Raw genomic sequence first — 57,671 nt, forward strand, 5'->3', positions numbered from 1 at the left:
GGCGGTTTCTAGGGGTCGTCGCAACACGTGGTCGTGTTGGTCAGGCCGCGAGTAGTTTATGCAGGCGCTCGGCCGGGGTTTCCCAGCCGAGCGTTTTGCGTGGGCGGCGGTTGAGCTGGTCGGCGACGGCGGCCAGGTGCTCGGGGTCGTGGACGGACAGGTCGGTGCCTTTGGGGAAGTACTGCCGCAGCAGGCCGTTGGTGTTCTCGTTCGAGCCGCGCTGCCAGGGGCTGGCGGGGTCGCAGAAGTAGACCGGGATGTCGGTGGCGAGGGTGAACTGCGCGTGGCGGGCCATCTCGCTGCCCTGGTCCCAGGTCAGGGACCGCATCAGCTGGGCGGGCAGGGTCTGGACGGTGGCGGTCAGGGCAGTCAGGACGGCCTCGGCTCCGTGGTCGCCGGGCAGGTGCAGGAGCATGACGTAGCGGGTGGCGCGTTCGACCAGGGTGCCGATCGCGGACCTGCCGTCCTTGCCGATGATCAGGTCGCCCTCCCAGTGGCCGGGAACGGCCCGGTCCTCCACCTCGGCGGGCCGTTCGCTGATCATCACCATCGGGGTGGTGAAACGCGGCTGGCGGCAGTTCGCCTGCCGCTGGGGTCTGCGGCGGGCCCGCCCGGAGCGCAGGGCGCCGGCCAGCTCGCGCCGCAGCTGACCCCTGCCCTGGACATAAAGTGCCTGATAGACGGTCTCGTGGACCACGTGCATCTCCGGCCGCTGGGGGAACTGTGTCCGCAGAGCGTGGCATATCTGCTCCGGGCTCCACTTCTCGTCCAGCATCGTCTGGACGGCGTCCCGCAGCTCGGGGTTCCGGAGGATCTTGCGGGGCTTGGGGCGGGGACGGCGGGCGTCGGCGCGGGCCTGGGCGGCGTGCGGGCGGTAGTGCCACTGGCCGCGTGTGCCGTCGGTGCGGTTGCGGCGGATCTCCCGGCTGACCGTGGACGGACTTCGGCCCAGCTCCGCGGCGATCGCCCGTACCGTGGCCTTCTCCCGCAGCCGGTCCGCGATGTGGATCCGCTCGTCCTCGCTCAGGTATCGGGACGGACCGGAAGCCGGCACCACCAGATTGATCGGTGGTACCGGCTTCCGGTTGCGTTCCCCGGAGCGGCCGTTGCGCCACTTCCGACCGGTCCGCTCATCGATGCCGACAATCCGGCACGCTTCGGTGTTGCTGTATCCCTGCCGCACGAGCCGGGAGTATGCCTCCCGCTCCCGGGACAACTTCTTACGCCCCTGCGGTGTCCGGTCCGCTCGGATCTGGAAGTCCATCGCACCCCTTGAACTGGGGTGTTGCGACAACCACTAGAACCAACGGTGGGACGGTCCGGCCCCTCACGCGTGCGCAGGGGCCGGCCGAGCGCCGTCGCAGACCGGGACCCGGCGGACGATGTGGGTGAAGACTAAAATGCTTGTGGATTCCTGGCTGTTCATTCCGAGGCCTTCTGGTCGAGAATGGCCGCAATTCGCAGGCAATTACTCACTAAGACCCAGCATTTCGATGATCGCCTCGACTTCGCGGCGATACACCTGGGACGGATCGACGATCTGCTGACCGAGGTGGCCGAACACCTCCAGCATCACCGGCCCGTACATCCGCCCCCAGATCCGCAGGGTCAGGCCGAGCGCCTGGGGCGGCAGGTGCGGGAACTGCTCGCGGGCCGGGGTGACCAGGGACTCCTGGAAGTCGGACCACTCGGCCTCGTCGTCGCGGATCGCCGCCGGAGCGTGGTCCCAGGCGCCGGCGACCACGTCCAGCAGCGCCATGCAGCATCGCCGCGCCGCCTTCGTGACGTCCTCGGGCGGGCTGAAGCCGGGCAGGCCGTCGCCGTAGATCAACCGGAACGCCGCCGGGTTGGCGACCGACCAGGTGCGGAAGGTGTCGCAGACCGCGCGCACCCGGCTCGCCGCCTCCTCGGGCGGCAGCGCGGCCAGGGCGGCCTCGTGGGAGTCGGCCAGCTCGTTGTAGGCGTCCGCGGCGAGGGTGGAGATCAGCTGGTCGCGGGTGTCGAAGTAGCCGTACAGCGCCGCCGCCGTCATGCCCAGCTCGCGGGCGATCCCGCGCAGCGTGATGCCCGCAGGGCCCGACTCCGCCAGCGCCTTCAGGGCGGCTTCCTTGATCTCCGCGATCGTCTGCTGGCGGAGCCGCGCGCGACGGGTGGGCTTCGTTTCCATGCTGTTGTCCTCCTGGTCGGGGGCAGAACTATACGGCGTTTGGTTCGCAGCGTACTCCTGGTACACTAAACGCCGTTAATAAAGTGATTGCCGATCACTCCCGGCATTCCCGCTCCCGCGCATTCCCCCCTGTCATCCGCCCGCGCTTTTGCCCGCCTCGGCCTGCCCTGGCCATGCCGTCGCCCTGCCCGTGCCTCCCGGTGGAAATGACCGCCCCCCGACGCGGCGCGCGTCTTCCCGTGGATGCCGGCAGCCTGGTCGCGCCACCGCGGGCCAAAGGCGCGAAGGACGCTAAAGCGAATGCGGAGATGAGGGTTCCGGGCCGGGAGTGAGGCGCGGGGGGCCGGGTGCCCGGGCGTCGGGGTGGGTCCGGGGGTGCGGGGCGCGAGGGGGCGGGGGGATTCCGTTCATCGTTGAAACATGCGGACGGTGGTGGTGAGTGGGGGTGTTCGTCCCGCTCCGCTCCGGTCTCCGCGGGTGCCGTGCGGCGAGTTTCGGCCAACTGTTCCCGGCCTGTCGTGTACGGGGCGATACCAGACCGGGGCCGTCTACGGGTAAGTTTGCCAACTGCGCACCGCACGTGAACGGTTGGCGACTATCGTGGGTGCTTGGTGATCATCGGTAGGCTCGACTCACTCACGTAACACCATCCCCCGTAGTGCACCCCCGTAGTACGCCGATTCCTGGGCACGTACCAAGGACACTCATGTCTCAACTTCGCGCACCCGCCGCGCGGTCCGAACGCCGCGAAGGCGGGCGGCACGGCCGGTCAGGCGCCCGCACCGCCACCACCGGTGCGGCCGGCGCCGGCTCCGCTCAGTCCTCCGCGCCGCTCCCGGCCGAGGCCCGTATACGCTCCCAACTCCTGCGTACCTCCGTTCTTCCGGCGGTCGCCGTGGCCCTCGGCGGCGCCGCGGCCGTCCTCTTCACGATCCGCTCCACCGGAGCCGAGACCACGCCCGGCCTGTGGGCCGCACTCACCGGCGCCGCGGCGATCACGGTCGCCTCGGTGACCGCCGCCGCCCTCGGCGCCGACCGCGCCGCGAAGGCGGTGTTCGACCGCGCGGGCGCCCTGCGGCGCTCCACCGCCCGCGGTCAGGACGAACTCGGCTCGATCGTGGAACAGTTGCGCCGAGGCGAGAGTCTGGAGCCCCGCCCCCCGGCTCCCGCCGCATCGCCCTCCGGCGACGAATTCGACCTGCTGGCCGCCGAACTGACCCGCTCTCACGAGGCCGCCGTCGCCGCGGTGGTGCAGGCGGCCCAGCTCTCCAGCAGCGTCGGCAACGAGCAGAAGGTCGAGGTGTTCGTGAACCTCGCCCGGCGCCTCCAGTCGCTCGTCCACCGCGAGATCCAGCTCCTCGACGAACTGGAGAACGAGGTCGAGGACCCGGAGCTGCTCAAGGGCCTCTTCCACGTGGACCACCTCGCCACCCGCATCCGCCGGCACGCGGAGAACCTCGCCGTCCTCGGCGGCGCCATCGCCCGCCGTCAGTGGTCGAACCCGGTCACCATGACCGAGGTCCTGCGCTCCTCCATCGCCGAGGTCGAGCAGTACCCGCGGGTGAAGCTGGTCCCGCCGATCGACGGAACCCTCCGCGGCCACGCCGTCGCCGACGTCATCCACCTCCTCGCCGAGCTCGTCGAGAACGCGACGCTCTTCTCCGCGCCCAACACCACCGTGCTGCTGCGCGCCCAGTACGTCACGGCCGGCCTCGCCATCGAGGTCGAGGACCGTGGTCTCGGCATGCCCGTCGCCGAGCAGAACAAGATGAACGCGCTGCTCGCCGACCCCGACCAGGTCAACGTCGCGCACCTGCTGCAGGACGGCCGCATCGGCCTCTTCGTGGTTTCCGCCCTCGCGCGGCGCCACGGCATCGCCGTACGCCTCCAGTCGAACATCTACGGCGGCGTCCAGGCCGTCCTCGTCCTGCCGCAGGGTCTGCTCGGCTCCGACCCCGCGGGCCTCGCCCGCGGCGAGGGCCCCGCCCCGCAGGCGGCTCAGGCAGCTCAGGCTCCGCACACCCAGCAGCAGGGCCAGATCCAGAGCCAGATCCAGGGGCAGATCCAGGGGCAGCCCCACGGCCAGGCCTCCCACGGCCGGCCTCAGCACCACGCGCAGCCCCACCACCAGCCCCAGCACCAGGGCGTCGGCACCAACGATCCCCGTACCGCGCCCCTGACGCCGGTCTCCGCGGCCGACCGGCCGGCACCGGCCCACGCCACACCGGCCCACGGCACCCAGGTCCCCGGCACTCCCGCCCACGGCACCCAGGTCCTCGGCACTCCCGCCCACGGCATCCCCCTCCCGATGCCGCAGAACACCGCGGTCCCCGCGCCCGCCCCCGTGGCGGCGCACGCGACGCCGTCGCACCTCGGGGGTGCGCACGTCCCCGCCCCGGCGCCCGTTCCCCCGACGGCGCAGCGGACCGCGGCGTCCCAGCCCCTGGCGGCCGGTGCCGCCGGCGCGTCCGGTGTACCGTCCCAGCCCCACCACGCCGCGCCCGCCGGTCCCGGCACCGTCCGTCCGGCCCCACCCGCCGAGGTCCCCCCGGCCTCGCACGGCGGAGCTCCGGGCAAGCCCGTCCTCCCCAAGCGGCGCGCCCAGGAGCACCTCGTCCCCCAGCTGCGCGAGGAGCCCACGGCGCGCACGTCGGACGAGCCCGCCCTGCACGACCCGGGTCTGATGGCCGCCTTCCAGCGCGGCATCGGACTCGCCGAATCCCAGCCCGCCCCCCGTGAATCGCTGCGTCCCGGCGACGCGCACAAGGAGTAGATGCACATGGCGAGCAATGTGCCGCACGGCCATTCCTCGGATCTCGACTGGCTGCTGAGCGGCCTGGTCCAGCGGGTCCCCTACACCCGCAACGCCGTACTGCTCTCCTCCGACGGCCTCGTGAAGTCCGTGCACGGCCTCGACCCCGACGCGGCCGACCACATGGCCGCGCTGGCTTCCGGCCTGTACTCGCTCGGCCGCAGCGCCGGCGCGCGCTTCGGCGACGGCGGCGAGGTCCGCCAGGTCGTGGTCGAACTGGACTCCACCCTGCTGTTCGTCTCCACCGCCGGCTCCGGCACCTGCCTCGCCGTCCTCGCCGGCCGCGAGGCGGACGCCGCCGTGCTCGGCTACGAGATGGCGATGCTCGTCAAGAGCGTGCGACCGTACCTGGTCACCCCGGCCAGGCAGGCCGCCGGCGCGGCGGGCAGTGCGGGACAGTGACCATGGCCTCCCATCAGGAAGGGCCGTGGCTCGACGACGCGGCGGGACGACTGATCCGTCCGTACACCGTGAGCGGCGGACGGACCCAGCCCACCGCCGCGCTCGACCTGCTCTCGATGGTGATGGCGACCGGCACGTCTCCGCAGCCCCACATGGGTCCCGAGCACAGCCTGGCCCTCGGGCTGTGTGAGGGGCCCACATCGGTGGCGGAGATCGCGGCGCACTTACGGCTACCCGCCGTCGTCACCAAGGTCCTGCTCTCCGACCTCGTGGAATGCGGGGCGCTCACCGCCCGAGCGCCCCGCTTCCACGCCAACCCAACCGACCGTTCCTTGCTGGAGGCAGTGCTCGATGGCCTACGACAACGGCTCTGAGCGCCACGACCGGGGCCCCGAGGGCCCCGCGGCCGACCCGTTCCCCACCGCGCTGAAGATCCTGGTGGCGGGCGGCTTCGGGGTCGGCAAGACCACCTTCGTCGGCGCGGTCAGCGAGATCGAACCGCTGAGCACCGAGGAGTTGCTGACCTCGGTCAGCGCCGCCACCGACAGCCTGGAGGGCGTCGAGTCCAAGACGACCACCACGGTCGCGATGGACTTCGGCCGCATCACGCTCGACGGCCGCAACGTGCTGTACCTGTTCGGAACCCCCGGTCAGGAGCGGTTCTGGTTCATGTGGGACGAGCTGTCCGAGGGCGCCCTCGGCGCGGTCGTCCTCGCCGACACCCGCCGCCTCCAGGACTGCTTCTCGGCCGTCGACTTCTTCGAGCGGCGGGGCATCGGGTTCGTGGTGGCGGTGAACGAGTTCGACGGCGCCTACCGCTACGAACCCGAGGAGGTGCGGGCTGCTTTGGACCTCAAGCCCGACGTGCCGGTCGTGCTCTGCGACGCCCGGATCTCCAGCTCCGCCATCCGCACCCTGCTGACCCTCGTCCAGCATCTGCTCACCACCATCCCGGCCGCCGTGCCGACCTACGGAGCCACGACATGACCTACGACCCCACCGGTCATCTGCTGCTCACCCCGATCGACCAGGAGGCCCCCGCCCGGGTCCGCCGCCTGCGCGAGCTGGGGCTCGGCGAGCAGGCCGAACCGGTTTTCGACGACTTCGCCCACCGGCTCGCGGAGGTGACCGGAGCGCCGTACTCGATGGTCAACTTCATCGACGAGAACCGGCAGTTCTTCGCCGGCCTGCACACCCCGGCCGGCACCCACTCGGGCACCGACCTCGGCGCCACCGCCGCCGGCAGCGGCGGCGTCGGCCGCTTCATGGCGCGCGACCACGGCTACTGCCCGCACGTGGTGGTGCGCCGCAAGGCCCTCGTCCTGGAGGACGTCTGCGACTACCCGCGCTTCGCGGGCAACCCGGTCGTGGACGAGATCGGCATCCGCTCGTACATGGGCGCTCCGCTGATCGACCGGACCGGCACGGCGCTCGGCACGATCTGCGTGGTCGACACCGACGTCCGCCCCTGGGGGCGGGCCGGTCTGGAGACCATCAAGGCGATGGCGGCCGAGCTGGTGGAGCAGATCCACCGGCGTGAGGACGGCATGATCTGACCGGGGCGCCATCGATCCGGCCTGGTCCGGGCTTGGCCGGGTTTTTCCTGCCCGGCCCGGGACGGGTTGGGTCGGATCGGCTCCACGGGACGCACGGTGCCCCGGGGTTCGGCTTCGTCGCCGGACTCCGGGGCATCTCCGTGTGGTCGACGTGCCGTCAGACGTGCGCCGGTTCCATGCGGACCACGTCGGCGAGCCGCTCGGACCAGCTGCCCTTGTCCTGGCCGAGGGCGACCTCGGCGAGCCGGAGGAGCTGGATGTCCGAGGTGCCCGCGGGGGCGAAGATGTGGTGGGCGTCCCGCAGGTACCGCTCGATGGGCCGGTCGGTGAACAGGCCGGCCGCCGCGTGGATCTCCATCGCGTTGCGGCCTGAGTCGATCGCGGACTCGACGTTCACCAGCTTGGCGTTCATCAGCTCGGTGTCGCACGACATGCCCTGGTCGAGCAGATGGGCCGCGTGGTACGCGGCGAGGCGGGCGGTCATCAGACGCGACTGCATCTGGCCGAGCTTCAGCTTGACGGTGGGGAGTTCGGCGATCGGCTTTCCGTAGCGGATGCGCTCGGTGGCGAAGCGGGTGGTCTCCTCCAGGATCGCCTGGTGGATGCCGAGGGACACGGCGGTGAGGTTGGCCCGGCCGTAGAGGACGCTGGAGGAGTACGCGACGGCGAGGCCGTCGCCCTCGTCGCCGAGCCGGTTGGCGGCCGGCACCCGGCAGTTCTCGAAGATGAGCTCGCCGAAGCTGAAGCCGTGCAGGCCCATGGCCGGCTGCTGCGGACCGGTCCGGAAGCCCGGACGGTCGGACTCGACGAGGAAGGCCGTGAGCCCCTTGGAGCCGGGACCGGTCCGGACCACGACGCCGTGCAGGTCGCCGACGTGGCTGTTGCCGACGTAGACCTTGCTGCCGTTGAGGACGTAGTCGTCGCCGTCTCGCACCGCGTCGGCGGTCATGCCGAGGACGTGACCGCCGGACTCCGGCTCGGTGACCGCGATGGTCGGCAGGCAGTCGCCGGCGGCGATGGCCGGAAGCCAGGTCTTGCGCTGGTCGTCGCTGCCGAAGTGGACGATCTTGGCGGTGCCGAGCTGCGAGGCCTGGACCATGGCACCCATCGCGCCGCTGACCCGGGACAGCTCCTCGATGATGATCGTCTTGGCCAGGTGGCCGGCCCCCATGCCGCCGTACTCGTGGCCGATAGTCGCTCCCAGCCAGCCCTGTCGGGCGATCAGTCGTGACAGCTCGTGATGGACGGTGCGGCCGGCTTCCATCTCCGGTATGCGTGGCCGAACCTCACGCTCAGCGAAGTCGCGCACCGTCTGCCGGAGCTGGTGATGCAGTCGGCTGCTGAAGTAGCCGTCCATTGGGTCCTCCTCTGCGAAACGCCTGCTCGTCGAGTGTTCCGAGCAGGTGGTGCATCGGCAGCGATCCCGTCCCGAACAGGCCGACCACTTCATGGTGTTGATCTTTCGTGGATGGATCAATATCGACACCAAGTTTGTCTGAAACCGGAACGGTTGACGTTCGTTTCTGACTGTGTTTCGTGTGGTCGCGGCCTGCTCGGTCGAGTCCGGAGGGAGCTCCTCATGGTCGTCTTCTTGCCACATGCCAAAGGCAAGGATTTCGGGGGCATATGACGTGCAGTCGGGACCGGTCTCCCATGCCGACCTTCCTCACCGAAGTGGCGGCATTCCGGATCCGTCCCCCTCTCGCCCGCCCTCCGCGCCGAGCGGACGGCGCACGGCCTCCGGGCGCCGCACGGCCGCACGAACCGGCCTTGCGACGACCGCGACGGGCATTGCGGGGCGCCGAGAACTCGTGACGGAGAGTGACCGGAGCAGTCGGGGGTGATCAACCGAGGAAGGAGCCGATCCGCGTCCGCAGTGCCGCCGGATCGAGGCCCTGGCCGGCCAGGTGCTCCCCGACCGAGCCGTACCGCCGCAGCTCGCCCCGGCCGATGCCCAGCCCGAGCACGCGGTGCGGCCGGTCGACGAGCGCGTCGTTCACGGCCGCCGTGGAGGTCCCCGCCAGGTACGGCTCCACCAGGACCACGTCCGCACGCGACCCGGCGACCGCCCGGCGCAGCGTCGCGCCGTCGAAGGGGCGCACGGTCGTGGCGTACAGGACCGTCACGTCCAGACCCTCGGCCGCGGCCAGTACGGAGTCGAGCATGGGGCCCACGGCGACGACGACCCCCCGAGAGCCTTCGCGCAACGTGGTGATCCCGCTCCGGGAGACCGGGTGCGCCGCGGCGTTCGCGTGCACCGACAGCCTCACGTACACCGACTCGTCGCTCGCGGCGGCCCGGCGCAGCAGCGTCTCCGCCTCGTCCGGGTGGCCGGGCACCTGCACGGTCCAGCCGTCCAGGGTGTCCATCAGGGCCACGTCACCCGGTGACATGTGGGTGAAGCCGCCGGCGGGCCAGTCGTACGAGCCGCCCGCGCTGACCAGGACGCCGTGCACGCCCTGGTGCCCGAAGTCCAGCTTCAGCTGCTCGAAGGGCCGCTCCACCAGGAAGCCGGCGAAGGTGTGCATGATCGGCCGCATCCCGGTCAGGGCCATGCCGCCGCCGACGCCGATGAGCAGCTGCTCCCGGATGCCGACGTTGACGGCCCGCTCGGGATGCCGGTCGAGGGCCTCGCGGAAGCCGTCCTTGCTGATCTCGGCCAGAACCAGCGCGAGCCGCGGGTCGTCGTCGAGCAGCCGGGAGGTGGTGGCGATGAAACGGTCGCGCATGGTGTCCATGACGGGTTCTCCTCGGAGGTGGCGTGGTGCGGAAGGGCGAAGAGGGGGAGCGAGGGGAGTTCGGGTGCCCTCACTGCTTGGGCTCGACCCGGGCGACGACCACCCGGGGCCGCCCGGGATGCGGGGCGGTGAAGGCGGCGTACAGCGCCTCGTGATCACGCCCGTCGACGGTCGAGGTGGACCAGCCCGCCGCCTCGAAGCGCGAGGCGATGCCGCCGGGCCGGCCGTAGCTGGCGGAGCTGTTGTCGATCACCAGGGTGTGCAGCTGCTCGAGCCCGGCGGGGCCGGCGTAGGCGAGTGCCTCGTGGTTGCTGCCCTCGTCCAGCTCGGCGTCCCCGATCAGCACCCACACCTTCGGATCGGTGAGCCCCTGCGCCCGCAGCCCGAGCACGGTCCCGACGGCCAGCGGCAGCCCGTGCCCCAGCGACCCGCTGCCGATCTCCACCCCGGGGACCAGCGTCCGGTCCGGGTGGTGCCCGAGCGGCGACTCGTACCCGCCGAACCCGCTCAGCACGTCCTCCTCGATGAATCCCTTGTCGGCGAGGACGGCGTAGTACGCCATGGGCCCGTGCCCCTTCGACAGCAGGAATCGGTCCCGCCCCGGATCCCCGGCGGTCGCGGGCGACACCCGCAGCACCCGGTCGTAGAGCACCCACAGTGCGTCGAGCGTCGAGGTCGCCGCGGGGGAGTGCTTCTCGTCCCCGGTCATGAGCCCCATGAGCCGACCGAGCCGCGCGAGGTCGGCGGTGGCGCCACGGTCCGCGCCGGCGGGCGCGTGGGCAGCGGGCGTCGTGGAGACCGCGTCGGGGGCGTGCGTCGTCGACGCCGTGTACGTCGTGTACGTCGTGTTGTCCATGACGCACACGGTGCTACCTCAAGCGGACTTGAGGTCAAGCCGCAAACCGGTTCGTGACCACGCGCGGAAGTGCGGTATTGTTCTCGTGCACGCCGGGCCGGGGAAACCCCAGGTCAGACGGGCATCGGGACGTGGCGCAGCTTGGTAGCGCACTTGACTGGGGGTCAAGGGGTCGCAGGTTCAAATCCTGTCGTCCCGACTCGAAGGAGTCGTAGGTCAGGGGCCGTTTCAGAGCGATCTGAGACGGCCTCTTGATCGTTTTCGGGGACCTGCTGGGGCCCGCCGGGGAGCACCCGTCCTGACCGTTTCTCCTCGGCCTCAGGCGGGGGCGCTCCAGTCGAAGGGGAAGTACTTGCTCGACTTCCCGGTGCGTTCCCAGGAGAAGCCGAACGCGTCGGCGCGGTCGAGGGTGGCCCGGCCCCATGTGGCGACCTGGCCCGGTCCCACCTCGGCGCCGGGGGCGTTGTGGACCTGGACGCGGGTGCCTTCCGGCGTCGTCGGGCCGGTGAGGGCCTCCGCGGTCGCCGTGACCCGGCCGGGGATCTCGGCCCGCCAGGTGGCGAGGTCCTCGTCGACCTCCACGTGGATGGGCGCGACGTCCATGCCCCGCATCTCGGGGTGGAACATCGCCCCGAACTCCGCCGGCCATCCGCCGGCCTCTCCGCCGAAGATCGCACCGAGTGCGGCGCGCTGCTCGTCGTCGGCGCGTTCGTCGAGGAAGACCGCGGCGAACGGATCGGTATGCGTCCCTGCCCATGGGTTGCCTTCGAAGGAGCCGAGCATCAGGACGTTGAGGTCGTCGAGCCGGACGTCGCCGAAGTTGCCTTCCCGGATGTGCCAGACCAGGACGCCCTCGCAGTCGCCGTAGGTCGGGGGCTGCGCGAAGGTGCACGGGCAGGGAATGGCGCACTTGCACACGTCGAACCAGTCGCCGGCCAGGTGCCAGCGCGTGCCGGGGGTGGCCTGCTGAGTCATCTCACTGCCTCCAGCCGAGCCCCGGGGGCTCACTCGGAGTGGCCGGACCGCGGGTTCCGAGCCCGTTCCCGGGAACGGAAGACGGTCTCCCTTCCAGCTTGCACCTCCCGGCCCGGTCAGGGAACCGCCCGGGCGGGTCGGCTCACCGTCCGGGCGGGGTCCGGCCCGTCGGTCACATGGGGTCCATGGACGGCATCGAGCCCTCGAGCCCCGGCAGCATCCAGTCCTGGAAGGGTGCGAGCACCGCCAGGACGAGGAAGGCGACGCCCACCACGCCGCTGAGGAGGACGCCGCGGGACCACAGCTTCTCCACGAAGATCACCACGGCCAGTCCGGCCATCGCCGCCACGTTCATCACGCCGAGCGGCACGAAGACCGCCATCAGCCCGGCGCAGCAGCCGACGCAGTACGCGCCGTGGTGGACGCCCACCCGCAGGTCCCGGGCCGGCCGCCGGAAGCCGGAGTAGCGCACCAGATGGCTCAGCGGGTCGCGGCAGTGCCGCAGGCAGACGTTCTTGAGGGGGCCGAGCTGATAGAGGCCGGCGAGCAGGAAGGCGACCGCGCCGATCCAGCGGCCGGCGGTGGGGTGGTCGTCCACCAGGTCCCCGGTGAAGGCGAGGGCCGCATAAGCGAGCAGTCCGAAGGCCGTCCACACCAGCAGATATCCGGCCACGAACTCGGCGGTGCGGCCCGCCCGGTTCCAGCCGGAGGACTGCCGGCCGATCCCGCGTACCCAGGTGAGGGCCACCGGCGCCATCGACGGCAGCATCATCGCTGCCATCATCGTCACCCACAGCAGCAGGAACAGGGGGAGCGCCATCCCCATGGTGCCGGGCTCGACGCCCATGTCCTCGGCCTGCCGGACGGTCAGCACCCAGGCGGGCACCGCGATCAGCACGACGACGATCCAGGCGGCCGCCAGATCCCGCGTGGGCAGCAGACCCCCACCGGCTCCGGTCGGGGCGGCCGACCGGGCGGGTACGAAGGAGGAGAGCCGGCGGCGACGCATCGGGTGTCTCCCTGAGAGGTCTCCCTGCGGCCGATTTCCAGCGGCTGTTTCCAGGGCTGTTTCCAGAACAGCACACGTCCCCCGGCGACGCGACCGTTCGGCGCGTGGGCGTTCCCCGCCGCCCGCCGGACGGCCGCCGATCATCGGGCGCGCAGGTCGGACGGCGTTCCCGCGTGATCACCGACGGCGGCGGTCCGTACGCCCGCGCGTGGGGCGAAGATCGGACGATCGTCGTCCGTGTCCGGTCATGGGTACGGATCGGGCCACCGCGGCAGGTTTGGGGCATCCTCCCGAGGGAATGGACGGCGGTCAGTGGCACGGGCAATTTCAGTCGCGCCGTCGAACTGATGGCTGATTCTGAGGGGGAGGTGGAGTGACCATGACCATGCCCGCAATCGAGCTCCCCGAGTTGTGGATGCCTCATCCGCTGCGGATCAATCCGCACCTGCCCGGTCTGCGCGCCGAGAGCGAGACCTGGGCGCGCGAGATGGGCATGCTGGGCGGCGAGGAGGGGTGGCCGGATGGGCGGCCCGACGGGCGGCCGGAGGGGCCGGACCGCCGCGCGATCTGGACCGGGCCCCAGTTCCGGGCCATGACGGTCGACCAGCTCACCGCGTGGACGCTTCCCGACGCGGCGCCGGACGCCCTCCGGCTGAACCACCGCTTCAACATCTGGGCGCTGGCCTGGGACGACTACTTCGCCAACGCCTTCAAACGCACGGGTGACTTCCAGGGCGCCCTGGAGTTCACTGCCCGGCTCCACGCCTTCCTGCGGCCCGAGCGGGACGCGCGGCTGCCGGAGCCGGTGAACGCCGTCGAACGGGGCATCGCGGACCTCCAGCAGCACCTGTTCCCGCCGAGGCTGGCGCACTGGCGGCAGCCGTTCAACCAGGCCCTCGCGCGCTACGTCGACGCCGGGGTCCGGGAACTCGCCAACAGCCGCGCCGGACGGGTGCCCCACCTGATCGACTACGCGCCCTTCCGGCGCGACAGTTTCGCCGCCCACACCGCGCCGTACTCCGTCGAACTCGCCACGGGCGCGCGAATACCCGAGCGGGTCCGGCACAGCCGCACCGTCCAGGGCCTGCTGGACGCCTTCATGGACGTCATGGGACTGGCCAACGACATCGCCTCCTACGAACGGGAGGTCCACGAGGAACGCGACGTCAACAACCTCGTCGTGGTCATCGCCGCGTCCATGGGCATCCCCCTCCACGAGGCCGTGCCCGCCGCCGTGCACATGGTGAACTCGCGCATGCGCGACTTCGAGGATCTCCGCCAGGGCGAAATCCCGCTGCTGGCCCGCCAGTTCGGATTACGGCACGACGAGCGGGCCCAGCTCGACACCTGGATCGGCGGCGCCTGCGGATTCCTCTCCGGCCTCCACGCCTGGTACACCGGCGCTCCCCGCTACGCCGAGGAACGATGCGAAGGGGGCACCGGCCTGTGCGCCCCGGCACCCCCTTCGCTCTAGACCGCTTCCTCCGGACCGTGCCGGACTCCGGGAGCCCGGCACGATCCGGAAGGGACGGCCCGGTCCCACGCGTCCCACCGGGACCACGCGGCACTCCAGGCCGTCACGGCCCCCTCGTACCGCCGGACCCTAACGCCTCCGCAGGAGGCGCCCGAGACGCCTCCACCACCGGGGGCGCACCTCAGTGCGCCCGGCGGTCCCGGGACCGGCCGCCGGCACGGTCCCGGACGCTCCGGCCGAGGGCGCGGACACCGGGGATCCGGCCGCCGGCTCCGCCGGTCCGGCCGCCCGGGCGGTCTCCGTCGGGGCGGCCGTCGCGGGCCTTCCGACGGTCCGCGGCGGCGGGGCCGGCAGCGGCGCCGGGAGCTGTGCGCCCCGCGGCGGCCGGGGGGCGAACGACACCGGAAGCGCCGTCAGGTGCCGGGCCCAGGTGGAGGAGCGCCAGGTGAGCCGCTCCTCGGGAACGGCCAGGACGATGTCCGGAAGCCGGGTGAGCAGGATGTCGATGCCGGTGTCGGCGATGATGCGGCCGATGTCCTGCCCCGGACACTCGTGGCTGCCCGCGCTGAAGGACAGGTGGGCCCGGTTGTGGTGCACCGGGGTCGCGGGGTCCGGGCGGATCGTCTCGTCGACGTTCCCGGCGGCGAGGCCGAGCAGGAGCATGTCCCCGGCCTTGATGTGCTGCCCGCCGAGCGTGGTGTCCCCGTTCGCGAAGCGCGCGGGACACACCATCAGCGGGGGCTCGTCCCACAGCACCTGCTCCACGGCCTCGGGCAGGGTCATCTGGCCGCCGGCGAGCGAGCCGCGGAACCGCGGGTCGGTGACCACCATCCGCAGGACGTTCGACATGAGGTTGGCCGTGGTCTCGTAGCCCGCGAGCAGGACGAGGCGCAGGTGCTGCATCACCTCCTCGTCGGTGAGGTTCGCCGGGTGGGCGAGCAGGGCGGAGGCGATGTCGTGCCCCGGGCTCCGCTTCTTGTCCCGGACGATCTGCTCGAGGCTCTCGATCACGAGCGCGTTGCTGGCGAGCGAGGTCTCGGTGGCCTTGAACAGGTCGCGGGCGGCGTGCACGAGCCGCGGCGCGCCCTCCTCGGACATGCCGAGGAGGTGGGTGAGGGTGAGCATGGGCAGCTGCTCGGTGAACCGGTCGACGAGCTCGGCCTCGCCCTTTTCGCAGAAGGAGTCGATCAGTTCGTGCGCGAAGCGGTTGATGTGGCGTCGCAGGCCCCGGTGGTCGAACTGGTCGAGCGAGGCCGTGACCGCGCCGCGCAGCCGCTGGTGCTCCTCGCCGTCCGCGTTCACGCAGTCCGGGCGCCAGCCGATCATGGGCACCAGTGGCGAGGTCTCGGCGTCGATCTCACCGCTCGTCCAGCCGTGCCAGATCCGCGGGTCGCGCGAGAACTGGGTGGAGCGGGTGGCCACGTCACGGTTCTCGGTGTAGCCGAGCACGAGCCAGGCGCGGACGTCCCCTTCGAGCAGGACGGGCGCCACCGGGCCGTGGGCGGCGCGGAGTTCCTCGTACAGACCCATCGGGTCGGTCTCCGCGAGGGGGCCGTGGAGCCGGGTCCGTCCGCCGGGGCCGGTGGCCGCGTGCGCCGGGCAGCCCGGCGGCGGCACGAGCCCGGATGCCCCGGCGGCGTGTTCGGAGGAGGGAAGGGTCATGCGGACTCCTGGGCGGCGAGGGTGCACAGGTAGACCATCAGCTCGAGCAGGGCGTCCCGGCAGGACGCCCGGTCGCGCGCGTCACAGGTGACGATGGGGACGGAATCGCTGAGGGCCAGGGCCGTGCGCAGTTCTGGTACGGGGTAGTGCGGTGCCTCCGGGAAGGCGTTGACGGCCACGACGAACGGGACGCGGCGGTCCTCGAGCCGGGTGACGACCTCGAAGCAGACCTCGATCCTGCGGGTGTCGACGAGGACCACGGCACCGAGCGCGCCTTCGAAGATCCCGTTCCACAGGAACCAGAAGCGCTCCTGCCCGGGCGTCCCGAACAGGTAGAGCACCAGCTCCTCGTTGATGCTGATGCGGCCGAAGTCCATCGCGACGGTCGTGGTGTTCTTGCCAGCGGCGCCGGGATTGTGGTCGATGCCGACGCCGGCCTGGGTCATGGTCTCCTCGGTGGTGAGCGGAGGGATCTCGCTCACCGCGCCGACCATGGTCGTCTTGCCGACGCCGAAGCCGCCGACGACGACGACCTTGACGCCCCTGGCGCTGTGCGGCAGCAGCAGGTCGGGGTCGCGCGGGCCTGCCTTGGGCGGCGCGTCAGAGTTTGCGTAGTCCATGGATCACCGCCTCCAGGAGGCCGCGGTCCGGGTAGGCCGCGACGGGCACGGGTGCGATCGCCTCCACGTGTTCGTCGGCGACGAGCTGGGACAGCAGCACGGTGACGACGCTGAACGGGAGGGTCAGGTAGGCCGACACCTCGGCCACCGACAGCGGGTACTGGCACATCGAGAGAATGGCGGCCGGTTCGGGCGACATCGACGGTTCCGGTTCGGACCTCGACGCGATCAGGGTGACGAGGTCGAAGCTCTTGGCCGAGGAGTCAGCGCCACCGGTGATGACGTAGAGCGGGACGGGCTGGGCCTCGTCCCAGGGATCCTGGTTCTCCGACGTCACATCGCCTGCCGGATGTCATCTCGGGGCGGACTGGTCATGTTCCTGCCGATCCTGGCCACGAGGGTGCGCATGCGGTCGCCGAGCAGCCCGGCGTCCACCTCCGGGTCGGCGAGCACCGCGAGGTACGCGCCGGGGCCGGCCGCCATCAGGGAGAAGTAGCCGGCGTCGGCCTCGATCCCGACCATGTGCGTCGAGCCGTCCCCGTGCGGGAACATCTGGGCGATGGCCCGGGCCAGGCTCTGGATGCCGGAACAGGCGGCGGCGATGGCGTCGGCCTTGTCGGGAGCCGTCTCGGCCTGGCCGATGCACAGGCCGTCCGAGGAGAGGACGACGACGTGTCGTACGTACGGGACGCCGCCCACGAGCTCCTTGAGCATCCAGTCAATGTTGGGCAGTGGCTGCATGTTAGTCGACCTCATCAGACGGCTCGCTGTGCGGAGTGGGGGATTCGGCGCCCGATCGCCTCGTGCCGTTGAACGCCTCCCACATCAGGCCCGGCTGGCGGGCCGGGCGGGAGGTGCCGGCGGAGGGGGACGCGGGCTCGGGGCCCGTACGGACGATCGGCGGCGGGACGGGTGACTCCCGGCGCCGGCGGGGAAGCCCGTTGACGGTCTTCTCGGCCGCGACGAACGGCGACGTGCCTTCGGTCAGCGTCTCGGCCACGGGCTCGGCCACGGGCGGCGCCACGGAAGGCGTCACGGGCGGGACGGCGGAGGGCGTCACGGGCGGCGCCACGGAGGGCGTCACGGGCGGGGGTACGGAAGAGGGCATGGGAGGGGTCACGGGCGGGGCGGCGTGACGGGCCGTGCGCCGGCCGACGGGCGGCGTGAGGGGACGGTTCGGGCCGCCCAGGCGCTTGCGGACGGGCTCCGGGATCTTCACGACGGGCCCCTCCATCGTGGTGATCAGGCGCCGCGGCACCAGGACGACGGCGCGCACGCCTCCGTACGCGGAGGTGCGGAGGTCGACGTCGCAGCCGTGCTCACGGGCCAGCCGGGCCACGACCGGCAGGCCCAGCTGGGTCACCTCGCCGAGACCGGCCAGGAACAGGCCGCTCTGCGACTGGGTCATGACGCGGGCGATGCGCTGCCGGACCTCCTCGGTGAGTCCGACGCCGCGGTCCTCGATCTCGATCGCGATGCCGGAGGGCACCTCGCTCGCGCTCACCTCCACGGGAGTGTGCGGGGGCGAGAACGACGTGGCGTTGTCGAGGAGTTCGGCGAGCAGGTGCATCAGCGGCTCGGCGCCGGGACCGATCACCGCGACCTGGGTGACCGACTGCAGCTTGACCCGCGGGAAGTCCACGATGCGCGACATGGCGCCGCGCAGCACGTCGTACAGCGGGATGGCCTTGGACCACTGCCGTCCCGGCCTGGCGTCACCCATGACGGCGATGCTGGCCGCGAGACGGCCGATGAGCGCGTTGCGGTGGTCGACCTTCTGCAGGTCGCGGGAGAGCGCGAGGTCGTTGCCGTGCACGATCTGCATCGTGTGTAGGTCCTTGCCGAGCTGGTGCACGATGGCCTGGACCCGGCGCGCCACGGCCACGAGCGCCCGCTTGGAGGAGTCCCGGGTGCTCTCCTCGGCCTCGACGGCCTCGAGGAGCGTGCGCAGGGCTCCGCGGAGCGCCTTGGCGAACTCGTCGTCGAGGTGCTCGCCGAAGGAGACCGAGTAGAGGATGTCCGAGGTGGCGTCACCCCTGCGCAGCCGTGCGACGGCCGCGGGAAGGAGCTTCTCGGCCATCCACGTGGTGGCGGTGCGCTGGTCGGCGAGCCGCCCGAGCAGCGCGGCCTCGCGCTGGGCCGCCGCCTCGCGGGCCTCGGCCGACGCCCGCGCGTGCCGGGACGCCTCCGCCGTGCGGCACAGGCGGACGGTCACCATCGAGCTGACGACGGTGAGGATCACCGCGACGAGACCGCACCAGGCGATCGTCGGCCGTATCCGCGCAGGGGAGAGGGCCAGCCCTATGACGAGGACGCCGGCCAGGATCCCCGGCGGCACGAGCCAGACCGGAGCCGTCGCACGGGGCCGGGCTCTGGAAGTTGAACCTGCGCGAACCATCAAGGGCGTCCCTAAACAGTCGGGAGAACGAGCGGACCGAAGTGATGCGAAGTGATGCGACGCGCCGTCAGGAAAGAACGGCGAATATCGCCCGGCCGCGCACACGTGCTCGAATGGCAGCGTCCGTCACTCGCCGTGAGCGCGCCGCAACACATGTGGGGAGCATAGTCAGTTCGGGTTTGGCGTGTGACCTCGATGAAGGGAAGGCTCCCATCGGTCAAACGGCCGAGAAAAGCGTTCGAAATACGCTCGGAAAATGACATCAAGCGATCGAATTGATCGCTGTTTATCGACACGAGCGAACCGGCGGGAACGACAGTGCGGCCGGGACACCCGACATCGGTGTCCCGGCCGCCGTCTTCCCGCGCGTTGCCCGCGGGTCCTCGCCCGTCAGGCGTCAGCGGATCTCGACCAGGAGGTCGCCGCCCTCCACCTGCTGGATCCGGGTGATGGCCAGGCGGGAGACCCGGCCGGCCCGGGGCGCGGTGATGGCCGCCTCCATCTTCATCGCCTCGATCGTGGCCACCGTCGCACCGGCCTCGACCTCGTCGCCCTCGGCGACGGCGAGCGTGACCACGCCGGCGAACGGCGCCGCCACGTGACCGGGGTCGGACCGGTCGGCCTTCTCGGTCACCGGCAGGTCGGCGGCCGCCGCCTTGTCCCGCACCTGGATCGGGCGGAGCTGGCCGTTCAGGGTGGACAGCACCGTCCGCATGCCCCGCTCGTCGGCCTCGCCGATCGCCTCAAGCTCGATCAGCAGCCGCACACCGGGCCCGAAGTCGACGGTGTACTCCTTCCCCGGCTGCAGCCCGTAGAAGAAGTCCTTGCTGTCGAGCACGCTGGTGTCGCCGAACGCCTGGCGGTGCGCCTCGTACGCCTGCGTCGGCCCCGGGAACAGCAGCCGGTTCAGCGTCGCCCGGCGGTCCTTGTCCAGGCCGTCCCGGTCCTCCGCGGTCAGCTCCCGCATCGGCTTCGGCCCGGGCCTGCCCTCCAGCGCCCTGCTGCGGAACGGCTCCGGCCAGCCGCCCGGCGGAGTGCCCAGCTCGCCGTGCAGGAAGCCGACGACCGAGTCCGGGATGTCGAAGCGGTTCGGTGCCGCCTCGAAGTCCTCGGGCGCCACCTGCGCGCCCACCAGGTGCAGCGCGAGGTCGCCCACCACCTTCGACGACGGCGTGACCTTCACCAGCCGGCCCAGCATCCGGTCCGCGGCGGCGTACATCCCCTCCACCTCCTCGAAGCGGTCGCCGAGGCCGAGTGCGACGGCCTGCGTGCGCAGGTTGGAGAGCTGACCGCCGGGGATCTCGTGGTGGTAGACGCGGCCCGTCGGCGCGTCCAGTCCCGCCTCGAAGGGCGCGTAGACCCGGCGGACGCCCTCCCAGTACGGCTCCAGGTCGCCGACCGCCTGCAGGTCGAGGCCGGTGGGACGGTCGGAGTGGTCGGTCGCGGCGACGATCGCCGACAGCGAGGGCTGCGACGTCGTGCCCGCCATGGACGCCACCGCGCCGTCCACCGCGTCCGCCCCGGCCTGGATCGCCGCGAGGTACGTGGCGAGCTGGCCGCCGGCGGTGTCGTGGGTGTGCAGGTGCACCGGCAGGTCGAACTCCCTGCGCAGCGCGGAGACGAGCCGGGCCGCGGCGGGCGCCCGCAGCAGACCGGCCATGTCCTTGACCGCGAGTACGTGGGCTCCCGCGGCGACGATCTTCTCGGCGAGCCGCAGGTAGTAGTCCAGCGTGTACAGCTTCTCCGCCGGGTCGGACAGGTCCGACGTGTAGCACAGCGCCACCTCGGCGACCGCCGTCCCGGTCTCCCGTACGGCGTCGATCGCGGGCCGCATCTGCTCCACGTCGTTGAGCGCGTCGAAGATCCGGAAGATGTCGATGCCGGTGGCGGCCGCCTCCTGGACGAACGCGTCGGTCACCTCGGTCGGGTACGGCGTGTAGCCCACGGTGTTGCGGCCCCGCAGCAGCATCTGCAGACAGATGTTCGGCACGGCCTCCCGCAGCGCGGCCAGCCGCTCCCACGGGTCCTCCGCGAGGAAGCGCAGGGCCACGTCGTAGGTGGCGCCGCCCCAGCACTCCAGCGACAGCAGCTGCGGCAGGGTGTGCGCCACCGTCGGCGCCACGGCCAGCAGGTCCTTGGTGCGGACCCGGGTGGCGAGCAGCGACTGGTGGGCGTCGCGGAAGGTGGTGTCGGTGACGCCGATGGTCGGCGACTCGCGCAGGCTCCGCGCGAAGCCCTCGGGGCCGAGCGCCGTGAGCCGCTGCCGGGAACCGGCGGGCGGCTCGCCGGCGGGCAGCGCCGGCAGCTTGGTGACCGGGGAGATCAGCTCGGGCCGCGGGCCGTGCGGCTTGTTCACCGTGACGTCGGCGAGGTACGTGAGCAGCTTCGTGCCGCGGTCCGCCGAGTGACGTGCCGTCAGCAGGTGCGGCCGCTGCTCGATGAAGGCCGTCGTGACCTGACCGGCCTGGAAGTCCGGGTCGTCGAGCACGGCCTGCAGGAACGGGATGTTGGTGGACACGCCCCGGATGCGGAACTCGGCCACCGCACGCCGGGCACGGCCGACGGCCGCCCGGAAGTCCCGGCCCCGGCAGGTCAGTTTGACCAGCATCGAGTCGAAGTGGGCGCTGACCTCCGTGCCGGCGTGGGTGGTTCCGCCGTCCAGCCGGATGCCCGAGCCGCCCGGGGAACGGTAGGCGCTGATCATGCCGGTGTCCGGGCGGAAGCCGTTGGCCGGGTCCTCGGTGGTGATCCGGCACTGCAGCGCGGCACCCCGCAACACCACGGACTCCTGCGACAGGCCGAGGTCGGCCAGCGTCTCGCCGGCGGCGATGCGCAGCTGCGACTGCACCAGGTCGATGTCGGTGACCTCCTCGGTCACCGTGTGTTCGACCTGGATGCGCGGGTTCATCTCGATGAAGACGTGGTTGCCGTCGCGGTCGAGGAGGAACTCCACGGTGCCCGCGTTGCGGTAGCCGATCTCGCGGGCGAACCGCACGGCGTCGTCGCAGATGCGCCGCCGCAGCTCCGGGTCGAGGTTCGGGGCCGGCGCCAGCTCGATCACCTTCTGGTGGCGGCGCTGCACCGAGCAGTCCCGCTCGAACAGGTGGATGACGTTCCCCTCGCCGTCGGCGAGGATCTGCACCTCGATGTGCCGGGGGTCGACGACGGCCTTCTCCAGGAAGACGGTGGCGTCGCCGAACGCGGACTCGGCCTCGCGCGCCGCCGCCTCGATGGCCTCCCGCAGGGCCGCCGGCTCCTCCACCCGCCGCATGCCGCGCCCGCCGCCGCCGGCGACGGCCTTGACGAACACCGGGAAGCCGATCCCCTCGGCGGCCGCGACCAGTTCGTCCACGTCCGTGGAAGGCGCCGACGAACCGAGTACGGGCACGCCGGCCGCACGGGCGGCGGCCACCGCCCGCGCCTTGTTGCCGGTCAGCTCCAGGGTCTGCACGGAGGGGCCCACGAACGTGATGCCCACCTCCTCGCACGCCCGCGCCAGCTCAGGGTTCTCGGACAGGAAGCCGTACCCCGGGTAGACCGCGTCCGCGCCCGCCAGCCGGGCCGCCCGCACGATCTCCTCCACCGACAGGTAGGCCCGCACCGGGTGCCCGGGCTCGCCGATCTCGTACGCCTCGTCCGCCTTCAGCCGGTGCAGCGAGTTGCGGTCCTCGTGCGGGAAGACGGCGACCGTGCGCGCGCCCAGTTCGTAGCCGGCGCGGAACGCGCGAATCGCGATCTCGCCTCGGTTGGCCACCAACACCTTGCGGAACATCTCTGATCCCTTCGCCCGGGGTTTCGGCAACGCTAAGGGCTGGCCGGTGACGCGCAGAAGGGACCCGGGCAGTGACATGGATCATCGCGCCCGGGTGGCCGAGCGCGGCACCCGGTGGGAGCGGGCGCGCGAGCGGACGCCCAGGGGTACGGGCGGGCGTCGGCGGACGCCGACGGGTACGAGCGGACGCCGGCGGGTGCGAGGGGGCGCCGGCGGGTGCGAGCGGGTGCCGGCGGGCGTCATCGGGATTTCATCGTCCTTCCTTACCGTGTCCGCGTTCGGACCAAGCCTGCAGGACTGGGGAAGGACGGCTCGATGGCGCGGAGGAGACGCGGAACGGGACTGCTGACGGCGGTCGTGACCGCGGTGGCGGTCACGGTGACAGGTACGACGGCGGCCACCGGCCCGCCCGCCGCCGCACCGGGCCCGGACAAGCCCACGATCCGGTACACCGAGTACGGGATCCCGCACGTCATCGCCTCGACGTGGGAGGGCATGGGCACGGGCTACGGCTACGCCGCCGCCAGGGACAACATCTGCACGCTGGCCGACACGTACCTGATGGTCAACGCCCAGCGCTCCCGCCATCTGGGACCCGACGGCAAGGCCAGTCCCGGCAAGAACCAGAACACCACCACCAACCTCAACAGCGACCTCTACTTCCAGCGGATCAAGGACGACGGCGTGGTGGAGCGGCTCCTCGCCCGGCCCGCGCCCGACGGACCGGAGCCGGAGGTCAAGGAGGCGATCCGCGGCTACGTCCAGGGATACAACAGGTACCTGGCCGAGACGGGCGTCGACGGCATCACCGACCCGGCCTGCCGCGGCGCCGCCTGGGTACGGCCGATCACCGAGACGGACGTCTACCGGCACGCCCACGCCGAGATCATCATGGGCAGCGCCGACGCACTGCTCGACGGCCTGGTGAACGCGGCACCGCCGGGCGCCACGGCGTCCGGGCCCTCCGCGGGGTCTCCTGCCCCCGCCGCCCCGGACCGGGATGCCGCCTCCGCCGACCGGCGGCGACAGCCCTCACCCGCGCAGACCGCCCGCCGGATCCGCGATGCGATGGCGGCGAGCAGCCGACAGGGCATGGGCAGCAACGCGCTGGCGGTCGGCTCCCAGGGAGTGGCCGGCGGCACGAGCATGATGCTGGCCAACCCGCACTTCCCGTGGCAGGGCAAGAACCGCATGTGGCAGAGCCACCTGACGATCCCCGGAGAGTTCGACGTCTCCGGCGCCAGCCTGCTCGGATTCCCGGTGGTCAACATCGGCCACAACGCCGACGTCGCCTGGAGCCACACGGTCGCCACCGTGGCACCGTTCGGCCTGTTCGACGTCCAGGTGGACCCGCTGAACCCGACCGTGTACCTCGTCGACGGCCAGTGGGAGCGGATGACCTCACAGCAGGTCTCCGTCGACGTACGGAACGCCGACGGCTCCCTCGGCAGGGTCACGAGGACCCTGTGGTCCACCCGCTACGGCCCCGTCACCACGTCGATCCAGGGCGTCCCGCTGCCCTGGGTGGTGAGCGCGCACGCGGTGCGCGACGTCAACATGAACAACCTGCGGGCCCTCAACACCTGGTTCCACCTCGACCGGGCCAAGGACGTCCACGACGTCGTGAACACGCTGGAGACCACCCAGGGCGTCCCCTTCTTCAACACCGTCGCCTCCGACCGCAAGGGCAACGTCCTGTACGCGGACATCCAGGCCACCCCGAACATCACCGACGAGCACGCCCGCGCCTGCCTCACGGAGACCGGCAAGCTGCTGTTCGACCAGCCCCTGCGACTGCCGAACGTCCCGCCCATCTCCGTCTTCGACGGCAAGCGCAGCGCCTGCGACTGGCCCGACGACCCCGACGCCGTCGCGCCCGGCCTCCTCGACCCGCACCTGCAGCCGCGGCTGATCCGCGCCGACTTCGTCGGCAACGCCAACGACAGCCCCTGGCTGGCCAACCCCGAGCAGCCGCTGTCCTACCCCAGGGTGATGGGCGACTCCGCCGCGCCCCGGTCGCTGCGCACCCAGGAACTGATCGTGACCGCGGAGAACCGGATCAACGGAACCGACGGACTGCCGGGCCGCGGCTTCACGCCCGAGAACATGGGGCAGTTGCTGTACGCCGACAACAGCAGGGCCGCCGACCTCGCGCTCGACGCGACGGTGACCGCCTGCCGGAACGTCCCCTTCGGACTCGTGCTGGTGGACGGCAACCTGGTCAACGTGAGCGAGGCCTGCCCCGTCCTGGCGGCCTGGAAGAGCCACGACTACACGGCGGACAGCCGCGGATCCCTGCTGTTCGCGAACTACTGGTCCGCCCTGTCCGGCGGCCAGGGTGTCGAGAAGCTGCCCTGGAAGGTGCCCTTCGACCCCAAGGACCCGGTGCACACGCCCAACTCGCTGGACTCCGGGAGCTCCGCCGTCCGGGACGCGCTCGCCCGGGCGGTCCTCGCCCTGCGGAACGCGGGAGTCCCGCTGAACGCACCGCTGTCGGACACCGTCAAGGTCACGCGCAACGGCGAGCAGATCCCGGTCCACGGAATGATCAGCGAACTCGGCGTCCTGAACGTCATCACCCCCGGCCAGGTCGACGGAAGGCCGGACGTCGTCTTCGGCACCAGCTTCGTCCAGCTCGTGCGCTTCACCGCCGACGGCCCGCCCGAGGCACGGTCCGTCCTGGCCTACTCGCAGTCCGCGAACCCGAACTCCCCGCACCACGCGGACCAGACGCGGCTGTTCTCGGCCGGCGGCTGGGTCACCGAGCGGTTCACCGAGGAACAGATCGCGGCCTCACCCGTACTGCGGACCGTCGTCCTGGACTGAGCACCGCACGGACCCAACGAGCACCGTACGGACCCACCGAGCACAGGAATCCCGCCGAGCACCCCACAGGGAGGGGACAACCGTGAGACGAACATCGCGCAGGTGGCGGCTGGTGGTGGCGTGGACGGTCGCGGCCATGGCCGCGGTCATGCCGACCGCCGGTCCGGCCCAGGCCGCCGACGGCGCCGCGCCGCCGCCGATGACGGACGGGTTCGGCCTGACCCAGGTCGAGCCGCCCGTCGGCGACCCCACGAACTTCCACCTCACCGTGACCACACCCGAGGTCAGCGGAGAACACCACATCAAGATCATCCTGCCGAAGGGGTACTACGACGACCCCGACCGGCGCTACCCGGTGCTGTACTTCCTGCACGGTTCGCCCGACGACCCCGTCCAGCAGACCTATCCGGCGCTGTCGATGTCCGACCGGATGATCACCGTGATCCCGGACGGCGGCGCCCGCGGCTGGTACGCGAACTGGCTGAACCAGAAGACCGTGCTCGGCGCGCAGAACTGGGAGAACTTCCACCTCGACCAGGTCGTCCCGTTCATCGACGCCAACCTGCGGACCATCCCGTACAAGAAGGCCAGGGCCGTCGCCGGCGTCTCCATGGGCGGCTTCGGTGCCTTCCACTACGCGCAGGTCCGCCCCGACCTGTTCGCCCAGACCGCGTCCCTCTCCGGCGACATCGACCTGTCGGCCAAGTCCATGGACCTCCGCTTCGCCGTCGTCGCCTCCCTCATCGACGCGACGGGCGCGATCTGTGCCTCGTCCTCCGGCTCCTGCGACCCCGCCGAGTCCCCGTACAAGCCCGGCGTCGACAGCGACGCCGCCTTCGGCTCGCCCTACCCGGTCTTCAACGCCGACTGGCGGTGGAACGAGGTCGACCCGGCCGGGCACATGGACCGGCTCAAGGACGTCGGCGTCTCGATCTACGTGGGCAACGGCGGAGGCTCGCCGACCGAACCGGAGTTCTGGGTCGAAGGCGCGGCCAAGCACGCCAAGAACAGCATGGACGCCCTGGGCATGTCCTACTACTACGTGAACTACGGTGACGGCGCCGGCTGGGGCACCCGGTGCGACGGCGGCCACAACGCGGGCTGCTGGGAGCAGGACCTCCGGGACCTGATCCCGCGCCTGGAGAGGCTCCTCGCCTCCTGACCCCGTCCGTCTGCCGCGCGGGGGAACGCGGAGGGAGGGGCCGGCGCGAACGGCGATCAGCACGCCGTCGCGCCGGCCTCGTCCCCGCGCAGGATCATCCGGTGCGTGCGCCGCAGCAGCCGGCTCGGCGCGACGCCCAGGTCCTCGGCGAGCCGGCGGCGGACACGGTCGAAGACGGCAAGCGCGTCGGCCTGCCTGCCGCAGCCGTACAGCGCCCGCATCAGCATCGCCGCCGCCGGCTCGTCCAGCGGGTGCGCCGCGGACAGCGCGGACAGTTCGGCGACCGCCTCGGAGCGCCGCCCGAGCCGCAGCTGATACGCCGACTTCCGCCGGACGAGGCCCATCCGGCGATCCGCGAGCCGCAGCCGCTCCCGCTCCGCGAGCGGCCCGGGCAGTCCGGCGAGCGGCTCACCGCGGAACAGACCGAGCGCCTCGGAGCACAGCCGGACCGCCTCCGCCGGTTCGCCCGCCCGGTCCGCCGCCCCCACGGCGGCGACCAGCTCCTCCAGCCGGGCGGCGTCCACATCGACCGCGCCGGGGAGCAGCCGGTAGCCGCACCGCTCGTACGCGATGACCGCGTCCGGTCCCGCTCCGGTGCCCAGGGCCTTGCGCAACCGGTAGACGTACACCGGCACCACGTTGGCCGCCGGTGGCTCCGGGCCCCACACCCCGTCCAGCAGCTCCTGCCGGCTGAGCGTCCGGCCCGCACGGAGCGCCAGTGCGGCCAGCACGGCCTGTCGGCGCAGATGTCCGAGGTGCAGGGGCCGCCCGTCCTGCCAGGCCCGCAGCGGCCCGAGCACGGAGAGCCGCAGCCGCGGCCCGGCCGGCCGGCCCGCCACTCCGCCGGCGGCGGTGCGGGGGCCGAGACCCGGGAGGACGAGGCCGCAGTCGAAGGCATGGACGATGGCGGCGGCCCGGTCACGCAGCCCGAGCTTCCGGAGGATCCGCGCGAGGAGTTCCGCCACCGACTCCTCGGGCAGGGCCAGCACGGTGGCGATCTCGTCGTCCCGCAGACCGCAGCCGACCGCGGACAGCACCTCGCGCTCCCGCGGCCCGAGGACGAGGGCGGCGGACCGCTCCTCCGCGGGATGCCCCGTGGCGGGGCGCCTGGTCGTGACGGAGGTCGGCATCGCTGCTCCCCGGGCTCCGGATCGGTGGTCGGTCTGGCGGATGTCGCCGACAAGGTAGTGCCGGGGGCGGCGGGCGGGGCATCCGGAACCATCCGGAGTGACAGGCGGGGTGAGTGGCGGGGTGACGGGCGGGTCGTCGCCGGGCGTGAGGCCGCGTTCAGGAGCCGGTGACGCCCAGCGCCTGGATGTCGACCATGCCGTAGGCCTGGCTGACGTACACGTTGGTGAGCCGGGGACTGCGGTAGTTGAGGTTCTTCACGGCGGCGACGGGCAGGTAGTAGGCGCCGTCGGTGAGCTTGTGGTTGATCTGCCGGTAGAGCTCGGTGGCCCGCGCGGCGTCCTGCTCGCGCCTGGCCCGGTCGAGCAGGGAGTTGATCGCCGGGTCGTCGACCTGGGCGTAGTTGGCGTTTCCGGCGGGCAGGATCTGGCGTCCGTCGGCCAGCGGCTCCAGGAAGTTCGCGCCGTGCGGGAAGTCGGCGCCCCAGCCGGCCGAGATGAGGCCGTAGCCCTTGTTCTTCACCTCGCCTGGGGTCTGGACGACGTCGAGGAACTTCGTGAAGTCGAGCTGCTCGATCTTCACGGTGATGCCCACCTTCGCGAGGGCGGCGCGGAGTGCCTCGGCGACCGCGACGTCCTTCGGCCGCGAGTTCCTCCTTCGCCCGGGCCGGCCGGGACGTGCCCTCGGTCAGGCCGAAGGGGTCGTAGCCGTCGCTGCCGGGGACGGTCGGAGGCAGCATGTTGCCGTGGCGGCTGCCGGCCACCGGACCGCCGTGGGCGGTCTCCAGCGCGGTGGTGTCGGCCGCGTACAGCACGGCCTTGCGGCAGTGCACGTCGTCGAAGGGCGCGGTCGTGGAGACCAGGGCGACGGTGCGGAGCAGCCCGGAGTACGGGGCGTCCGCGAGGGCCCTCGTCTTCTCGTCCCCGAGCACCAGAGGGGCCGAGGCCTGGGGCAGCCCGCTCTGCGAGGCGTCGAGGTGGGCGCTGCCGTCGAGCAGCTGCCGGGCCAGCCGCTCCGGAGGGGTGGAGACGGTCAGCTCGATCCGGTCCGGAAGGGCCTTGCGCACCGGGTCGGTGGCCGGGTTCCAGCGCGGGTTGCGGACCAGGACGAGCGAGGTGCCCGGGCGGTACGCGTCGAACCGGTACGGCCCCGAGGAGACCGGCTTCTCGCCGTAGCGGCTCCTGGTGTCCTTCGCCCGGGGCACGGGCGAGGTGGCGCCCATGGCCAGCAGGTGCGGAAAGCGCGAGTCCGGTGCGGCGAGGCGGAAGACGAGCGTCCGGTCGTCCGGCGTGACGACCGACTTCAGACCGGTGCCGCCGTCCTCGTACGGACCCCGGTAGTTCTGCCCCTGGTCGAGGACCTCCCGGAGATACGTGGGACCGCCGCTGACGACGTCCTGCGCGAAGACGCGCTCGATCGCGTACGCGACGTCCCGGGAGGTGATCGGGGTGCCGTCCTCGAACGTGAGGCCGCGCCTGAGCCTGACGGTGTAGGTCTTCCCGTCGGGGGAGACCTCGGGCCGGGCCTCGGCCAGGTCGGGGACGAGTTCGAGGCCCTGCTTGCCGGGCTTCGTGTCGTACGTGAGCAGCGTGCGGGCGTAGAGCCGCTGCATGTTCCAGACCCACCCGTAGTAGGAGCGGGCCGGATCCCAGGAGTCGGCGTCGTCGCCGCTGACGAGGCGCAGCGTGCCGCCCTTCCCAGTCGAGGGACTGACCACCGTCCCGACCGCGGCGTCGAAGCCGGCGGCGGCGGTGCCGGAGGACGGACCCGCGCCCGAGCCGCCGCCCGTGGAGGCGGCCGCGTCGCCGCTGCTGCCCTTGTCGTCGCCCTTGCCGAGGTTGACGACGAGCGCGGTCACGCCGCCGCCGGTCACCAGCGCCGCGGCGACGGCGATCGCCACGACACGGCGGGTCCGCCCGCGCCCTCCCGGACGGGTGGTGGCGGGGCGGGACGGGACCGTGTCGGGGGAGCCGGGCGCCCGGGTGGAGACGAGGACGGGGTCGCCGCCGGGCCGCGGCGGCACGGGAGGCGGGGCCGAGGGCACGGGCGGGCGAGCCTGCGGCACGGGCGGCACGGCCGGGGCGCCGGGGGCCGGTGACGGTGCGCTCGGAGCGGCGGCCGGGGCCGGGGCCGGGGCTGTGGCGGGTGGGGGCGAGGGTGCGGGTGCGGAGGCCGGGGCCTGGGCCGGCTCGGCGGCGGAGACAGGGGCGGCGGGGGAGGGGGCGGGCGACTTGGCCAGGGCGTTCCGCGGGTCCGGAGGCGTCGGTGACGAGGCGCCGCCGGGTTCCGCGGCCGGGCCGTTCGCGTGCGGGCGCCGCTCGGGAGCAGGTTCCGGCTGCGGCTGCGGCTGCGGCTGCGGCGTCGCCGGGGCGTCCGTCCCCGCCGGGCGGGTGAGGGTCAGGGCCACCGTCTCCGGCAGCCAGTCGGTCTCCTCCGGCAGACCGCCCCTGTACGTGTGGCCACCGGTCTCGCCGAGCAGGCGGGCGAACTCCGCCAGGAGCTCGGGCACGGTGGGCCGCCGCGCGGGGTCCTTCTCCAGGCAGCGGCCGACGAAGTCGGTGCCTGCGGGCAGGCCCTGGAGGGCCGGGGGCTCGTACACCGCGCGGAAGTTCACCGAGTGCGGCGAGCCGCTCCCGAACGGCGCCGCGCCGGTGCCGGCGTAGGCCAGCACCACGCCGAGGGAGAACACGTCGCCGGCGGGGCCCACCTGACGTCCGGTCACCTGCTCCGGGGACATGAACCCGGGGGTGCCGATCACCGTGCCCGTCCGGGTGAGGACGCTCGCCTCCGCGACGATCGAGATGCCGAAGTCGATGACGCGCGGCCCGTCGGCGGCGAGGAGCACGTTCGACGGCTTCAGGTCGCGGTGGACGAGTCCGGTGCCGTGGATGGCCTCCAGCGCCTCGACCAGGCCCGCCCCCAGGGCGAGGAGCGGGCGCCGGGGCCAGGCGCCGTGGGCGCGGACCGCCGCGTCGAGCGGCATGCCGGGCACGTAGGCGGTGGCGAGCCAGGCGGGGGAGCCGTCGGGGTCGGCGTCGACGACGGCCGCGGTGAAGAAGCCGGTCACCCGGCGGGCCGCCTCCACCTCCCGGGCGAAGCGGCGCCGGAAGTCGGGGTCTTCCGCGAGTTCGTCGCGCACCACCTTCACGGCGACCATCCGGCCGCTGGTGGAGCGGCCCAGGTACACCCGGCCCATGCCGCCCGCGCCGAGGCGCGCGAGGATCCGGTAGCGCCCCACCTGCCGCGGGTCCGCGGCGCCCAGCTCTTCCAACGTTCCCCCTCCGGCCGGTGATCCCGTGCGAGGGGGACCGTCCGCCGACGACTCCAGCCGATTACATCAGAACCCGCCGCCCCTCAGGTCGCTGCCACCCTCTCCGACGGACCGCCGGGCGGGCGCCCGTTCGCGTGGACTCGCGTTCGACCACGGGTGGCCGCATCCGCCTGCGGGGGTCCGTCCGTGCGGGGGGCGGAGGCGGCGTGGCCGAAACATCTCGGCACCGGCACGGGGCGGCCGCCCGTTCGGCGGAAGGCGTCGTGCGCCCCGACGGGCCTGCCCGGCGCCCGCTGACCTGAGTCATCGTCAAACGCGTCGCGAGGCAGGGGAGTTAAGCGGGGGCGCGAAGGCCCCATCGCGCGCCCCCGCGGGCTCTCCCGGGGTGGCTCGAATGTCGTCGTCGGGCCGGATAAACCCCGCGTCGAGCAAGATCACTGCTTCGAGGTAATGCCCCCGTTCCGGCTGGGCGGACGCCTTCCGCGGGCCGCTACTGTTCCCACGGATCTGGACGGATTCCCAGAGATTGTGTCGGTTTTTCCTCTTTTCAAGGAGCGCTCGTCCCATGACCGTTGAGACCGGCCCGGACACGGAGCTGGAGCCGCCGCGGCCGCAGTCCAGCCTCAGCACCGCGGCTGCCCGCAACCTCGCCACCACCACCAAGTCCGCCCCGCAGATGCAGGAGATCACCTCCCGGTGGCTGCTGCGGACGCTGCCGTGGGTGGAGACGAAGGGTGGCGCCTACCGGGTCAACCGCCGGCTGACCTACACCGTCGGCGACGGTGTCATCGAGTTCGTCCAGGACGGCGCCGCCGTCCGGGTCATCCCCCGGGAACTCGGCGAACTCGCCCTGCTGCGCGACTTCGACGACGAGGAGGTGCTCAGGGCCCTCGCCGACCGGTGCGTCCAGCGCGACTTCCGCGCCGGAGAGGTCATCGTCGAGCGCGGCACGCCCGCCGAGCAGATCCACCTGATCGCCCACGGCCGGATCAGCCAGACCTCGGTCGGCAAGTACGGCGACGAGGTCGCCGTCGCGGTCCTCGCCGACGGCGACCGGTTCGGCGAGAACGCGCTCCTGGACGCCGACGCCATGTGGGACTACACCGCCACCGCCGAGACGCCCGGCACCCTGCTCACCCTCTCCCGCGCCGACTTCGCCTCCGTACAGGCCCAGTCGACCACGCTCGCGTCCCACATCCGGGACTTCAGCTCGCTGCCCCAGCAGCGGCAGAACAAGCACGGCGAGGCCGAGATCGCCATGTCGGCCGGTCACGTCGGCGAGGCCGAACTCCCCGGCGCCTTCGTCGACTACGAGCTCAAGCCGCGCGAGTACGAGCTCTCCGTCGCCCAGACCGTGCTGCGGGTGCACACCAGGGTCGCCGACCTCTACAACGGCCCGATGAACCAGACCGAGGAACAGCTCCGGCTCACGATCGAGGCGCTGCGCGAGCGCCAGGAGCACGAGCTGATCAACAACCGCGAGTTCGGTCTGCTCAACAACGCCGACTTCAAGCAGCGGATCCAGCCCCACTCCGGCGCGCCCACCCCGGACGACCTCGACGAACTGCTCTGCCGCCGCCGCGGCACCAAGTTCCTCTTCGCCCACCCGAAGACCATCGCCGCGATCGGCCGCGAGTTCAACGCCCGCGGCCTCTACCCGGACCACGTGGACGTGGGCGGACAGTCCGTCCCGGCCTGGCGCGGGGTGCCGATCCTGCCCTGCAACAAGATCCCCATCAGCAAGGAACAGACCAGCTCGATCATCGCCATGCGTACCGGCGAGGACAACCAGGGCGTCATCGGTCTGCGCCAGACCGGACTGCCGGAGGAGTACGAGCCGGGCCTGTCGGTGCGCTTCATGGGCATCAACGACCAGGCGATCATCTCGTACCTGGTCACCACGTACTACTCCGCCGCCGTCCTGGTGCCCGACGCGCTCGGCGTGCTGGAGAACGTGCAGATCGCCCGCAGGCGCGACTAGGGCGTGTGTCGAAAGTCCCGTCCGGCGGGGAACGCCTGGCACGCACGCTCGCCGCGTTGTCGGTCGTCGGCGCAGCCCGCTGCGCTCTCCTCCCTCCGCCTCGCGATCGCACGCACCGGACGCCCCCGCCACGCCCTCCGGGCGGACGACGCCACTTTCGACACACGCCCCAGGGCGTTTCCTTCGGATCCGGGCCGGACCCGGCCAGGATCCGGAAGAGACGACCCAGCGGCCGAGCGCCGAGGATCAGTCCGAGGGCCGCGCCGGGCAGGGCTGTCCTGACCGGGACGGCCCCCCATCCCACCAAGGAGCCACGGATGCCCGATCCCGGGCCTTCCTCCCTGCCCACGGGTCCGGCCGCGGCGCCCGCCCGTCCACCGCTGCCCGGTCCGCCCACCGCGCCGTTCCGGTCCGCGGGGACGGCGACCGGCGAAGCGCCGCCCGCCCCGGCCGGGCCCGAGGCCGCCGGCACGGCCGCCGCCCTCGCACCCGTACCGCCGGAGTCCGCGCTGGAACGCATCCTGCGCGGCCCCAGCGGCCTGGGGACGACGGCGCTGTCCCTGGCCCGGCGGGCCGAGCCGGCCGCGCCGCCCGCACCACCGGAGCCGGCCGCGCCGACCGCCCTGCCGGCACCGGCCGCGCCACCGGCACCACCGGTACCGACCGTGCCGGCGGCGCCGGTCGCGGCAGCCGTGGAGGCCGTACTGGCGGCGGCGTCGGCGGCGCTCGACGGCGAGACGTCGGCCGCTCAGGGCACGCCCGTACCCGGTCTCTACTTCCACCCCATCGCCGAGCCCGACCCCGCCCGGGTGGCGGAGGTCAGCCGCCGCATCAAGGAGTGGGCGGTCGACGAGGTCCAGGCGGTCCCGGCGGAGTGGGAGGACCAGTTCGACGGCTTCTCCGTCGGACGCTACATGGTCGCCTGCCACCCGGACGCGCCCACCGTCGACCACCTCATGGCCGCCACGCGCCTGATGGTCGCGGAGAACGCGGTCGACGACGTCTACTGCGAGGACCACGGCGGCTCGCCCATCGGGCTCGGCAGCCGGCTCCTCCTCGCCCACACGGCGCTCGACCCGCTGCACACCACCGAGGAGTACGCCCCCGCCTGGCGGGAGTCGCTCGCGTCGGACGGCCCGCGCCGGGCCTACCGCTCCGCGATGGACTACTTCTGCCGGCTGGCCACGCCGTCCCAGGCCGACCGCTACCGGCACGACATGGCACGCCTGCACATGGGGTACCTCGCCGAGGCGGCGTGGGCCGAGACCGACCACGTACCCGAGGTGTGGGAGTACCTGGCCATGCGCCAGTTCAACAACTTCCGCCCCTGCCCGACCATCACCGACACCGTCGGCGGCTACGAGCTGCCCGCCGACCTCCACGCCCTGCCCGCCATGCAGCGGGTCATCGCGCTCGCCGGGAACGCGACCACCATTGTGAACGACCTGTACTCCTACACCAAGGAGCTCGACAGTCCCGGCACGCACCTCAACCTGCCCGTGGTGATCGCCGAGCGCGAGGGCCTCTCCGCCAAGGAGGCCTACCTGAAGGCGGTCGAGGTCCACAACGACCTCATGCACGCCTTCGAGGCCGAGGCCGCCGCCCTCGCCGCCGGCTGCCCCACCCCCGTCGTCCTGCGCTTCCTCCGTGGCGTGGCCGCCTGGGTCGACGGCAACCACTACTGGCACCAGACCAACACCTACCGATACAGCCTGCCCGACTTCTGGTAAGAAACGGACCCTTATCTGTGACCAGCACCGAGTTCACCACCGCCGAAGGCGCCACCACGTTCGTCCCCGCGCCCGCGACGCCCTACCAGGGCGACATCGCCCGCTACTGGAACAACGAGGCCAGGCCCGTGAACCTGCGTCTCGGCGACGTGGACGGGCTCTACCACCACCACTACGGCATCGGCGACATCGACCACGCCTCCCTCGGCGACCCCGAGGACAGCGAGTACGAGAAGAAGCTGATCGCCGAGCTGCACCGGCTGGAGTCGGCCCAGGCCGAGGTGCTCCTCGACCACCTCGGCACCATCGAGCCCGGCGACACCCTCATGGACGCGGGCTGCGGGCGCGGCGGTTCGATGGTGATGGCCCACCAGCGCTTCGGCTCCAAGGTGGAGGGCGTCACCCTCTCCGCCAAGCAGGCCGAGTTCGCCAACCGGCGGGCCGCCGAGATCGGCATCGACGACCACGTCCGCGCCCGGGTCTGCAACATGCTCGACACCCCCTTCGAGACCGGGCAGATGGCCGGCTCGTGGAACAACGAGTCCAGCATGTACGTCGACCTGCACGACCTCTTCGCCGAGCACTCCAGGGTCCTCGCGGTCGGCGGCCGTTACGTCACCATCACCGGCTGCTGGAACCCGCGCTACGGCCAGCCCTCCAAGTGGGTCTCCCAGATCAACGCCCACTTCGAGTGCAACATCCACTCCCGCCGCGAGTACCTGCGCGCCATGGCCGACAACCGTCTGGTGCCCCAGGCCGTCGTGGACCTCACCGCCGCGACCCTTCCCTACTGGGAGCTGCGGGCCACGTCCTCGCTGGTCACCGGGATCGAGGAGGCCTTCATCGAGTCGTACAAGGACGGCTCCTTCCAGTACCTCCTGATCGCCGCCGACCGCGTCTGACCGCCGCCCCACCGGCGGAAAGGAGCCGGACCCGACCGACATGCCGGCCGGGTCCGGCTCCGGCATGTGCGATTTTCGGCCAACGTCCTTTACTCCTTTGGGATTTCGGCGCAAGCGCGTTAGCTTCGGCAACAGTCCGGTAGGGCCTGTCCGGCGGATCAGCGTCGGGTCGGCCGCGGCGTCCGGTGCGCCGCATCGCAAGGCGCCGGACAGGGCCTGGAGCGCCGGGGGGACTCATGGGACGCATACGGGGCAGGGACACGCACGCGTCGTGTCACCGCGCGGAGTACGGCACGGACGGAACCGGCGGCACGCGCGTCGCACGCGGGACCCGCCGGTGAGCACGCCGACGCCGAGCCCGAGCCCGACCGCCACCACGTCGCCGGGCCCCGGCCCGAGCTCCGGTCCCGGCCCGAGCCCCCAGCCCACCACGACGCCCACGCCCGGCACCACCCACCTGCCGTCGCCGGCCCCGTCCTCCGGCTCGCCCAGCCCCGGTCCGACGCCGTCACCCAGCCCGAACGCGTCGCCGACCCCGCCGCACTCCGGCCCGCCGCCGCAGCTGCCGCCGGCGACCCCGCCCGCCGTGAACAACCCGTGGACGGCACCCGGCGGCTTCGACGTGCAGCCGTTCCACCTCTACCAGGTGTCGTCGGCCCTCGCCGTCGAGCAGCAGTCGTTCCACAAGGCGCTCACGCAGTTCCTCGACGTCCACGCCGGCTACTCCAAGGTCGGTGGATCCGGCACCGTCACCGTCGAGTTCGCCACCCAGTACGCCGCGGTCCTCACCCTCCTCCTGGAGGTGCACGGCAAGGCCGTGGTCGCCATCGGCGGCGCGGCGGTCGGCTTCACCATCACGGCCGACAACTTCCGGCAGGCGGACGCGGCAACCCACCCGCTCAACCCGCCCTTCGCGCCGCAGGCGCCGCCCCAGGTCATCACGTCCCCGCCGGCGTACCCGGCACCGCCGCCGTTCGGCGTCCGCGACGGAAACCCCGTCGACGACTTCGCCGACATCTTCGACGACGGCGACATCCCCGGCTCCCTGATGCGCTCCGTGATCGAGGAGGCACTGCGCACCGGCCGCGCGCTGGAGATCCTGCCGCTCCCGAACTACCTGAGGGTCAACGAGCTCTCGCAGGCCTGGCTGCCGTACCAGACGGGCATCGGCATCATCCAGGGCCAGCTCAGCGCCACCGTCGACACCATCACGGACAACGCCAACGCGGACTGGAACAAGGCGATGCACCAGTTCGTGTCCTCGCTGTGGGGGACGACGGCCTGGGGCAAGAACACGGCCGGCTACGAATGGGGGCACAAGCCGCCGACCGGCGCGGGCACCAGCCTGCCGGCCTTCGCCGTCCTCAGCACCACCGCCCAGATGCTGGCCCAGGCCATCCGCTCCTACGCGGAGGCCGCCGAGAAGGTCCGCACCGAGCTGCGCGGGATCCTGTACAAGGCCATCAAGGAGGCCGTCGCCCTCCTCGACATCACCGACATCCGCGACGTCGGGAGCCTCGTCGAACGGCTCAAGAAGATGTGGAAGGGCCTGGGCGCCGCGGTGCTGGTCGCCATCGACACGGACGCCGTCAACAGGGCCGTCGACACCTACGAAGCCTCGCTGCGCACCCAGATCGACGTGGTCAAGAAGCTGCTCGACCCGCTGCGGGAGGCCTCGCGCGCGGTGCCGACCTTCGCGTCGGAGTCGGCGCGGGCCCAGGCGTTCGGATCGCGCTCGCTCTTCGAGTTCGACCGGTCGGTCGTCCCGCTCAACGAGCAGTCGCGGGACCCGAACGCCAGGTTCGGCATCGACCTCGCCTCGATGGAGTGGGAACGCAACGACTTCCAGCCCCCGCACCCCGCCGCGCTGCGGGAGGGGAAGGAGGCCCACACGATCGACAAGCACATCGGGCTCACCCCGCAGCAGCTGATGCACCGGCTGCGCGACCAGGGAGGAGCCGACGCGTCGACCTTCCGCGACCTCCCGTCCGCCGAACAGTACGTGCAGACCGCGGTGAACGACCCGTCGAAGAAGACCGAGCTGGAGACCTGGATGCGCAACCAGGAGCAGAAGGTCGCCAACGGCACCTTCAATCCCGCGTCCGTCAAGGCCTGGGACTTCCCGGTGAAGGACGCGAACGGGCACCAGGTGGCCGTCGGAACCTCGGTGAGCCAGGCTGACTTCGCCACCTCCGGCTACTCGGCCCAGGCGAAGGACGTGCACACGGTGCACGTCGTCCTCGCCTACTCGCCCGAGACCAAGGGCTTCTACGTGCTCACCGCCTATCCGAAGGCCCCCTAACATGCGTCAGGTGACCGAATCCACCGACGCCGTCCTGACCAGCGGCGTGCTCGCCCGCCTCGTCGACCTCGCCGTGGCCTCCCGGAACCCCGGGGGTGCCCCGCTGGAGGACGAACTCCAGCGCCTCTCACGGCTGATGCAGGACTCGCACGCGATCGCCTGGGTCATGCCCTTCGACGCGGTGGCCTCGCTCCTCGACGCACTGGCCGACGAATACGGCACGGAGCGGTTCGGCGACCGCCCCGCCGTCTTCCGGGACCGGCTCGCCCGGGCGGCCGGCGACGAGCCCGTCGACGCCTTCCTGCGTTCCCTCGCCGAACTCGTCCGCGACCCCTGGTTCGGCGACTGCCCGGACTACGCGGAACTGCCGCTCTCGCAGTGGGAGGCACTGGCCCGCTTCGACGTCGTCAACGAGTTCGCGTCCCAGCTGCCCACCGGTGAGTACGACCGCGATCCCGAGGCGGAGGCACGCGAGCTGGTCGCCATGGACCATCCCGACTGCCACGGCAGGATCGCCGGTCTCGCCGGACAGCTCCAGCGCGTCCTGTACATGTTCCGGTCGCCCGCCGAGCTCGACGCCGCCTTCGCGCCCGTCATGCCGTCCGTGACGAGCGCCCGGCTGCGGCTGCTCCTCGACGCCGTCCACGCCCACTTCGCCGAGCAGCACTGACCCCACCACCCCTCGCCACCACCCCTCGCCCACCACCCCTCGCCACGGAAGGAGCCGCCGTCATGGCAGTGGAACCGAACCTGGTCGTGACCGACCAGGACCTGAAGCGCCTCGCGGACGACCTCGACGCCATGCGGTCGCACATCGACGGGCAGGTGCGCCGGATGGACGCGATCGTCGATCGGGCCGAGGCCCGCTGGCGCAGCGAGGCGGCGACGGCCTACCGAAAACTGCACCGGGAGGCCGGGGCGGACGCCGTACGCGTCCGGGAGATCCTCGGCGTCCTGGCGAAGGCGGTGCGCATGAGCCGCGACGGGTTCACCCGCCAGGAGCTGGACGTCCTGCGGCAGTTCCGGGCCGAGATGAAGAAGGTCGACATCGACGCCGAGGTCCGCGAACTGTCCGGCGAGGTCCCGGGCGGCAGCGGCTCCGGCGGCACGGCGGCGCCGGCCAGCAGGGTCAACGACCTCTGACGCGCGTCCGTGCCACCTCGTACATCCGCACGTCCGTAAGGCAGGGGGAATCGTGAACGACGACGGCTCGATCACCGTCGACCTGGTCGCGCTGCGCGAGATAGCCGGCGACCTCGAGGACATCATCAAGAAGCTCAACGAGAAGCTGGGCGCGCTGTACGACCGCACGGTGCCGGTCGTCCTCGCCTGGGAGGGCGAGGCCCGCGAGGCCTTCGTGGACGAACTCGACCGCTGGGACCGGCAGATGGAGGACCTGCAGGCCGCCCAGAAGGTGCTGCACTCCATCGTCACCACCGGCCACGCCAACTACTCCGCCGCCCACCGGGCGACCCTGCGCGGCTGGGGCGGTGCCTGAGATGACCGCCGACGAGACGCCGGACACGACGCCTGGTAGCGCTGCCGAGACGGCGCCCGGACCGGTGTCCGCCCCCGCACCCGACCTGACGAAGCGAGCCGCACCGTCCGGGCCGTCCGGGCCGTCCGGGCCGTCCGCGCTTCCCGTCCCGGCACGTGCCGACCGCGCCGCGACCTTCCCGGACCGGGCGACCGCGCAGTGGGCCACCCAGCAGGTGATCTCACTGAACGAGCAGGTCATCCACCGCTGGCTGGCCCAGTCCACCCGGCAGCGTCTCGTGATCGAGGCCGCCTGGCCCTCGCGGCCCGACCCGGTGGGCACGCTCCTCACCACCGGCATGGGCCTCGTCGGCCAGGAGCCCATCGAGGTGCGCGCCGTCCGGGTGGTGCTGCGCCGTCACACGTCCGAAGAGCCCGGCGCGTACCCGTTCACCGTCCACTCCTCCCTGCCCGTCGTCCTGTAGAGGCCCGCCGTGTCCCTGAACCCCGCCGAGCACGACCGCAAGTACGGCGAGCTCGACCAGGTCGTCCGTGCCCACCTGGGCCTCGGCCCGCACGCCGCCGAGGCGGTCGACGGCTATCTGCGGCAGACCTGGCGCACCCGGCCCTGGGCCATCGCCGTGGCCGCGGAGCAGCTGCGCGTCTATGCCGACAATCCGCCGGGGCGGCTGCGCCTGAGGCTCGGCGAGTACTACCGGCTGCCCGACGTGGGGCTGCCGCCCGAGGAGCTCCGTGACTGGCTCACGGGGCTCGCCGACCGGCTCGACGAGAGCCTGGCCACCGGCCAGGCGCCGCCACCGGCCCCGCCCGTGACGCCGTGGGAGTGGCGATCCCGCTTCCCCGAGCTCGCGCAGCTGCTCGGCGGCTGGTTCTCGCAGGACATGCCGGAGGAGTTCGGCGACCACGAGGCCGCCCTCGCCGACTATCTGCAGGGCACCGATCCCGGCCTCGTCGCCCAGCTGACGGGGGAGCTCCACGACCTGCTGGCCCTTCCCCTCGACGAGGACGGGCTGGCGATCGCCCTGGCGGCCCTCGGCTCCGAGGTCGAGCCGCCGGCGCCCTTGTCCCGGGCGGCATGGCTGGCCTCCCTCGCCCTGCGCCTGCGCGGCTAGGAACTCGGTCGACCGGCCCGGCCCGCCGTTTCTCCGCCGCGCCGGCGGGCAGTCGCCGGGGCAGTGGGGGCCGTACGGCTGCGGTGGTGAGCGGGATGGCCAGACCGATATGGACCGGGGTGCTCAGTTTCGGGCTGGTCAGCGTTCCCGTCGGGCTGTACACCGCCACCTCCGCGCACACGCTGCGGTTCCACCAGTTGCAGCGCGGGACCTCCGACCGGATCCGCAACCGGCGGGTGAACGAGCGGACCGGCGAGGAGGTCGAGCTCGACGACGTCGTCAAGGGCTTCGACGCGGGCGACGAGTACGTCCTCGTCGAACCCGACGAGCTCGACGAGATCGCGCCCGGGCGCTCGAAGGCGCTGGAGATCAGCGGCTTCGTGGACCTGGACGCCATCGACCCGATCTTCTTCGACCGCACCTACTACCTGGGGCCGAAGTCCAAGGACTACGCCAAGGTCTACGCCCTGCTCGAGCGGGCCCTGGCGAAGACCAACCGGGCCGGCGTGGCCACCTTCGTGATGCGCGGCCGCGAGTACCTCGTCGCCCTCAAGTCCGAGGACGGCATCCTCACCCTCCACACCCTGCACTGGGCCGACGAGATCCGGAACCCCCGCGAGGAGGTCCCCGACCTGCCGGGCTCCCGGACCGCGGCCGGCGCGAAGGAGATGCGGATGGCCGAGCAACTCGTCGAGACGCTCGCGATGGACTGGGATCCGGAGGAGTTCCACGACACCTACCGCGACAGGGTCGCCGAGCTGATCAAGGCGAAGCAGTCAGGCGAGACCGTCGAGAAGGCCGAGCCGGCGGCCGAGGCCACCAACGTGATCGACCTGACCGAGGCCCTGCGCGCCAGCGTCGAACGGGCCCGGGGCAGGAGGAGCGGGGGAGAGCAGGGCAAGAGGGAGCAGGAGGGCGAGGGGCAGGAGAAGGGGAAGGAGAGGGAGAAGGGGAAGGGGAGGGAGAAGGACGAGGCCAAGGACAAGGACAAGGCGAAGGGCGAGACGAAGGGCGAGGCGAAGACGAAGGGCGAGGCGAAGACGAAGGGCAAGGGCAAGGAGTCCGGGAGGGGCAAGGAGGCCGGGCTTGCGGAGCTGACCAAGGCCGAGCTGTACGAGCGGGCCTCGGCGGCCGGCATCCCCGGCCGCTCGCACATGAAGCGCGAGGAGCTGATCAAGGCCCTGGAACGTGCGGAGCGGGAACAGACCGCCGCCTAGAGCGCCGGGGCGGCGGCGGTGTCACGGGGCGGGCGGTGTGCGGGGGTGTCACGGGGCGGGCGGTGTCACGGCGTGTCGGGCTTGTCCGGCTCCTCGGCCTCCGCGGGTTCCACCGCGTCCTCCGGCAGATACGGGCGCAGGGCGCGTTCCGTCTGTTCCGGGTCCGGGACCGACACCGCCACGCGGGCGTACCTCGACGCCGGACCCAGGTCCATCTGCAGGGCCGGGGTCTCGGCCCGTACCGCGACGAAGTCCGTGCCGGGCGGGCCGTGCCGTTCGCCCACGCAGCGGCCCGGCAACCAGACACCGCGGGCCGCCTCGCCGCGCAGCACGCGCCACCAGCTGTTCTCGACGCCGACGGCACGCAGCGCGGAGACGGGCAGCCGGATCGTACGCCGCCGGGCGGCCAGCGCCTCGCGCGGCCCGAGCCGGACCACGATCTCGGTGCCCTCGACGGTCACCCGCGTCACGGTGTCCTCACCCGCCTTCGCCGAGCTCGGCGAGCCGCCGCCGGGCCGCCGCGGCGGAGTGCCCGCGCGGAGCGTCGCGCCAGGGCTCGCGGTCGAGCAGTTCCGCCGCGTCCCGCACGGTCCAGCGGCGTGCGGTGAGGCCGGGTTCGTCGAGCTCCGCCCAGTCCAGCGGAGCCGCGACCGGCGCGCCCGGGCGGGCCCGTACGGCATAGGGGGCGACGGCGGTCTGGCCGTAGCCGTTGCGCTGGACGTCCAGGTACAGCCGCCCGCGGCGCTCCTTCTTGCGTGCCGCGGTGGTCAGTTCGTCCGGGTGGCGGGCGGCGAGCACGTCCGCGACGTCGTGGGCGAAGGCCCGTACCTCGTCGAAGGTGTCCCGGCGCAGCAGCGGCACGACGACGTGCAGTCCGCGCGAGCCGGTCGTCATCGGCAGTGAGGGCAGCCCGAGGTCGTCGAGGAGCGCGCGCAGCCGGCGGGCGGCCCGGAGCACGGAGTCGAAGTCGTCGCCCGGCGGGTCGAGGTCGAAGACCAGCCGGTCGGGGTGGTCGGGGCGGTCGGCGCGCGAGAGCCAGCGGTGCGGGGTCACACAGGCCTGGCTCGCCAGATAGACCAGCGAGGCGGCGTCGTCGCACAGGGCGTACGTGACGGTGCCGTCCGCCTTCGGCAGCTCGGCGCGGGTCAGCCAGTCCGGGAAGTGGTCGGGGACGTCCTTCTGCAGGAAGCCGGGGCCGTCGATGCCGTCGGGGTGGCGCTCCAGCATCAGCGGCCGGCCGCGCAGCTGCGGCACCATGCGCCGCGCCACTCGGTGGTAGTAGTCGGCCAGGTCGGCCTTGGTCAGCCCGTCCGCGGGGAACAGCACCTTGTCGGGCCGCGGCACCTCGACCGTGCGCCCGCCGACCCGGACGGCTGCCGCCGTGTCGGTCGCCGCGCTCATGCTTCCTCCCCGTCGCTCATGCTGCCTCCCCGTTCGCGTGGCCGTGACCGTGGCCACGGCCGTTCCCGCTCCCGGCCGTGCCGGCGCGGCCGGTGTGGGCGTCGTCGGCGACCTGGCGCAGGGTGCGGCCGGTGCGGGCCGATCTGGCGCGGTGCGGGTCGGTGCCTCCGCCGGTGCCGCCGTCCGCCGCCCGGGCCCGCCCGTCGGCGCGCTTGACGAGCAGCCACGCCTCGCGGTCCGAGCCGTCGCCGCGGATGCGGGTCAGCGCGTAGCCGCCGTGCAGCTTCCGGCCCTCCAGCCAGAACGAGGCGTGGCCGCCGTCCAGAGCCTCGGCGAACGGGACCTCCTGGCCGCGCCGGTCCTCCGACAGGTTCCGGTACGTGCCCTCGTCCCAGACGATGACGGTGCCCGCGCCGTACTCGCCGGGCGCGATCACGCCCTCGAAGTCGCGGTACTCCAGCGGGTGGTCCTCGGTGGGCATGGCGAGGCGCTTGTCCTGCGGATCCGCCGACGGGCCCTTGGGCACGGCCCAGGAACGCAGCACCCCGTCGACCTCCAGCCGGAAGTCGAAGTGCATCGCCGTCGCGTCGTGGATCTGGACGACGAACGAGGGCGGCTCGCCTGGCGCCGCCGCCGCGGCCCCGCCCTTCGGCTCGGTGGTCCGGGAGAAGTCCCGGCGGCGGTGGTACTCCTTCAGCGCACGCGTGGGACCCACGGTCTCCTCCTCACGGCGTGGGATCGACCCCGTCACCGGGCGGCTACCCCGGGACCGGGTCACTACTCCCGACCCGTACGGACTCCGCCCCGCGGCGCCCGGGGCTTCAGCCGCCGACGGACACCACGACCGCGCTCATCGGGCCGCCGGGCGTCCGGTACGTGACCTTGTCGCCCGCGTGGCGGCCGAGCAGCGCGGAGCCCAACGGGCTGTCCGAGGTCACCAGGGCGGGGTCGTCGGCGTCCGCGAGTTCGCCGAGGTGGACGGTCGACTCGCCGCCGTCCTCGAAGCGCACGGTGACCGTGCTGCCCATGCCCACCTGAACGGCGGAGGGTGCGGGTGCGGCGGTGGCCTCGCCGAGGCGCGCCTCGATCGCCTCGATCCGCCGGTCGAGGCGATCGAGCTCGTCGGCCCGCCGCAGCTCGTCGGCCTCGTCGGCCCGGTCGCCGACCGCGTCCCCGTCGCGCAGGGTGCCGGCCACCGCCCCGCGTTCGGCCCGCAGGTCGGCGAGCTCCTGCCGGAGTGCGCGGAGGCCGTCGGCACTGATGGGCTCCGGACCGTCGGTCATACCTGCTCCCTGCTCCTGGCTGCGCTTCGCTGTCACCGGTGGACGCACGGTCGAAGGACCGGCGCGCTTCCATTACCGCACCGGGCACGAGACCGGGCAATCCGGTGGCGGGCGGTGTGGGCCCCGGTGGGCGGTGCGGGCGCGGCGGGAGCGGTGCGCACCGTGAGGCGGTGATCCACCGGGCTCACCCGACCGCCATCCCGCCCGTCGCCCCGACCGCCATCCCAACCGCCATCCCAACGGCATCCCGCCCGTCGCCCCGACCGGCACCCCGCCCGTCAGGCGCCCGTCGCCACCTTCTCCTCCTTCTCCTTCTCCTCTCCCGTCTCCTCCGCCGGTTCCGGCTGGATGCCCGCCAGCAGGTTGAAAGCACCGGTCAGGAGGTTGAGGGTGACCACGCCGACCAGCTCGGCGATGATCCGGTCGCTCCAGCCGTGCGCCCGCAGCTCCGCGACGTCCTCGTCGGAGAGCGCGCCCGGTTCGGCGAGGACGCGCAGGGCGACGGCGATGAGCGCCGCCTCGCGGGCGTCCGTGGACGTGCCCTGGCGGGCCAGCTCGATGTCGTCCTCCGTCAGACCTGCGGCGCGGCCCGCCGCCACGTGCGCCTCGCGGCAGGTGCCGCAGCCGATCCACTCCTGGACCGCGAGCGAGATCTTCTCGCTCAGCGGCCGCGGGATCTTCACCCGCTTCATCGCCCGGGACAGGCTCAGATAGCCCTCCAGGACGGCCGGCGAGTGGGCCATCGTGGACACCATCTCGCCGGCCGAGCCGTGCCGCTCGACGATGTCGGCGAGCAGTTCGCGCGCCTTGCCGGTCGCCTGTCCGGGTTCGAGCGCGGTCAGTCGTCGCACCTTGCCTCCTTGGTCGTACCACAGTCATCAGTCGCACCACAGGCATCAGTGACACCACAGTCATCACGACCGCGGAGTCTCCGTATACCCCTGAGGGGTATAACGCCTGAGTCGTTACGGGCGTTCCCGGCGAGGCGCTCTACGATCGAGGGGTGATCAAAGGCGTCATGTTCGACTTCTCCGGCACCCTGCTGCGCGTCGAGTCCATCGCCCACTGGCTGGACGCCGTCCTCGCCCGGGCCGACGTCCGGCTCTCCGGCGACGAGTTCGCCCACACCGTGGAACGGCTCACCCACTACGGCGCCCTGCCCGGCGGGCCGTCACCGGCACGGGTGCCCGCACGGCTGGAGAAGCTCTGGCGGGAGCGCGACCTCGACGCCGAGCGGCACCGCGCCGCGTACACCGCGCTGATCCACGAGGCCGGGGTCACCGACCCCGTGCTCGCCGACGCCCTCTACGAGCGCCACAAGTGCCCCGAGGCCTGGCACCCGTACCCCGACACCGCCCGCACGCTCGGCGAACTGAGCCGCGGCGGCGTCTCGGTCGCCGTGGTCAGCAACATCGGCTGGGACCTGCGCCCGGTCTTCCGCGCCCACGGCCTCGACGACTGGGTCGACGTCTACGCCCTGTCCTTCGAGGTCGGCGTCCAGAAGCCCGATCCCGCCATCTTCCGCTTCGCGTGCGAACGACTCGGCCTCACCCCGGCGGAGACCCTGATGGTCGGCGACGACCGCCGCGCCGACGGCGGCGCCGAAGTGCTCGGCGCCCGGGTGCACCTCGTCGACCACCTGCCCGTCGACCGCCGCCCGCACGGGCTGCTCCCGGTCTTCGGGCTGCTCGGCGACGCGGCGTAGCCGATCGCCCCTCGCCCCGTGCGCCCCTCGTCCTGCGCGCCCCTTGCTCCGTGCGCCCCTCGCTCCGTGCGCCCCTCGTCCCGTGAGCAGCGCGCCGGGGCGCGCTGCTCACACCCAGTTGGCCTTGGCCTGTGCGAGCAGCGGATCGTCGACCAGCTCCCACAACGGCACGGCCACGTTGCCGATCCGGTAGCGGCCGCCGAAGTGGAGGCCGAGTACCCGGTGGTCCGTGAGGTCGAAGACCGGGGAGCCGCTGTTGCCGCCGAGGGTGGAGCAGTCGTGGCGCATCACCAGGCCGCCGGGCGTGAACTCGGTGGCCGTCCCCGGCTGCAGCCGCTTCACGTTGTAGATGTCCATGAAGATCCGCCGCATCGACTCGGGTTCGTTGCGTCGCCCGTCCCAGGCCGGATAGCCGACGACGTACACCGGCCGGCCGGGCAGGCTCGCCGGGGCGTCCGCGGCGAGCGCCAGCGGCGTCGGCAGCGGCTCGCCGTCCGGCGGAGCGATCCGCAGCAGCGCCATGTCCACGTCCGGATGGATCCCGATCACCTCGGTGACCTCGTACGGCAGCGGGCCGGCGGACGGCACCGGTCCCGGCGCCTGGTGCGCGGGCAGCTCCTCGCCGGGGTCGACCCGGGCCGTCATGCCCTCCTGGAAGGTCCAGCCGGCGTCCTCCGCGCGGCTGAACTCGGCCGCCACGTGCCGGTTGGTCATGACCGCCTCCGGCCCCACCACGAAGGCCGTGCCGATCCAGTCCAGACTGTGGTGCCCGGTGACCTCCACCCGACCCACCCGGGCGATCGACTCGCGGATCGAGTCCCGGCCGGCGTCCAGCACCGACCAGTCACCCTCCTGCGAGGCGAAGTCCTGTCCCTGCACCAGGATGGCGGGGCGGCCCTCCAGGAGGACGATCGCCTCCACCCCGAAGTACTCGTCCTCGTCGATCTCCTCCGCCCGGCCCTCGGCCAGCTTCTCCAGACCGGTCACACCGGACTCCAGGACCCGGGCGCGCTCCTCCTGGGCGAACCGGCCGATCTCGGCGGCCGGGGCGACGCCGGGCGGCAGCTCCTCGGCGGACTCCTGGATCACCAGCTCCTGTTCGAGCCGGCCACGCACCCGCGCGGCCACCTCGCCCAGGTCACCGAAGACCTGCTCGGGGCCGGTCGCGACCGGCGAGCCGCTGTGCGAGCCGCTGCGTGATCCGTAGCGCATCTCCCGTCACCTCCACCTGTCACCCTCGTCTGTCGTCCGGCGACGGTGTCCGCCGGCCGTGTCCGCCGGCCGTGTTCGCCGACCGCCGTCCGTCACAGCTCGGACTCGTGCGGCAGCGCCGCCTGTGCCGTCATGATCTCCTCGTACAACTCGGGTGCGTGCTCCCGGAGATGGGAGAGGATCCGGCTCATCTGGGTGCCGACGTTGACCACCGCCGTCGTCCGTCCCTGGTAGTCGAGGTCGCTGACCCGGCGCGCCCCGCGGTGCAGGGCGACGACCGTCCAGCGGTCGGTGAAGACGGGCGAGCCGGAGGAACCGCCCTGCGTGTCGGTGAAGTAGGCGAGGTTCTTCTCGTCCGCCTGGTACACCAGGTTGTTGCGCAGTGCGACCCGCTTGGGCATGCCTTTGGGATGCTGGATGATGTTGACCGCCTGCGGGGCGTTCCCCTGTGTCTCGCACGGCGCCGTCGCCACCCGCAGCACCATCCGCTCGGGCTGTGCCGCCGTCAGGCGCAGGACGGCGTAGTCGAGTTCCTCGTCCCAGGCGACGAGACCGGCGGCCGTGGCCTCCTCGGTCTCGGCCTGGTCGGCGCCGTAGTCGAAGCGCGAGCGGGAGTTGCGCACCTGGAGCTGGAGGTCCTCCTCCGCGACCCGCTTGCGGCCGCCGCCGATGCCGTTGCGGGCGTTCACCACATGGTGGTTGGTGACGAGCAGCCCCGGTGCGATCAGCCAGCCGGTGCCGACGTGCGGGTACGAGGGATGGAGCTGTCGCCCCGACTCGTACGGCGGCACGGTGACCCGCGCGACGGCCGCGCCGGCCACGAAGCCCTCGTACAGGAACTCGAAGGGCACCATGTCGTCCCGGACGACGATCTCCTCCTTGAACTCCGCGGACAGGAACTCGTCCGGCAGCTCCGGCTCGCCCGCCGCGTCCCGCACCACATGGTCGAGGGCCCGCTGGAAGACGGCGACCGCGCCGAGGTCGGCGGCCAGCCCGATGGCGTTGCGCAGCCACAGCTCCAGCGGCACCTCGCCCTCCAAGAGTCGCTCCACCCGGTTCATCGTCCGCAGGTCGGACTGGAGCTGACGGAACGGCGTCGGCTGCGGCAGCAGCGCCATCCAGAAGTGCTCCTTGACGCCCGCGAACAGTCGGCCGCGCAGCGCCCGGTCGGCGAGGCCCGCCTCCATGGCCGCGTTCTCCACGCCGAGCAACCCGTCGGACGACAGGTACGGTTCGTCCCGCCACGCCGCCTCGGCCTGGTCCGGCGGCGGAGTGAGCCCCACCAGGTCCGTGCCGCCGGGCACCGGCCCGTATCCCGGGCCGCTGCCGCGGTCCCGCAGCGCCGAGCCGGCGTCGACGGCGGCGGCCACGCCCAGAAGGAGATCGCCGCTGCGGTCCTCGAGCGTCAGCGCCCGCCAGGCCAGGCTGTCCAGGGTGCCGTGCCGCCGTGCCTCCCGCAGCGCCTGCTCGACCTGGTCGGGCGGCATCGGCGGAGCGGGGGCGACGATGCCCGACGCGCCCGCCGCCCCGCGGCCCGTCGCCCGGGCGCCCGCCGCGGCCGACTCCAGGATGCGGGCCAGGGGTTCACGCAGCTGCGGTTCCTCGGCCATCGCCGTGTCGAACCAGCCGGCCAGCGCCGAGACCACCGCCTCGTCGTCCTCCGGCAGCCCCACGAGGCGCAGCGTGCGCGCGAGTGCCGGCGGGTCGACCCGGCAGGCCGAGACCGCCGCCGCGCGGGCCAGCGCCGGCTGCCGGGCGAGGTCCTCGTCGGCGAGTCCGCGCAGCCGCCGGGCGAGCCGGGCGTCCGTCTCCTCCGAGTTCGTGTTCGCGGCGGCGGCCAGCCGGGACCGGGCCACGAGCACGCCGATCGACTCGTAGGGCAGCCCGAGCCCCGCCGCCACGGCCTCCGCCTCCTGGAGGTCCCGGTCGGCGTCGGCGAAGTCGCCCGCGTCCTGCGCGAGCCGCGCGGACAGCTGCAGCAGCTCCAGGCGGGTCTCCGCGCAGCCGGCCTCCTCCGCACGGTCCACCGCCCGCTCGGCCGTCTCCCGCGCGTCCTCCGCCCGCCCCGAACGCGCCCGGGTCTCCACGAGCAGGGCGTGCAGCCTGCTGCACGGTGTCCACGGCTGCCGCTCGGCGAGCCGCTGCGCGGCGGCCTCCACATAGCCCTGGGTGAGCAGGTCCTCCACCTCGCGGGCGGTGATCCGCTCCCAGTCCTCCTGGTCGGCCTCGGCCATGATCTGGTCCGGTACGTGTCCGCCGATCCGGCCGAGCAGGAAGGCCGCCGAACGCGGCGCCATGTCACGCTCCGCGCCCGCCAGATGGTGCTCCACGCCCGACAGCCAACGCGCCTCGACCGTACGGGGGTTCTCGCCGAGCCGCAGCCGGTGGTAGATCTCCTCCGCCCGGTCGCGGACGGTGTCGCGGGCCGCGTACCAGGCGACCGCGCGGGTGTCGACCGCGCGCATCAGATCGGTCCGCGCGCCGTCGGAGAGCCGCAGCATGATCGAGCGCAGGTCGGGCCGGTGCCGGATCGTCCGCGGCCCCGCCGACTCCATCAGGTCCAGTCGCGAGGTCAGCAGCCCGAACAGCCGCCCCGCCTCCGCCACGGTCGGCTCGGCGAGCCCGGCGGGCTCCGCGAGCACCTCGCGCACCAGCTCCGGCGTGATGACCCGCAGCGCGAGGCCCGCCTGGACGAGCGCCCGGACGTCCGGGTCGGCGATGTGCTTGAGCAGCCGGTCGTACAGCGTGCCCTGGATCAGCATCTGGTCCACGCTGTTGTGCAGCCGCCGCCGCGGCGTCAGACCGCGCAGCAGCTCGCCCAGCGAGTCGGCGTCCTCGCCCAGCGAGACCGCGGTACGGGCGGCGAGCCTGAGGCTCAGGGGATGGCCGCCGACCTGCGCGTACAGACTGCGCGCCACGGCCTCGTCGTCGACGCCCGAGGACATCAGGAGGTCCACGGAGGCCTGCTCGTCGAGGTCCCCGAGCTCCATGGTGCGCGGTGCCAGGACCCGGGCCGGGTGGTCGATGGGCGCCCGGCCGGTCACGATGAACCGCAGCCGCGGGTACGCGGAGCGCAGCGCCGTCCACACCGCCCACATGCGGGAGATGAGCGGCGAACCGCGGTACTGCGCCTCCTCGAACGAGTCGACCGCGATGACCAGCGGCGGCTCCATCGTGCCCGGCGGCGGGGCGGCCGCCTTGGCGACCAGGTTCGCCAGCTCGCGGGCGAGGTCCTGCTCGCGGGCGCTGGCCCGGGCGTGGAATCCGGCCGAGTAGTCGCGGCCGTAGGTGGCGCGGGTCGCGGAGAGCCGCGACAGCTCGTCGAGCTCGTTGCGCTCGCCGCGCTGGACGCTGGCGGTCACGCCGCACCGGTCGGCGAGCGAGTCGAAGGCCTCCCGGTGGTCCGGGTACTGGATGCCCAGCTGCCGGGCCGACTCGGCGATGACGGTGGCCGGTTCCTGGATCGACAGCGTCGGGCGCTCGAAGTCGATGTAGGCGAAGGGGAATCCGTCGGGAGCGGCCTCGCGCAGGCTGTCGAGGAGGAAGCGGGCGAGCAGGGTGCTCTTCCCCACGCCGCCGATGCCGTGCAGCAGCACGGGCGGCTCGGCGGGCTCGGTCGGCAGCGCGATGTAGGCGCGCAGCGCGTCGAGTTCACGCGAACGTCCGTGCATGGTGTCACGGACGAGTAGGCGCAACGGCTGGAGCAGCCGGGCCCGCTCCAGCCGTCGCTGCAGGTCCTCGACGGTCGGCAACAGTCCCGCGGTTCCCGGCACCTGCTCCAGCCAGAGCACCGCCTGAAGGACGTCGGACAGCCTCTCCACGTCGGCGTCGGCGAGCAGGACGTCCGCCGCGGTGGCGGGCGTGGGGACGGCTGCGGAGCCGGGCGGGGGGACGGCCGCGGAGCCGGACGGGGGGACGGCCGCCGTGTCCGGTACGCCGCCGGCGGGCGTCGCCGCCCCGTCCGGCGCGCCGCCCCGCGCCTCCGTCTCCGCCAGCAGGGCCAGTGCGGCGCGTTCCACGCCCGCGTCCGCCGGCAGGGTGCCGGCGTTGGCGGCGAGGGCCGCGCGGGCGGCCGAGGGGCCCGCGAGGCCGCGCAGGGTCTCCGTGCGGACCTCCGGGGTCAGCACCCACCGCACGGAGCGCTGCGGCGTGGCGAGCGCCGTGCAGTCGTCGACGAGTTCCAGGGCGGCCCGGCCGCTCGCCTCCCGTTCGCCGGGCAGCCGCAGCTCCATAGGGTCGAACGCGTCCAGCAGGCACGCGGCCTCCCGGTAGGCGCGGCGCAGCTCGGGCAGGGCGGCCACGACGGGCGCCGCAGGGGAGCGCAGCCCGGTCCTGAGCCGGTCGGCGAAGTCCTCGCCGGGCCCCAGGCGCAGATGGATCCGTACCGCCTCCTCCACCGCCGTGCACAGCCGCCGCATGTAACTCTCGCCGGGATCGGCCGAGTCGACCGCCCGCAGCACCTCCGTCACGGTCCTCTCCACGAGCCCGGGCGGAAGCTCGGCGTCGGGAACGCCGGAGGTCTCGCGGAAGAACCGGTCGAAGAAGTCACGCAGTTCGTCGGGACCGGCCGGGACCGCCGTGTCGTGACACTCGTTCAGCCGTATGTCGTACGGGAGTTGGTGCAGGGTGGTGGAGTAGCCGAGCAGCACCAGGCGCGGCACGGTCTCCTTGCGCACCGGCGTGTGCTCATAGATCGCGAGCGCGAGCTTGCCGACGCAGTCGAAGACGTCCGAGTTCGGGTCGAGTGCGTCGCACTCGTCGAGCACCAGCCAGAACCGGTCCTCGGCGGCCGTCGCCCGGCTCACGATCCGGTGCACCGCGTCGTCGATCGTGGGCAGTGGATCGTTCAACCGTGTCGGGTTCAACGGGAATCCGTCGGCCTCCGGGCCCGCCACGAACTCCCAGAGCCGCGCCACGAGCCGCTCCGCCGTCGACGTCCGCGTCAGCGTCACCCGCACCGGGCGGAACCCGCTGTGCTGCCCCAGATGCCGGATCAGCCGATACGTGTACGAGCGGCCGCTGCCCGGCTCGCCGTCCACCACCAGCACCGTCTGCTCCGGGTCCGCCACGAACCCGCGCAGCGTGCGGCGCAGCTCCGCACGGTCGATGAACACCTCGGTGCCGTGCCGCAGGACGACCGCCTCGTAGGGGTCCCGCGCCCCGTGCCGTGCCTCTTCGTCCTCGCGCAGCCGGCCGAGCAGCGCCCGTACCTCCATGCCGCGCCCCACGGCGTCGGTCGCGTCGAGCCGGTCGAGGACGTCAAGCCGGGCCAGCGCGTCGAGGAGCCTGCGCTGGTGCGTGATGTCCCGTCGTGCCGCGCCCACCACGACCCGGGCGTTGGCGTCGCGGTCCGGAGTCAGCGGGAGATCCGCCACGAAGTCCGTGGTCAGGGGGGTGCGGAGCAGCCTGGACCGGGGATCGGGATCGTCGAGGAGATGGTCCCGCACCCAGCGGGTGACGAGGCCCCACTCCGTCTCGGTGAGCGGCATGACGCACCTGCCCGGGTGTCCCTGCGCCGATGGGGACACACCTGCTCGCTGCTGTCATCGTCCCGCCGGGCGCGGGCACCCGCAATCGCTGCGGGCGCCCGCGCACCGGCTCCGGCCGCGCTCCTCCGCGCCGCGCCGCCCCAGTCCGACATTGCGCGGCCCCAGGCCGTCATCGTGACGGCTCAGGTCGTCATCGTGATGTCCTCGTACGACTCCAGGCGCCGCCACCGTTCCTCCGGTGCTCGCATCGGCGGCATCAGGTCCACGTCCGGCAGCGGTCCCAGCTCCAGCTCGGTGATCTCGGCGACGTCCGACACCGGCACCTGGTACGTGCGGAAGGGCCCGAGCGGCGGCGGCGCACCCGCCTGGGCACCGGCGAACGCCCGGTCCGCGTCCCGGCTCAGGTCCGGGCTCTGGTCCAGCACGTACGCCGTCGCCGCCAGCGCCCCGTCCTGCATGAACGCGGCCACCTTCCAGAAGCGCAGCGGCACCTGGATGCCCCGGTACGGCGGATCGGAGTCCTGGAGCACCGGCCCGGTCAGCACCACCAGCTTGCGGTCGAACTGGGCCGCGTGGTCCAGGAGGTAGTTCTCCAGGCCCTGCCACAGCTGCTTGCCCTGGTTGAACACGTCCGCCTGCGGCGCCGCGTTGGTGAAGTGGAAGGTCTCCGTGTTGGCCCGGCCCGCCACGGCCGCGGCACCCCACACGGGGTCGAGCCGCCGCACCAGATGGCCGCGGTCCAGGCTGTTGTTGCGGTAGACCTCGTCGCCGGCCTGCTGCTCGCGCGGCAGCCGCGGGTCGTACAGCCACGTGTCGTCGCGCGGAACGTCGTCGAGCAGCTCGGAGCCCTCGATGCACACGGCCGTCGAGGCGGCGAGCCGTCGGTCGGGCCGGAAGACGACGGTGAAGTGGGTGTACGGCAGGATCACCGTCTCCACGGACGTGCGGGCCGGCAGGGCGAGGGGCACGGTCGGGCCGAGGAAGTTCTCGTCGTAACCGGTGGGCCCGTCCGCCGGCAGGCCGTGCCGGGTGTCGCTTGGGTTCATACGATGTAAGTACCGCGCGGAGGAGGGCCGCCCACGGCACCGGACCCGCAGGCCACTCGATCAGACGCCCCCGGTGCCCCCTCCCGTCCGGCCAAGGAGGCACCCCATGCCCACCGGAATCTCCCTGCACGTAGGACTCAACAGCGTCGACCCCGACCGCTACGGCGGCTGGGACGGCACCCTTCTGGCCTGCGAGAACGACGCCCACGACATGGCACGCCTGGCGCGCGCCGCCGGCTTCGCGGACACCGTCGTCCTCACCCGCGAGGGCACCGTCGACCGGGTCGTCACCGAGTTGCGCGCGGCGGCCGAACGGCTCGCCGCCGGCGACATCCTGCTCCTCACCTATTCGGGCCACGGCGGCCAGGTCCCGGACGTCACCGGCCCCGACGACGAACCCGACCGCCGCGACGAGACCCTGGTCCTCTACGACCGCCAGTTCCTCGACGACGAGGTCCACCAGGAGTTCCTGCGCTTCGAGGACGGCGTGCGGATCGTCACCTTCTTCGACTGCTGCCACAGCGGCAGCAGCGTCGAACTCCCCGGCGCCGAGACCACCGGCCGCTACATGCCCGAGCCGAAGCAGGCCGAACTCTACGACCGCGACCGCGACTTCTACGACGAACTGCAGCGCACGCTCGCCAAGGACTCCGTCGCGGCGGGCGACGGGGAGGGGCCGCCGGTGATCCTGATCTCGGCCTGTCAGGACAACCAGACCGCCATGGACGGACCCGTCAACGGCGCCTTCACCGGCGCGCTGCTGGAGGTCTGGGGCGACGGCGGCTTCCGCGGCGACTACCGCACCTTCCACCGGGCGATCCAGCGCAGGCTCCCGCCCACCCAGAGCCCCAACCTCCACACGACCGGAGCACCCTCCACGGCGTTCCTGGGGCAGCGCCCGTTCACCGTGTGAGCCGGAGGGCCACGCGGCGCCCGGGCCCAGCGCCGTGCGGCCCCGTCCTCACGGCCGCAGGGCGGTGGCGAGCTGCGCGCGCGAGCGGACGTCGAGCTTCTGGTAGATCCGCGTCAGCCGCGCCTCCACCGTCTTCACGCTCAGGTACAGCTTCGCCGCCGCCTCCTGGTTGCTGGCGCCCTGCCCCACCAGACGCGCGAGCCGCAGCTCCGCGTCGGTCAGCGAGGCGAGGCCCGGCAGCGTGTCCTCACCCGCCGGGCCCTCGCCCGCCGGACCGGCCGGCGTCTCGCTGGTGAGCGCGAGCCACGGCACGGCACCGACCCGCTCGAACGTGGACGCCGCCGCGTGCAGCGCGGCCTGCGCGGCCGAGCGGCGCCGCCGCCGGCGCTCCACCCGCGCCAGCGCGATCAGCGCACGACCCTGCTCCAGCGGCAGCTCCGCCTCGCCGAACCGGGCCGCCGTGCCCGCGAGCAGCTCCGCCGCCGAGTCCGTACGGCCCTCCGCCGCGAGGCACAGCGCGTAGGCCCGGTCGCAGCCGAGCAGCACCGTCGTCCGGCCGAGCCGCTCGCCCACCGGGCGCACCTCCGACAGGAGCGCCACCGCCTCGTCGACCGCGTCGTGCGCGAGCAGCGCCTCCGCGAGCTCCTCGTGCCAGCGGAGCATCGACGGATCCACCGTGGACTGGGCGCGCTCGTTCGCCTCCACCCGGCGCAGCGTCTCCAGCGCCGCCGCAACGTCCCCGTTCACCAGCTGCACCCGGCCGAGCGCGTACAGACTGCGCGAGAGGAAGACGCGGTCGCCCTCCTCCTCCGAGGCCTGCACACTGCGCCGGGCGTAGCTGGCCGCCCGGGCGAAGCTGCCGCCGGCGGTCTCCGCAAGCGCCAGGGCGTACCAGGCGGGTCCCGGGGAGAGCCCCGCCTCCAGGGTGAGCGCGAGCGACTGGCCGGCGTGTCCGAGCGCCGAAGCGCACGGTCCGATCCGCGACTCGATCTCCGCGAGCGTGCTCAGCAGCTCGATCGCGTCCTCCACCGAGCCGCGCCGCTGCACCAGCGGCAGCAGCGCGTTCAGCTGGGTCCTGGCGTCCACGAGGCGCCCGTCGAACAGGGCGTGACGGATCGTCAGGATCTGGGCCGCGTTGCGGACACCGGCCGGACGTTCGGCCGTCTCCAGGGCCCGGGCCTGCGCGAGCACCGCCTCGGCGTCCGACGAGCCGAGCGCCCGCTCCATGCGCGCCTGCACGGTCAGGGCCTGCGCGGCCGTACGGGGGTCGCCCATCGAGGCGGCCAGCTGCGCCGACTCCATCGCGGCGGCCCGCGAACGCAGCGGATCGCCGTCCGCCAGCACGTACTTGACGGCGAGTCGGAGCTGGACGGCGGCCCTCAGCGCGGTGTCGCCCTCCGAGTCCTCCATCGCGTGCACGTACATCTCGTCGAGGCCGGTCAGGCCCTGGCCCGCGGTGTCGAGCACCGCGAGCCTGGCCCGGACCCGGTCCGAGGGCGCCGCGTCCCGGGCGAGGAGGTCCGTCGCGGCGCGCATCGCCAGATCGGCGCGGGCGGCCCGGGCCGCCTCCTCCGCCGCGTCCACCAGCCGGGCGATCCGCTGCCGCGCGTTCCGGCCCGGCGTCGACTCGGCGGCCAGCAGGGCGAGTTCGGCCGCCAGCGCGCTGTTGCCGCGCCGCCGGGCCAGGTCCGCCGCCTCGGCTACCTCGGCGGCGAGCTCCTCGTCGGGCGCGTCGGTGGCGAGCGCCCGGTGCCGCACGGACTCGACCGGGTCGTCCACCACCCGGGCCAGCGCCGCGTGCCCGGCGCTGCGTTCCGCCCAGCACGCGTCGTGCACCAGGGTGGAGGGCAGCAGCCCGGCCGTGAACGCGACCGTGCCGTCCTCCGACATCGACACCAGACCGGCCCGCTCGGCCGCGGCCAGGTCGGCCTCCGCCTGGGGCCGCCCGGCCCGCCGGACCAGCGCGGCGGTGGGCCGCAGCGCCAGGGCCGCCAGGAGCAGCGTCGAGCGCACCTCGGGCGGCGCGGCGCCGAGCAGCTGCCGGGCCAGGTCGCGGGCGCGCCCGGACAGCGTCAGCGCCTCCGCGTGGTGGACGGGGGTCCGGGCGTCGGCCAGTGAGCGGCCCACGGCGAGCGCGAGGCGCGGATTGCCGCCGCTCGCCTTGTGGATGCGACCGGCCATCCGGGACGGCAGCCGGTGGTGGATCAGCAGCTCGGCGATCTCGTCGGCGTGCAGCGGCGGTACGAGCAGCACGTCCGCCTCCGACGGCACCCACAGGCGCGTCTCGTGCGGGTCCTTGCCGTAGCCCGCGCCGGCGCCGGAGGAGTCCGTCGCCGGGCCCGCCGCCGGACCGGAGACGGCCTCGGCGGAGCCGCCCGGGGCCCTCGTGCCGCCGGCGGTGCCGTAGCCCGTGCCGTACGCCGCGTAGGCCTCCGGCGTCTCGACGGCGATCACCCGCAGCGCGGGCGGAGCCAGATGGAGGGCGAAACGGAGCAGATCGGCGCTTTCCGGGTCGATGTGCTGCATGCCGTCGACGACGAGGAGCGCGGGGCCGCGGGCGGTCAGCGCGCGCAGGATGCCCGCGAGGGCGAGCCGCAGCGCGATCGGGTCCCAGCCGCCCTCCTCCGGCGGGGCCTCCCGGCACAGCATCGCGACGGCCGCCCGCTGCGGCCCCGGCAGCCCGTCGAAGATCCCGGAGGCGATGACGCCCCCCAGGCCGGCCGCGGAGGCGTGCGGGCAGCCGCCGTCGTGCCCGCCGGCGGATCCGGATCCCACCGGCGCGCGGGTGGTGGCTCCGGGGCCGCCGGAGGACCCGGCGAGGTGGTCCTCGCCGCCCGCCGTGGTGCCTGCGGACGCCCGGCCGGAACCGGTTCCGGCGAACGGGGGCGCGCCGGCGCCGTGCGCGGCCGTCCGGCGGCCGTCGGCCGCCGGGTGCTCACCGGGAGCCGGGGTTCCGCCGGTCGTGGGTGACGCGGCGGGAGAGGGGGCGGCGGACCTGGGTGCGGGGACGGGTGCGGGCGCCGCCGGGGCGGGCCAGGTGACGGTCGCGGCCA

43 protein-coding genes, 1 tRNA gene and 1 pseudogene (1 of these 45 running past the window's edge) are annotated in these 57,671 nt (G+C 72.9%); 21 read left to right on the forward strand and 24 right to left on the reverse strand.

Annotated features, from left to right (window positions below):
* Window positions 1-40 precede the first annotated feature (40 nt).
* Both ESG85_RS23655 and ESG85_RS23660 read right to left on the reverse strand, forming a co-directional pair.
* Complete coding sequence (locus ESG85_RS23655) at window positions 41-1,264, reverse strand: IS30 family transposase (RefSeq protein ID WP_128977433.1); 1,224 nt, start codon at window positions 1,262-1,264, stop codon at window positions 41-43.
* A gap of 204 nt (window positions 1,265-1,468) precedes the next feature.
* Window positions 1,469-2,167, reverse strand: a complete 699-nt coding sequence (locus ESG85_RS23660; protein WP_128982506.1) for a TetR/AcrR family transcriptional regulator — start codon at window positions 2,165-2,167, stop codon at window positions 1,469-1,471.
* Between the two features lie 706 nt (window positions 2,168-2,873).
* Between ESG85_RS23660 and ESG85_RS23670 the strand changes: the two genes are divergently transcribed.
* Genes ESG85_RS23670 through ESG85_RS23690 form a run of 5 tightly spaced genes read left to right on the forward strand, consistent with a single transcriptional unit; the run spans window position 2,874 to window position 6,937 of the window.
* Window positions 2,874-4,940 carry a sensor histidine kinase gene (locus tag ESG85_RS23670; RefSeq protein WP_128982508.1) on the forward strand — a complete coding sequence of 689 codons (2,067 nt, stop codon included), beginning with the start codon at window positions 2,874-2,876 and terminating at the stop codon, window positions 4,938-4,940.
* A gap of 6 nt (window positions 4,941-4,946) precedes the next feature.
* The gene (locus ESG85_RS23675) at window positions 4,947-5,381 is read left to right on the forward strand and encodes a roadblock/LC7 domain-containing protein (RefSeq protein WP_128982510.1); all 435 of its coding nucleotides are present in this window, start codon (window positions 4,947-4,949) and stop codon (window positions 5,379-5,381) included.
* Window positions 5,382-5,383: 2 nt separating this feature from the next.
* On the forward strand, window positions 5,384-5,755 hold the full coding sequence (locus ESG85_RS23680) for a DUF742 domain-containing protein (RefSeq protein ID WP_128982512.1): 372 nt from the start codon (window positions 5,384-5,386) through the stop codon (window positions 5,753-5,755).
* A complete protein-coding gene (locus tag ESG85_RS23685) occupies window positions 5,733-6,368 on the forward strand; it encodes a GTP-binding protein (RefSeq protein WP_128982514.1) in 636 nt (211 codons plus the stop codon). Before ESG85_RS23680 ends, ESG85_RS23685 begins: the two co-directional genes overlap by 23 nt.
* On the forward strand, window positions 6,365-6,937 hold the full coding sequence (locus tag ESG85_RS23690; protein WP_128982516.1) for a GAF domain-containing protein: 573 nt from the start codon (window positions 6,365-6,367) through the stop codon (window positions 6,935-6,937). Before ESG85_RS23685 ends, ESG85_RS23690 begins: the two co-directional genes overlap by 4 nt.
* Before the next feature lie 157 nt (window positions 6,938-7,094).
* Here ESG85_RS23690 and ESG85_RS23695 read toward each other — a convergent pair whose 3' ends face one another.
* From ESG85_RS23695 to ESG85_RS23705, 3 genes are all read right to left on the reverse strand, one after another.
* Window positions 7,095-8,294, reverse strand: a complete 1,200-nt coding sequence (locus ESG85_RS23695; RefSeq protein WP_128982518.1) for an acyl-CoA dehydrogenase family protein — start codon at window positions 8,292-8,294, stop codon at window positions 7,095-7,097.
* A gap of 487 nt (window positions 8,295-8,781) precedes the next feature.
* A complete protein-coding gene (locus ESG85_RS23700; RefSeq protein ID WP_128982520.1) occupies window positions 8,782-9,675 on the reverse strand; it encodes a transketolase family protein in 894 nt (297 codons plus the stop codon).
* 70 nt (window positions 9,676-9,745) lie between these two features.
* Window positions 9,746-10,393 carry a thiamine pyrophosphate-dependent enzyme gene (locus tag ESG85_RS23705; protein ID WP_246095264.1) on the reverse strand — a complete coding sequence of 216 codons (648 nt, stop codon included), beginning with the start codon at window positions 10,391-10,393 and terminating at the stop codon, window positions 9,746-9,748.
* Between the two features lie 263 nt (window positions 10,394-10,656).
* Here ESG85_RS23705 and ESG85_RS23710 point away from each other — a divergent pair.
* A tRNA-Pro gene (locus ESG85_RS23710) sits at window positions 10,657-10,730 on the forward strand.
* Window positions 10,731-10,849: 119 nt separating this feature from the next.
* Here ESG85_RS23710 and ESG85_RS23715 read toward each other — a convergent pair.
* Both ESG85_RS23715 and ESG85_RS23720 read right to left on the reverse strand, forming a co-directional pair.
* The gene (locus ESG85_RS23715) at window positions 10,850-11,506 is read right to left on the reverse strand and encodes a DUF1326 domain-containing protein (protein ID WP_128982524.1); all 657 of its coding nucleotides are present in this window, start codon (window positions 11,504-11,506) and stop codon (window positions 10,850-10,852) included.
* A gap of 172 nt (window positions 11,507-11,678) precedes the next feature.
* Window positions 11,679-12,515 (reverse strand): DUF2182 domain-containing protein, encoded by an 837-nt coding sequence (locus ESG85_RS23720; protein ID WP_128982526.1) that lies wholly within the window; start codon window positions 12,513-12,515, stop codon window positions 11,679-11,681.
* Between the two features lie 379 nt (window positions 12,516-12,894).
* On the opposite strand from ESG85_RS23720, the gene ESG85_RS23725 reads away from it, so the two are divergent.
* Complete coding sequence (locus tag ESG85_RS23725) at window positions 12,895-13,989, forward strand: terpene synthase family protein (protein ID WP_128982528.1); 1,095 nt, start codon at window positions 12,895-12,897, stop codon at window positions 13,987-13,989.
* 129 nt (window positions 13,990-14,118) lie between these two features.
* On the opposite strand, the gene ESG85_RS23730 is transcribed toward ESG85_RS23725, so the two are convergent.
* From ESG85_RS23730 to ESG85_RS23755, 6 genes are all read right to left on the reverse strand, one after another.
* Window positions 14,119-15,651, reverse strand: a complete 1,533-nt coding sequence (locus ESG85_RS23730; RefSeq protein WP_246095244.1) for a cytochrome P450 — start codon at window positions 15,649-15,651, stop codon at window positions 14,119-14,121.
* A complete protein-coding gene (locus ESG85_RS23735) occupies window positions 15,648-16,271 on the reverse strand; it encodes a GTP-binding protein (protein ID WP_128982530.1) in 624 nt (207 codons plus the stop codon). Before ESG85_RS23735 ends, ESG85_RS23730 begins: the two co-directional genes overlap by 4 nt.
* Window positions 16,252-16,608 (reverse strand): DUF742 domain-containing protein, encoded by a 357-nt coding sequence (locus ESG85_RS23740; RefSeq protein WP_128982532.1) that lies wholly within the window; start codon window positions 16,606-16,608, stop codon window positions 16,252-16,254. The genes ESG85_RS23735 and ESG85_RS23740 overlap by 20 nt, the downstream gene beginning before the upstream one ends.
* Entirely contained in the window at window positions 16,605-17,012 is a 408-nt protein-coding gene (locus tag ESG85_RS23745; protein WP_181019091.1) for a roadblock/LC7 domain-containing protein, read from the reverse strand. Before ESG85_RS23745 ends, ESG85_RS23740 begins: the two co-directional genes overlap by 4 nt.
* A gap of 1 nt (window position 17,013) precedes the next feature.
* On the reverse strand, window positions 17,014-18,609 hold the full coding sequence (locus tag ESG85_RS23750; RefSeq protein ID WP_164986306.1) for a sensor histidine kinase: 1,596 nt from the start codon (window positions 18,607-18,609) through the stop codon (window positions 17,014-17,016).
* Window positions 18,610-19,066: 457 nt separating this feature from the next.
* Window positions 19,067-22,441 (reverse strand): pyruvate carboxylase, encoded by a 3,375-nt coding sequence (locus ESG85_RS23755; protein ID WP_128982536.1) that lies wholly within the window; start codon window positions 22,439-22,441, stop codon window positions 19,067-19,069.
* 315 nt (window positions 22,442-22,756) lie between these two features.
* Between ESG85_RS23755 and ESG85_RS23760 the strand changes: the two genes are divergently transcribed.
* Both ESG85_RS23760 and ESG85_RS23765 read left to right on the forward strand, forming a co-directional pair.
* Window positions 22,757-25,267: a penicillin acylase family protein gene (locus ESG85_RS23760; RefSeq protein ID WP_128982538.1), complete on the forward strand. Its 2,511-nt coding sequence runs from the start codon at window positions 22,757-22,759 to the stop codon at window positions 25,265-25,267.
* Between the two features lie 136 nt (window positions 25,268-25,403).
* Window positions 25,404-26,429 (forward strand): alpha/beta hydrolase, encoded by a 1,026-nt coding sequence (locus ESG85_RS23765; protein WP_181019097.1) that lies wholly within the window; start codon window positions 25,404-25,406, stop codon window positions 26,427-26,429.
* A gap of 56 nt (window positions 26,430-26,485) precedes the next feature.
* Here ESG85_RS23765 and ESG85_RS23770 read toward each other — a convergent pair whose 3' ends face one another.
* Window positions 26,486-27,559 (reverse strand): AfsR/SARP family transcriptional regulator, encoded by a 1,074-nt coding sequence (locus ESG85_RS23770; RefSeq protein WP_128982542.1) that lies wholly within the window; start codon window positions 27,557-27,559, stop codon window positions 26,486-26,488.
* A gap of 157 nt (window positions 27,560-27,716) precedes the next feature.
* Window positions 27,717-30,795 (reverse strand): annotated as a pseudogene (locus ESG85_RS36140) (ABC transporter substrate-binding protein).
* Window positions 30,796-31,393: 598 nt separating this feature from the next.
* Between ESG85_RS36140 and ESG85_RS23785 the strand changes: the two are divergent.
* The 10 genes from ESG85_RS23785 to ku all read left to right on the forward strand — a co-directional run bounded on the left by ESG85_RS23785 (window position 31,394) and on the right by ku (window position 41,569).
* Complete coding sequence (locus ESG85_RS23785) at window positions 31,394-32,809, forward strand: family 2B encapsulin nanocompartment shell protein (protein ID WP_128982545.1); 1,416 nt, start codon at window positions 31,394-31,396, stop codon at window positions 32,807-32,809.
* Between the two features lie 317 nt (window positions 32,810-33,126).
* A complete protein-coding gene (locus ESG85_RS23795; RefSeq protein ID WP_128982547.1) occupies window positions 33,127-34,539 on the forward strand; it encodes a family 2 encapsulin nanocompartment cargo protein terpene cyclase in 1,413 nt (470 codons plus the stop codon).
* A gap of 17 nt (window positions 34,540-34,556) precedes the next feature.
* Window positions 34,557-35,441 carry a geranyl diphosphate 2-C-methyltransferase gene (locus ESG85_RS23800; RefSeq protein ID WP_128982549.1) on the forward strand — a complete coding sequence of 295 codons (885 nt, stop codon included), beginning with the start codon at window positions 34,557-34,559 and terminating at the stop codon, window positions 35,439-35,441.
* Between the two features lie 337 nt (window positions 35,442-35,778).
* The gene (locus ESG85_RS23805; RefSeq protein WP_128982551.1) at window positions 35,779-37,743 is read left to right on the forward strand and encodes an RNase A-like domain-containing protein; all 1,965 of its coding nucleotides are present in this window, start codon (window positions 35,779-35,781) and stop codon (window positions 37,741-37,743) included.
* A gap of 10 nt (window positions 37,744-37,753) precedes the next feature.
* The gene (locus tag ESG85_RS23810; RefSeq protein ID WP_128982554.1) at window positions 37,754-38,413 is read left to right on the forward strand and encodes a hypothetical protein; all 660 of its coding nucleotides are present in this window, start codon (window positions 37,754-37,756) and stop codon (window positions 38,411-38,413) included.
* Between the two features lie 62 nt (window positions 38,414-38,475).
* Window positions 38,476-38,886, forward strand: coding sequence for a WXG100 family type VII secretion target (locus ESG85_RS23815; RefSeq protein WP_128982556.1), 411 nt, complete (start codon window positions 38,476-38,478; stop codon window positions 38,884-38,886).
* 52 nt (window positions 38,887-38,938) lie between these two features.
* Window positions 38,939-39,241, forward strand: a complete 303-nt coding sequence (locus tag ESG85_RS23820; RefSeq protein WP_128982558.1) for a WXG100 family type VII secretion target — start codon at window positions 38,939-38,941, stop codon at window positions 39,239-39,241.
* Window position 39,242: 1 nt separating this feature from the next.
* The gene (locus tag ESG85_RS36995) at window positions 39,243-39,704 is read left to right on the forward strand and encodes an RNase A-like domain-containing protein (protein WP_164986307.1); all 462 of its coding nucleotides are present in this window, start codon (window positions 39,243-39,245) and stop codon (window positions 39,702-39,704) included.
* Window positions 39,705-39,713: 9 nt separating this feature from the next.
* Window positions 39,714-40,352, forward strand: a complete 639-nt coding sequence (locus tag ESG85_RS23830) for a contact-dependent growth inhibition system immunity protein (RefSeq protein WP_128982560.1) — start codon at window positions 39,714-39,716, stop codon at window positions 40,350-40,352.
* 95 nt (window positions 40,353-40,447) lie between these two features.
* Window positions 40,448-41,569: a non-homologous end joining protein Ku gene (ku, locus tag ESG85_RS23835; protein ID WP_128982561.1), complete on the forward strand. Its 1,122-nt coding sequence runs from the start codon at window positions 40,448-40,450 to the stop codon at window positions 41,567-41,569.
* A gap of 65 nt (window positions 41,570-41,634) precedes the next feature.
* Here the strand turns inward: ku and ESG85_RS23840 are convergent, their stop codons facing one another.
* The 5 genes from ESG85_RS23840 to ESG85_RS23860 all read right to left on the reverse strand — a co-directional run bounded on the left by ESG85_RS23840 (window position 41,635) and on the right by ESG85_RS23860 (window position 45,104).
* Window positions 41,635-42,030: a hypothetical protein gene (locus ESG85_RS23840; protein ID WP_246095245.1), complete on the reverse strand. Its 396-nt coding sequence runs from the start codon at window positions 42,028-42,030 to the stop codon at window positions 41,635-41,637.
* 16 nt (window positions 42,031-42,046) lie between these two features.
* The gene (gene ligD, locus ESG85_RS23845) at window positions 42,047-42,970 is read right to left on the reverse strand and encodes a non-homologous end-joining DNA ligase (RefSeq protein WP_128982565.1); all 924 of its coding nucleotides are present in this window, start codon (window positions 42,968-42,970) and stop codon (window positions 42,047-42,049) included.
* A 16-nt stretch (window positions 42,971-42,986) separates the two neighbouring features.
* Window positions 42,987-43,685 (reverse strand): DNA polymerase ligase N-terminal domain-containing protein, encoded by a 699-nt coding sequence (locus ESG85_RS23850; RefSeq protein WP_181019092.1) that lies wholly within the window; start codon window positions 43,683-43,685, stop codon window positions 42,987-42,989.
* A 106-nt stretch (window positions 43,686-43,791) separates the two neighbouring features.
* On the reverse strand, window positions 43,792-44,253 hold the full coding sequence (locus tag ESG85_RS23855) for a GreA/GreB family elongation factor (protein WP_128982567.1): 462 nt from the start codon (window positions 44,251-44,253) through the stop codon (window positions 43,792-43,794).
* 278 nt (window positions 44,254-44,531) lie between these two features.
* Window positions 44,532-45,104, reverse strand: a complete 573-nt coding sequence (locus ESG85_RS23860) for a carboxymuconolactone decarboxylase family protein (RefSeq protein WP_128982569.1) — start codon at window positions 45,102-45,104, stop codon at window positions 44,532-44,534.
* 152 nt (window positions 45,105-45,256) lie between these two features.
* Between ESG85_RS23860 and ESG85_RS23865 the strand changes: the two genes are divergently transcribed.
* Entirely contained in the window at window positions 45,257-45,958 is a 702-nt protein-coding gene (locus ESG85_RS23865) for an HAD family hydrolase (protein WP_246095246.1), read from the forward strand.
* A gap of 108 nt (window positions 45,959-46,066) precedes the next feature.
* Here the strand turns inward: ESG85_RS23865 and ESG85_RS23870 are convergent, their stop codons facing one another.
* The 3 genes from ESG85_RS23870 to ESG85_RS23880 all read right to left on the reverse strand — a co-directional run bounded on the left by ESG85_RS23870 (window position 46,067) and on the right by ESG85_RS23880 (window position 53,705).
* Window positions 46,067-47,170, reverse strand: a complete 1,104-nt coding sequence (locus tag ESG85_RS23870; protein WP_128982571.1) for a trypsin-like serine peptidase — start codon at window positions 47,168-47,170, stop codon at window positions 46,067-46,069.
* 92 nt (window positions 47,171-47,262) lie between these two features.
* Window positions 47,263-52,659: a trypsin-like peptidase domain-containing protein gene (locus ESG85_RS23875; RefSeq protein ID WP_128982572.1), complete on the reverse strand. Its 5,397-nt coding sequence runs from the start codon at window positions 52,657-52,659 to the stop codon at window positions 47,263-47,265.
* 182 nt (window positions 52,660-52,841) lie between these two features.
* Window positions 52,842-53,705, reverse strand: a complete 864-nt coding sequence (locus tag ESG85_RS23880) for a DNA/RNA non-specific endonuclease (protein WP_128982574.1) — start codon at window positions 53,703-53,705, stop codon at window positions 52,842-52,844.
* Window positions 53,706-53,811: 106 nt separating this feature from the next.
* On the opposite strand from ESG85_RS23880, the gene ESG85_RS23885 reads away from it, so the two are divergent.
* Entirely contained in the window at window positions 53,812-54,618 is an 807-nt protein-coding gene (locus ESG85_RS23885; RefSeq protein WP_128982576.1) for a caspase family protein, read from the forward strand.
* Window positions 54,619-54,666: 48 nt separating this feature from the next.
* On the opposite strand, the gene ESG85_RS23890 is transcribed toward ESG85_RS23885, so the two are convergent.
* Window positions 54,667-57,671 carry the 3' portion of a helix-turn-helix transcriptional regulator gene (locus ESG85_RS23890; RefSeq protein ID WP_128982578.1) on the reverse strand. It continues 244 nt past the right edge of the window, so 3,005 of the gene's 3,249 nt are visible here — the last part of the coding sequence; its start codon lies beyond the right edge, outside the window; the stop codon is at window positions 54,667-54,669.

It is taken from the genome of Streptomyces roseicoloratus (assembly GCF_004117935.1).
In the GTDB taxonomy this organism is placed as follows: domain Bacteria; phylum Actinomycetota; class Actinomycetes; order Streptomycetales; family Streptomycetaceae; genus Streptomyces; species Streptomyces roseicoloratus.

What these genes read in the sequence shown, in the direction of transcription:
- ESG85_RS23655 (WP_128977433.1), bottom strand. Translation starts at nt 1,264, where the DNA reads ATGGACTTCCAGATCCGAGCGGACCGGACACCGCAGGGGCGTAAGAAG.
- ESG85_RS23660 (WP_128982506.1), bottom strand. Translation starts at nt 2,167, where the DNA reads ATGGAAACGAAGCCCACCCGTCGCGCGCGGCTCCGCCAGCAGACGATC.
- ESG85_RS23670 (WP_128982508.1), top strand. Translation starts at nt 2,874, where the DNA reads ATGTCTCAACTTCGCGCACCCGCCGCGCGGTCCGAACGCCGCGAAGGC.
- ESG85_RS23675 (WP_128982510.1), top strand. Translation starts at nt 4,947, where the DNA reads ATGGCGAGCAATGTGCCGCACGGCCATTCCTCGGATCTCGACTGGCTG.
- ESG85_RS23680 (WP_128982512.1), top strand. Translation starts at nt 5,384, where the DNA reads ATGGCCTCCCATCAGGAAGGGCCGTGGCTCGACGACGCGGCGGGACGA.
- ESG85_RS23685 (WP_128982514.1), top strand. Translation starts at nt 5,733, where the DNA reads ATGGCCTACGACAACGGCTCTGAGCGCCACGACCGGGGCCCCGAGGGC.
- ESG85_RS23690 (WP_128982516.1), top strand. Translation starts at nt 6,365, where the DNA reads ATGACCTACGACCCCACCGGTCATCTGCTGCTCACCCCGATCGACCAG.
- ESG85_RS23695 (WP_128982518.1), bottom strand. Translation starts at nt 8,294, where the DNA reads ATGGACGGCTACTTCAGCAGCCGACTGCATCACCAGCTCCGGCAGACG.
- ESG85_RS23700 (WP_128982520.1), bottom strand. Translation starts at nt 9,675, where the DNA reads ATGGACACCATGCGCGACCGTTTCATCGCCACCACCTCCCGGCTGCTC.
- ESG85_RS23705 (WP_246095264.1), bottom strand. Translation starts at nt 10,393, where the DNA reads ATGGGGCTCATGACCGGGGACGAGAAGCACTCCCCCGCGGCGACCTCG.
- ESG85_RS23715 (WP_128982524.1), bottom strand. Translation starts at nt 11,506, where the DNA reads ATGACTCAGCAGGCCACCCCCGGCACGCGCTGGCACCTGGCCGGCGAC.
- ESG85_RS23720 (WP_128982526.1), bottom strand. Translation starts at nt 12,515, where the DNA reads ATGCGTCGCCGCCGGCTCTCCTCCTTCGTACCCGCCCGGTCGGCCGCC.
- ESG85_RS23725 (WP_128982528.1), top strand. Translation starts at nt 12,895, where the DNA reads ATGACCATGCCCGCAATCGAGCTCCCCGAGTTGTGGATGCCTCATCCG.
- ESG85_RS23730 (WP_246095244.1), bottom strand. Translation starts at nt 15,651, where the DNA reads ATGACCCTTCCCTCCTCCGAACACGCCGCCGGGGCATCCGGGCTCGTG.
- ESG85_RS23735 (WP_128982530.1), bottom strand. Translation starts at nt 16,271, where the DNA reads ATGGACTACGCAAACTCTGACGCGCCGCCCAAGGCAGGCCCGCGCGAC.
- ESG85_RS23745 (WP_181019091.1), bottom strand. Translation starts at nt 17,012, where the DNA reads ATGCAGCCACTGCCCAACATTGACTGGATGCTCAAGGAGCTCGTGGGC.
- ESG85_RS23755 (WP_128982536.1), bottom strand. Translation starts at nt 22,441, where the DNA reads ATGTTCCGCAAGGTGTTGGTGGCCAACCGAGGCGAGATCGCGATTCGC.
- ESG85_RS23760 (WP_128982538.1), top strand. Translation starts at nt 22,757, where the DNA reads ATGGCGCGGAGGAGACGCGGAACGGGACTGCTGACGGCGGTCGTGACC.
- ESG85_RS23765 (WP_181019097.1), top strand. Translation starts at nt 25,404, where the DNA reads ATGGCCGCGGTCATGCCGACCGCCGGTCCGGCCCAGGCCGCCGACGGC.
- ESG85_RS23770 (WP_128982542.1), bottom strand. Translation starts at nt 27,559, where the DNA reads ATGCCGACCTCCGTCACGACCAGGCGCCCCGCCACGGGGCATCCCGCG.
- ESG85_RS23785 (WP_128982545.1), top strand. Translation starts at nt 31,394, where the DNA reads ATGACCGTTGAGACCGGCCCGGACACGGAGCTGGAGCCGCCGCGGCCG.
- ESG85_RS23795 (WP_128982547.1), top strand. Translation starts at nt 33,127, where the DNA reads ATGCCCGATCCCGGGCCTTCCTCCCTGCCCACGGGTCCGGCCGCGGCG.
- ESG85_RS23815 (WP_128982556.1), top strand. Translation starts at nt 38,476, where the DNA reads ATGGCAGTGGAACCGAACCTGGTCGTGACCGACCAGGACCTGAAGCGC.
- ESG85_RS36995 (WP_164986307.1), top strand. Translation starts at nt 39,243, where the DNA reads ATGACCGCCGACGAGACGCCGGACACGACGCCTGGTAGCGCTGCCGAG.
- ku (WP_128982561.1), top strand. Translation starts at nt 40,448, where the DNA reads ATGGCCAGACCGATATGGACCGGGGTGCTCAGTTTCGGGCTGGTCAGC.
- ligD (WP_128982565.1), bottom strand. Translation starts at nt 42,970, where the DNA reads ATGAGCGCGGCGACCGACACGGCGGCAGCCGTCCGGGTCGGCGGGCGC.
- ESG85_RS23855 (WP_128982567.1), bottom strand. Translation starts at nt 44,253, where the DNA reads ATGACCGACGGTCCGGAGCCCATCAGTGCCGACGGCCTCCGCGCACTC.
- ESG85_RS23870 (WP_128982571.1), bottom strand. Translation starts at nt 47,170, where the DNA reads ATGCGCTACGGATCACGCAGCGGCTCGCACAGCGGCTCGCCGGTCGCG.
- ESG85_RS23875 (WP_128982572.1), bottom strand. Translation starts at nt 52,659, where the DNA reads ATGCCGCTCACCGAGACGGAGTGGGGCCTCGTCACCCGCTGGGTGCGG.
- ESG85_RS23880 (WP_128982574.1), bottom strand. Translation starts at nt 53,705, where the DNA reads ATGAACCCAAGCGACACCCGGCACGGCCTGCCGGCGGACGGGCCCACC.
- ESG85_RS23885 (WP_128982576.1), top strand. Translation starts at nt 53,812, where the DNA reads ATGCCCACCGGAATCTCCCTGCACGTAGGACTCAACAGCGTCGACCCC.